36 protein-coding genes are annotated in these 57,671 nt (G+C 44.2%); 18 read left to right on the top strand and 18 right to left on the bottom strand.

Annotated features, from left to right (window positions below; translation table 11 throughout):
• Positions 1-86 precede the first annotated feature (86 nt).
• Both HP439_RS01570 and HP439_RS01565 read right to left on the bottom strand, forming a co-directional pair.
• Positions 87-2,570, bottom strand: a complete 2,484-nt coding sequence (locus HP439_RS01570; protein ID WP_172388593.1) for a YfhO family protein — start codon at positions 2,568-2,570, stop codon at positions 87-89.
• Positions 2,571-2,740: 170 nt separating this feature from the next.
• Positions 2,741-3,337 (bottom strand): ribonuclease HII, encoded by a 597-nt coding sequence (locus HP439_RS01565; protein ID WP_172388592.1) that lies wholly within the window; start codon positions 3,335-3,337, stop codon positions 2,741-2,743.
• A gap of 186 nt (positions 3,338-3,523) precedes the next feature.
• Between HP439_RS01565 and HP439_RS01560 the strand changes: the two genes are divergently transcribed.
• From HP439_RS01560 to HP439_RS01520, 9 genes are all read left to right on the top strand, one after another.
• Positions 3,524-4,249, top strand: a complete 726-nt coding sequence (locus tag HP439_RS01560) for a hypothetical protein (RefSeq protein WP_172388591.1) — start codon at positions 3,524-3,526, stop codon at positions 4,247-4,249.
• Positions 4,250-4,284: 35 nt separating this feature from the next.
• Entirely contained in the window at positions 4,285-7,095 is a 2,811-nt protein-coding gene (locus HP439_RS01555) for an outer membrane beta-barrel protein (RefSeq protein ID WP_172388590.1), read from the top strand.
• 242 nt (positions 7,096-7,337) lie between these two features.
• On the top strand, positions 7,338-8,573 hold the full coding sequence (locus HP439_RS01550) for a M16 family metallopeptidase (protein ID WP_172388589.1): 1,236 nt from the start codon (positions 7,338-7,340) through the stop codon (positions 8,571-8,573).
• 75 nt (positions 8,574-8,648) lie between these two features.
• Entirely contained in the window at positions 8,649-9,539 is an 891-nt protein-coding gene (gene fabD / locus HP439_RS01545) for an ACP S-malonyltransferase (RefSeq protein ID WP_172388588.1), read from the top strand.
• A 262-nt stretch (positions 9,540-9,801) separates the two neighbouring features.
• Positions 9,802-12,141: a TonB-dependent receptor plug domain-containing protein gene (locus HP439_RS01540; protein WP_172388587.1), complete on the top strand. Its 2,340-nt coding sequence runs from the start codon at positions 9,802-9,804 to the stop codon at positions 12,139-12,141.
• A gap of 12 nt (positions 12,142-12,153) precedes the next feature.
• Complete coding sequence (locus HP439_RS01535) at positions 12,154-12,741, top strand: MotA/TolQ/ExbB proton channel family protein (RefSeq protein WP_172388586.1); 588 nt, start codon at positions 12,154-12,156, stop codon at positions 12,739-12,741.
• Between the two features lie 2 nt (positions 12,742-12,743).
• Complete coding sequence (locus tag HP439_RS01530; protein WP_172388585.1) at positions 12,744-13,082, top strand: DUF2149 domain-containing protein; 339 nt, start codon at positions 12,744-12,746, stop codon at positions 13,080-13,082.
• Positions 13,083-17,060 (top strand): cobaltochelatase subunit CobN, encoded by a 3,978-nt coding sequence (locus tag HP439_RS01525; RefSeq protein WP_172388584.1) that lies wholly within the window; start codon positions 13,083-13,085, stop codon positions 17,058-17,060. It abuts the gene before it with no gap.
• A gap of 159 nt (positions 17,061-17,219) precedes the next feature.
• Positions 17,220-18,128 (top strand): NAD(P)/FAD-dependent oxidoreductase, encoded by a 909-nt coding sequence (locus HP439_RS01520; RefSeq protein WP_172388583.1) that lies wholly within the window; start codon positions 17,220-17,222, stop codon positions 18,126-18,128.
• Here the strand turns inward: HP439_RS01520 and HP439_RS01515 are convergent.
• Together HP439_RS01515 and HP439_RS01510 are read right to left on the bottom strand one after the other, a co-directional pair.
• A complete protein-coding gene (locus HP439_RS01515) occupies positions 18,125-18,919 on the bottom strand; it encodes a hypothetical protein (RefSeq protein WP_172388582.1) in 795 nt (264 codons plus the stop codon). The genes HP439_RS01520 and HP439_RS01515 overlap by 4 nt on opposite strands.
• Positions 18,920-19,037: 118 nt before the next feature.
• Positions 19,038-20,090, bottom strand: a complete 1,053-nt coding sequence (locus HP439_RS01510) for an L-dopachrome tautomerase-related protein (protein ID WP_172388581.1) — start codon at positions 20,088-20,090, stop codon at positions 19,038-19,040.
• A 230-nt stretch (positions 20,091-20,320) separates the two neighbouring features.
• On the opposite strand from HP439_RS01510, the gene HP439_RS01505 reads away from it, so the two are divergent.
• Positions 20,321-20,992 carry a DUF2490 domain-containing protein gene (locus HP439_RS01505; RefSeq protein WP_172388580.1) on the top strand — a complete coding sequence of 224 codons (672 nt, stop codon included), beginning with the start codon at positions 20,321-20,323 and terminating at the stop codon, positions 20,990-20,992.
• A 100-nt stretch (positions 20,993-21,092) separates the two neighbouring features.
• Here the strand turns inward: HP439_RS01505 and HP439_RS01500 are convergent, their stop codons facing one another.
• From HP439_RS01500 to HP439_RS01435, 14 genes are read right to left on the bottom strand one after another with little or no spacing between them, the layout of a single operon-like run.
• Positions 21,093-22,475: an alkaline phosphatase family protein gene (locus HP439_RS01500; RefSeq protein ID WP_172388579.1), complete on the bottom strand. Its 1,383-nt coding sequence runs from the start codon at positions 22,473-22,475 to the stop codon at positions 21,093-21,095.
• The gene (gene eboE / locus HP439_RS01495) at positions 22,463-23,692 is read right to left on the bottom strand and encodes a metabolite traffic protein EboE (protein ID WP_172388578.1); all 1,230 of its coding nucleotides are present in this window, start codon (positions 23,690-23,692) and stop codon (positions 22,463-22,465) included. Before eboE ends, HP439_RS01500 begins: the two co-directional genes overlap by 13 nt.
• On the bottom strand, positions 23,679-24,860 hold the full coding sequence (locus HP439_RS01490; RefSeq protein ID WP_172388577.1) for a 3-dehydroquinate synthase: 1,182 nt from the start codon (positions 24,858-24,860) through the stop codon (positions 23,679-23,681). Before HP439_RS01490 ends, eboE begins: the two co-directional genes overlap by 14 nt.
• A 15-nt stretch (positions 24,861-24,875) precedes the next feature.
• On the bottom strand, positions 24,876-25,748 hold the full coding sequence (gene eboC / locus HP439_RS01485) for a UbiA-like protein EboC (protein ID WP_172388576.1): 873 nt from the start codon (positions 25,746-25,748) through the stop codon (positions 24,876-24,878).
• Between the two features lie 12 nt (positions 25,749-25,760).
• Complete coding sequence (locus HP439_RS01480) at positions 25,761-26,741, bottom strand: TatD family hydrolase (RefSeq protein WP_172388575.1); 981 nt, start codon at positions 26,739-26,741, stop codon at positions 25,761-25,763.
• Entirely contained in the window at positions 26,722-27,570 is an 849-nt protein-coding gene (locus HP439_RS01475; protein WP_172388574.1) for an EboA domain-containing protein, read from the bottom strand. The genes HP439_RS01480 and HP439_RS01475 overlap by 20 nt, the downstream gene beginning before the upstream one ends.
• A gap of 11 nt (positions 27,571-27,581) precedes the next feature.
• On the bottom strand, positions 27,582-28,379 hold the full coding sequence (locus HP439_RS01470; protein WP_172388573.1) for a 3-keto-disaccharide hydrolase: 798 nt from the start codon (positions 28,377-28,379) through the stop codon (positions 27,582-27,584).
• 17 nt (positions 28,380-28,396) lie between these two features.
• Positions 28,397-29,554: a Gfo/Idh/MocA family protein gene (locus HP439_RS01465; protein ID WP_172388572.1), complete on the bottom strand. Its 1,158-nt coding sequence runs from the start codon at positions 29,552-29,554 to the stop codon at positions 28,397-28,399.
• Positions 29,555-29,571: 17 nt separating this feature from the next.
• Positions 29,572-30,609, bottom strand: a complete 1,038-nt coding sequence (locus HP439_RS01460) for a sugar phosphate isomerase/epimerase family protein (RefSeq protein WP_172388571.1) — start codon at positions 30,607-30,609, stop codon at positions 29,572-29,574.
• 26 nt (positions 30,610-30,635) lie between these two features.
• Positions 30,636-31,847 (bottom strand): cupin domain-containing protein, encoded by a 1,212-nt coding sequence (locus HP439_RS01455; protein ID WP_172388570.1) that lies wholly within the window; start codon positions 31,845-31,847, stop codon positions 30,636-30,638.
• Positions 31,848-31,857: 10 nt separating this feature from the next.
• Complete coding sequence (locus HP439_RS01450; protein ID WP_343043498.1) at positions 31,858-32,931, bottom strand: aldose 1-epimerase family protein; 1,074 nt, start codon at positions 32,929-32,931, stop codon at positions 31,858-31,860.
• Between the two features lie 7 nt (positions 32,932-32,938).
• Entirely contained in the window at positions 32,939-35,638 is a 2,700-nt protein-coding gene (locus HP439_RS01445) for a c-type cytochrome (protein ID WP_172388568.1), read from the bottom strand.
• Positions 35,639-35,682: 44 nt separating this feature from the next.
• Complete coding sequence (locus HP439_RS01440) at positions 35,683-37,164, bottom strand: RagB/SusD family nutrient uptake outer membrane protein (protein WP_172388567.1); 1,482 nt, start codon at positions 37,162-37,164, stop codon at positions 35,683-35,685.
• Positions 37,165-37,175: 11 nt separating this feature from the next.
• Positions 37,176-40,442 (bottom strand): SusC/RagA family TonB-linked outer membrane protein, encoded by a 3,267-nt coding sequence (locus tag HP439_RS01435; protein WP_172388566.1) that lies wholly within the window; start codon positions 40,440-40,442, stop codon positions 37,176-37,178.
• A gap of 704 nt (positions 40,443-41,146) precedes the next feature.
• Between HP439_RS01435 and HP439_RS01430 the strand changes: the two genes are divergently transcribed.
• The 8 genes from HP439_RS01430 (at position 41,147) to HP439_RS01395 (ending at position 57,385) form a co-directional block, all read left to right on the top strand.
• Entirely contained in the window at positions 41,147-42,880 is a 1,734-nt protein-coding gene (locus HP439_RS01430) for an alpha-L-rhamnosidase-related protein (protein ID WP_172388565.1), read from the top strand.
• A gap of 32 nt (positions 42,881-42,912) precedes the next feature.
• The gene (locus HP439_RS01425; RefSeq protein ID WP_172388564.1) at positions 42,913-45,780 is read left to right on the top strand and encodes an alpha-L-rhamnosidase; all 2,868 of its coding nucleotides are present in this window, start codon (positions 42,913-42,915) and stop codon (positions 45,778-45,780) included.
• Positions 45,781-46,051: 271 nt separating this feature from the next.
• The gene (locus tag HP439_RS01420; protein ID WP_172388563.1) at positions 46,052-49,207 is read left to right on the top strand and encodes a PVC-type heme-binding CxxCH protein; all 3,156 of its coding nucleotides are present in this window, start codon (positions 46,052-46,054) and stop codon (positions 49,205-49,207) included.
• A gap of 345 nt (positions 49,208-49,552) precedes the next feature.
• Entirely contained in the window at positions 49,553-52,630 is a 3,078-nt protein-coding gene (locus HP439_RS01415) for a SusC/RagA family TonB-linked outer membrane protein (RefSeq protein WP_172388562.1), read from the top strand.
• 16 nt (positions 52,631-52,646) lie between these two features.
• Positions 52,647-54,164: a RagB/SusD family nutrient uptake outer membrane protein gene (locus HP439_RS01410; protein ID WP_172388561.1), complete on the top strand. Its 1,518-nt coding sequence runs from the start codon at positions 52,647-52,649 to the stop codon at positions 54,162-54,164.
• Positions 54,165-54,187: 23 nt separating this feature from the next.
• Complete coding sequence (locus HP439_RS01405) at positions 54,188-55,033, top strand: sugar phosphate isomerase/epimerase family protein (protein ID WP_172388560.1); 846 nt, start codon at positions 54,188-54,190, stop codon at positions 55,031-55,033.
• Positions 55,034-55,063: 30 nt separating this feature from the next.
• Positions 55,064-56,314, top strand: a complete 1,251-nt coding sequence (locus HP439_RS01400; RefSeq protein ID WP_172388559.1) for an MFS transporter — start codon at positions 55,064-55,066, stop codon at positions 56,312-56,314.
• Between the two features lie 39 nt (positions 56,315-56,353).
• Positions 56,354-57,385, top strand: coding sequence for a ThuA domain-containing protein (locus HP439_RS01395; protein WP_216657731.1), 1,032 nt, complete (start codon positions 56,354-56,356; stop codon positions 57,383-57,385).
• Positions 57,386-57,671 lie beyond the last annotated feature (286 nt).

The following is a 57,671-nucleotide window of genomic DNA, read 5'->3' as shown; positions in this document are numbered from 1 at the left end:
TCCGTATATTATTTCTCTTGAGGTATAAAAAAGAACCCGCTATAAGATTTTATAGCGGGTTCTTTTTAGTCAATCCTATCTGTTTATTATTTGTGTACTGAGCTCTTGGCTTTCTTTCTATTCCGTTGATGGACCCATGCAACAGTGAATAATCCGAATACAAGTATGATCGAAGCGACAAGAGAGACTATATTACTTATCCGCATAGACGCAGGAGCAAATATAAACTCAATCGTATGATTTCCTCCAGGGACCTGTAATGCACGAAGCAGATAATCTGCACGGATAATAGGAACTTCACTACCGTCGATATATGCTTTCCAGCCTTTATCATAGAATACTTCTGAGAAAACGGCGAAAGCGTCGTTAGGCGAAGTTGACTCGTATTTTAGTGTATCTGGATGATAGGATACAAGCTTAATTTCCGCACTTCCAGCTTGCCCTAATCGGGCTGGGCTTAGTTTATTTTTAAATTCTTCATGTACGAATGCTTCTTTTGCAGGGTTAAAGCTGCTGATTGCCTGCATTTCTTGTGCGTTGTCTTTTACAAAAGTCACCCGGTCAACGAACCAAGCGTTGCCAGAAGCAGTACTTCTTCGCTGGATTTGTTCCGCATTGTTTTGCGGGTTACGGGTTATCAGGTATCGTACATTCAACATATCTAACACATCCTCGTTCACGGCGCCATTGAACTGATGTTCGAGCACTTCTTGGAATCGCATGAGTTTGGCTGCATGATATCCGCCAAGGCTCTTATGGAAATATGACGCCCGGGCGTCGGAGAAAGGGTTTGTTGTTAAGTCTAATACGCGGTAGCTCGGATCTTTGTCTAATCGGATGAGCTGGTCTACTTCACGTTCTGCGATATGACTCTTGGCAGCGCGCTCGTCCAGAAACGAATTATCATTTAAATATCGTTTATCAACAGCCCAAAGATCAGCTATTATTACGACGGCAAGGACGCCAAGACAGACAGAGGTGCTGATTTTCTTTTTTACGAATAGCCAGATCATTCCGAAAGTGATTAGCACAATGAAGAATGAACGGTAAGCATCGGAAACGGCCATGCTCGTGCGGTCCTTGATGAGTGCACTCGCTACCTCATTGCCGAGCTGTTTGTCGCCAAACTGCTGACCAATGGCTTGCACGAATTGTTCGTGTCCAGAGTTTTTGAAGTTCAGGAATAAGCTAGGCATTAAACCTACTAGTAAACAAAATCCTCCAACAGCGACAAAGGTGTAAAGGATTGTTTTATCAAGATTTTTGATCTCGTTGGCGCGAGTGAGGAGCTCATTGACGGTTAATATCGCTAATAAAGGGATTAGTAAAGCAGGTATCACAAGTATGGATTCTACCGCCCGGAACTTGTTATACATCGGGAAATAGTCAAAGAATAGATCCGATATCAGCGGAAAATGACGACCGAAAGCAAGGAATATTGTCAGCAGTGTCGCACCCAATATCCACCATTTAATTGGTCCCCGGACGACGAATAACCCGAGAACGAAAAGGAATATGATTCCGGCTCCGAAGTACCACGGTCCGGCAGTGAACATTTTCTCACCCCAATAAGATGGCAGAGTTTGTTGCGCTATTTGTTGCGCTTGGTTGGCGGGCGCTCCTACTTTGATTAAGAATTTAACAACTTCGGAGTTTTCATCAAAAGTGCCACTCGATTTACCTCCATAGGCGTTGGGAATTAGGAAGGTGATATTTTCCCCTACACCTTGGCTCCACTGGTAAGCATACTCTTTATCGAGTCCTGATGTTTGGCCTCCTTCCTCTACTTTCTGAATATTAGCTTTGCCGCGAGTCGTGAGTTTGCTGTATTCATAGGTTGGGAAAAGGACGGACGCGTTAACGAGTACCGCTAGGATTACTGACCCTGCTAGTAGCGCAGATGTCTGCAGAAACCCTTTGATTTTTTTCTCGCGGATTGCGTGATAGAGTTCAATGCCCAAATAAATTAAGAGCGCAATAAACAGGTAATAAGTAATTTGAACGTGATTCGTACGTATTTCGAGAGCTAGAAAAAGCGCTAATAAGGCGTGTCCCCAAAGTTTATTCCCCCTGTAAGACATAATTATAGACCCGACAATAGGAGCCATGTATGCAATTGCGTAGGCTTTATTAAGGTGTCCCGCTTCGATATAGATGAAATTATACGAAGTAAAGGCTATTGCCACAGCACCTAGGGCAGCAAGCCACGGCCGGACACGTAACACGGAAAATAGAAAATATCCGCCAAGAAGATACATAAGCACAACATCCGTAGGTACTGGGAAAACAAGGCGTATTGTCTTTCCGACGTAGGAAGCAATGTTATACGCATGTTCATACCAGATTTGGTATGTGGGCATTCCCCCAAACATCGAGTTGGTCCATAAAGGAGCATGACCATCGATCGCTTTGTAATCGAAGAGTTCCTTTTGGCTCCCTTCGGCTTGCACGACATCATGTTGAGCTAGCATTTTCCCTCCGAAGATTGGGGAGAAGTAGAAGAACACCAGTACAATGAAGATGGCGATGATAGTTAAATGCGTCGAGTTGTCCTTAAACCACTGTTTCATATTATGATAATATTTGCTGTTAAGGGCTATATGGAGCACACCTTAGGGATGCAATTGGGCAGTCTTCTTGGTGCTTCCAACAATCAAATGATGATTTAAGCCTTGAAGAGCCAAAAATATACAAATGATTTGATTTTTTCTATTATTAATCAGCTATTCATGGCTGAGCGCTAAAATAGCTTTAGCTGAGGGTCGGTTACACGGAATGTTTTTCTGTGATGGGGGCTAAAGCCATGCTCTAATACTGCGTTTCGGTGTTTAATTGTGGGATAACCTTTATTTGACAACCAGTCGTAGTGGGGGAACTCGCTCGCTAAGCTGTCCATATGGTCATCTCGGTAAGTTTTCGCTAGGATTGAAGCGGCAGCAATGGAGAGATATTTGCCATCTCCTTTGACAATGCACTCATGTGGAACGACACCGTAGGACTTAAAGCGATTTCCATCGACCAAAATGAATTCAGCTTTGGTTTGTAACGCGTCTAATGCGCGGTGCATAGCGAGATAAGAAGCATTAAGAATGTTTATTTTGTCTATTTCTTGAGCGGAAACGCTTGCAACGGCATAAGCCAATGCTTCTTGTTCAATAATAGGACGTAACAATAGACGCTTCTTTTCTGACAACTGTTTGGAATCATTTAGTAACGAATTGCAGTAGTCGGAGGGGAAGATCACCGCTGCAGCAAATACAGGCCCCGCTAGACATCCCCTACCGGCCTCGTCGCAACCGGCCTCAATATATTGCTGTTGATAATAGGAAAAAAGCATGAGACGAAAATACAAAAAATGTATGGGGTACGAAGTTCCGAGGCGAATATAATTTAGCGAGAAGTAATGTAACTTATTTGTGGTAAATACCCGTTTACACTAATTTACATTTCTTCTATTGTTCTTTGTAACAACATTAAGAATAGATATTTTCTGAAAGATTGCGTCAATCAAAAATAGTTAAGTATGATAAGAATATTTTTTGCGTTTCTTTTTTTTTCTTCCTCATTGATGTGCTTCGCGCAGAAGAGAATTAGGGTTCACGCGAATGATATTAAGAATGTTGTAATTGATGGAGATCTCTCGGAATGGAGGGAGGCTTTACTACCCGTTTCGGAGGCTAACGATTTTGCTTATCACATAGCTCAGGACGAAAAGAACATCTATATCGCCATTTTAATCCAAGATAACACGCTACAAAGTATGGCGACCATCGAGGGGATTTCAATTCGCATGGAGGCTGAGGAAAAAGGAAACAAGGACGCCGTTTTGTGGTTTCCCTACGCGGATGATGAAGTGCGCCGTGCATTAATGCGCGAGGATCGAGATCAGCGGAGTGCTGCTGATCTTAAGAATGCTCTAATGCAGCGATCCAGAGGGTATTATGCGTATGGTTTTAGTGGTACACCTGAGGGCCTTTTAGCAATTAACAATAGTTACGGGCTTGCGGCACAGGGTAAACTTACGGACAGCTTGGGTCTTACTTATGAAGTGGTGATCGCCAAAGATCGCTGGGATTTTAACAAATCGCCCTTCAATATGAAGTTGGAAATCCACGAAGATCGTTCGGAGCTTTTGGCAAAAAAGCAAACCACTCCCGGCCGAAACGCGCATGCAACCGTAAACGGGAATAGAAGGAAGAGCTCAAAAAGGGACTTCATCAACAAGGTATTGTTGGAAATTGAATTATAAAAAAATATAATAAATAGGTAAAGAGTCAAAATACGATGAAACAGATTTTAACATTGATGTGTGCCGCAGCGTTGCTACTGGTTTCGATGGGATCCAATGCGCAATCAACTCGATCAGTCCAAGGGATGCTTCGCGACACGGAATCTAGAGTTGTGGCAGGAGCTTCCGTACTACTCACTAGTGATCAAGATTCGCTAGCTACCGGAGCGTCGCAGGCGGGGATTTTCAGTTTTACCGGTGTAAAGGCAAATACGTTCACCATTAAGGTAAACAGTATGGGCTTCGAACCATTTGAACAATCCTTCACGTTTAGTGAGGGACAGCAAAAAATGATTATTCCATCTTTTGAACTAAAGGGGATCGAAAATATGCTGGAGGAAGTCGTGGTTAATGGTGTAATTACTGTTCAGGTTAAAGGTGATACAGTCGAATATTCAACTAAGGATTTAAAACTAAGGGACGGTTCAGTTGCAGAGGATGCATTGAAAAAACTTCAGGGAGTTGAAGTGGATAAAGATGGAAATGTTACTGCGCACGGAGAATCTGTAACACGTGTACGAATTAATGGGAAGGATTTCTTTGGCGGTGACGTGAAAACCGCTACACAAAATCTTCCGGCAAATATCATTGAGAAGATTCAGGTCGTAGACGATTATGGCGACATGGCGAATGTAACAGGTAATAAAACGGGAGATTCTGAGAAAGTACTGAATATACAGATCGACCCTAAATATAATACGGGCTATATGACCACACTTCGGGCCGGATACGGTACTGAAGACCGTTACCAGTTGACTGGAATGTGGATGGGTATGACCGATAAGACACAGATATCGGTGCTTGGTAATATGAATAATATGAACGCGCGCCTGTTCGACTTCAGTGCGACGGGAGGTGGTTCTCGTCGTCGTCAGGGAGGTGGAGGTCGTCGTGGAGGCGGTATGTTTGGAGGAGACGAAGGACTTACCAACACGGGCTCGATTGGTGTTAACTTTCGGCATGATTTTACTGACAAGCTCAAGATATATGGAAGTTACTCTTACGGGCGAGACAATAACACAACGCTCTCCAGTACGATGACAGAGAACCTAGGCTTATCGCAGACCGAAACTTCAGAAACGGATGCGAATACCATACAGGCAAGCCATCGCTTTGAAGGTAATTTAGAGTGGAATATTTCGGATAAAGATTATTTGAAGTTAACACCACAATTTGGTTTTGATAATAACACCGGAGTTACTGCGCTGGACAAAAGGATAGAGTTTGATGGTACCTTGAACAATATACAGAATCAGCTAACGAATACGGATACTTATGCGCCACGTTACAGTATCAGCGGTTTGTACAATAGGAAACTTAATGATAGCGGGCGTAATATCTTTTTTAACTTCAATTACGATAATGCCGTAACAGATAACGAGTTCAATCGTACATTAGATAACATTGTCGCCGATCAGACAGACCCTAATGCTTCCTTAGATTCAATTTATGAACTCACTATTCAACAAGTGAACAACAAAAGTTGGAATGCTGGAGGAAGCGTGAATTACACGGAGCCCCTTAGTGAATTTGGACGATTAGAGTTCAATTACGACTTGAACGTCAACGACTATGATAACGAAAATAAACAACAAGGGTTCGATCGTCAAGGTGGTATTATTGAGGATCCGATGCTTAATTACGACTATAACTATGACTATAGTTTCACCACTCATCGTATTGGAGCGAGTTACCGCTTCAGCAATGATAAACTAACCTATGCAGTGGGAGCGGCGGTCCAACCGTCGGTATTAAGTGGAAATGCTTTTAGTACATCGGAATCGGCTGTCATCGATCGTAAGTCGTTTAATTTTGTACCGATAGCCCGCTTTGAATATAAATTCTCGCGTCAAAAGAACATTAGCATAAATTATTCAGGCCGGTCTACAGAACCTACGGTTACGCAAATTCTACCATTTGAGGTGAGTACCAATCGGACGAACACGACAATTGGGAATCCAGATTTGAATCCAGCTTTTGAACATACCTTACGGGTTCGCTACCGCGCGGGAGATTTCCAAAAGGGGAATGTGTTCTTTGCGATGGTGAATGCAAACCTGACTTCGGATAAGATTGTAGGGTTTAACAAAATGTACGCTGATCCGACCGTTGGATCTTTTCAAGAAATTCGTTATTTGAATGCGGATGAGAATACCTATGGCGTAAATGGGTTCTATCACTTCGGAAAGTCGATCAAAGAAAAAACCTATAGTATCAATTTCATGGGAGGGTTAACTTTTAATAAGAACCTTTCGTATATCTCCAACGATAGGAATGCGGTTATAGGAGATAAGAATATTGCGAATAACTGGGTATTTATGCAGGGGATGATGTTTCGATATAACCCATCGGAAAATTTAGAGATTAATCCGGGGGTACGATACTCTTATAATTTTACGAAGAACACGTTCTCTGGAAATGCGGACCGTTCTGTACAATCATGGGCACCAAATGTTATCGCTTCGGTTAATGTTACACCTTCAACAATTTTTGGAGTTGATGTTTCTAAAACATTCAACAGCGGTTATGGAGACTTGAATGCGAATCCCTTTATTATTAACAGTTACATCGAACAGCGGTTTTTGAAAGGGCAACGTGGGACATTACGACTCCAAGGGTTTGACTTGCTTAACGAACAAACAAATATTTCCCGCACAGTATCTGATTACTACATTACGGATACGCAGTCCAATAGGCTCGCACGGTACTTCATGTTGACGTTCACGTTTAAATTGCAGAAGTTTTCGGGAGCAGCACCGTCAGATGAAAATAGATTCCCGGGAGGAATGCGTCGGCCTCGTATGTAATATTTAAAAAGCACTTTCGCAGTTTAGTTTATAGTTTGAAAGTTGGTAGTTTGCAGCTGTAGTTCTGGTGAGGAACTGCAGCTGTTATTGTTTAATTATGTACCTTTGATCTTTAGATTTTTGCTGCCAAAGACAGGGTTTGTAGAAATCGTAGTAATAAAGGTTGTATCAGTTCGTTACCCGTAGGTTTATTTTAAGGACTTGGTGGTAAATTTAGAATATAATATTGAGTTTGAATTTTTATGGAATATGAAATTATTCGCTTGGATAATGGTATCCGTGCGGTATTTCACCGACAGTCCTCTCCGATAACACACACTTGTCTGGTGGTTAATGCAGGCTCCCGTGATGAGGAAGTGGGTAAATATGGTGTTGCTCATTTTATTGAGCACCTTCTTTTTAAACAAACCGAGCGACGGTCAATGCAGCAGATTCTCAATTATTTGGAATCTGTCGGTGGCGATCTAAATGCCTACACAACGAAAGAGTATACGTGTATTCATGCTTCTGTTTTAAGGCCACATCTGTCCCGAGCGGTTGATCTTTTTGAGGATATTATTTTCCATTCGACGTTCCCAGAAGAGGAAATGGAGAAGGAAAAAGGTGTTATCGCCGATGAGATGGCATCTTATTTGGATAGTCCGGAGGAATCTATTATTGACGACTACGAGGATCTGATTTATAAGGGGTCGGGTCTGGGACACAATATCCTCGGATTGCAGGACGATCTGAAAGGCTTTCGACCGGAGGATGTTCGCGATTTTTTGAAAAATAATTACAATACTTCGGAAATTATTATTGGGATCACCGGCGATTACGAGCTTGGTGCGGTAGAAAGAATGTTAAGTCGGTATTTTGGACCAGTGGCGCGAAACACGCCTCAGCGTGAACGGAGAGCCGCAGTGCCTGTTATTAATCAGCATATTGAAGTTGCAAAACCCATCAATCAAGTCCATTATATGCTGGGTTCACCCGCATACGGGATACATGATGATCGTAAGACCGGACTACTTCTTCTGAATAACATGCTTGGTGGATTTGGAATGAGTTCGATATTAAATCTTTCGATCCGAGAGAAGTATGGTATTGCCTACACAATAGAGTCAAATTACACCCTTTTTGGTGACACAGGGTTGTTTACGATTTATCTAGGTACAGATCAGGAGAAGGTAGAAAAGGCGAAAAAACTCGTTTTTAAAGAGTTGGATAAGCTTAAGGATAAGGGCGTTAGTGAAGGACAACTAAAAAAGGCGAAACATAAATTCAAAGGCCAGATTGCACTTGCGGAAGAAAGTCGAATGAGCATGATCATTGCTGCCGCTAAGAATGTAATGGACTATAACAGAGTAGTTTCGTTAGCGGAAGTATTTAATAAGATCGATGAGGTAAGCACCAGTGAATTGCTAACAATTGCTAACGATGTTTTCGATGCGAACAAGCTTAGCTCAATGAGTTTTGTCCCTGAGGAGCAAGACTAGATTTTTAGGGATTCAACCTCGAATTGATTATTCTGGCAAAAAAATTTATATTTTTGGACGTTAACACGTTTTTTTATGAAGACAGCATATATATTTCCAGGTCAAGGGGCCCAGTTCGTAGGAATGGCGCAAGACCTTTATAATTTGAATGAAGATACAAAGGCATTGTTTGAAAGAGCAAATGATATTTTGGGTTTCCGTATTACAGATATCATGTTCTCGGGTTCCGATGAAGACTTGAAACAAACCAATGTAACGCAGCCTGCGATCTTCCTCCATTCGGTAATTCTCGCCAAGGCGTTAGGGGATTCTTTCCAACCTTCTATGGTAGCGGGCCATTCCTTAGGGGAGTTTTCTGCGCTTGTATCAGCGGGTGCTCTTTCTTTTGAAGACGGGCTGAAACTCGTTTCCCAACGGGCAAATGCGATGCAAAAAGCGTGTGAGGCTGAACCATCGACAATGGCGGCGATTCTAGGTTTGGATGACGAAACCGTAGAAAAGATCTGCGCACAGATAGAGGAAGTTGTCGTCCCAGCAAACTATAATTGTCCGGGACAACTGGTGATCTCCGGATCGATAGAAGGAATTGATAAAGCCTGTGCTTTATTAACAGAAGCAGGGGCTAAAAGAGCGTTAAAATTAAATGTTGGAGGCGCGTTCCACTCTCCGTTGATGGAACCGGCAAAGGTGGAGCTCCAAGCGGCAATTGAAGCAACAGAGATTAAGACCCCTGTATGTCCTATCTATCAAAATGTAGATGCGAAGGCATATACCGACCCTGCAGCTATTAAAGCGAATTTGATCGCGCAGTTAACCGGTGCAGTCCGCTGGACACAGACAGTACAAAATATGCTTTCCGATGGTGCCGAATCATTTGTGGAAGTTGGTCCAGGGAATGTCCTGCAAGGTTTGGTGAAGAAAGTTGACCGTTCTGCGCAGACATCGGCCGCGAAAATTGGCGAATAGAATTTAGAGATAACTTTATAAGTTAGAAGACGAACTGCGGTTCGTCTTTTTTTATGCCTGTAAACTTTATTGCAATTTATTTTACGTTTTGATAATCAGTATTGTATACTTCGATAGGGCGTCTCTGAAAAGACCGAGATAATCATCTACGCTTGCAGCCGCTATTAAGGGATCAAGTTATTTGTGAAATATATACGCAACTATGTTGCATTTACGTGTTTTTATATTTATAATTGCAACTTAATTGCATTTGTAAATACATATGAATTTTTTAAAACACGCGTTGATCTATCTATTCTCCGTTCCAGCGCAGAAATTACATCTACTCCTTTTTATATTGGGACTGGTGATTAGCAATGTGAATTTTGCGCAACAAATTTCAAGCCCGCCTATGTCCGTCATTATTAACATAGAGGATTCAAAAGGACACCCCATCGCCGGAGTTTCTTTATTCCAGCGTGGTAAAGGCGTGATTGCAACAAGCGACCAAAAAGGAAGACTTCATCTTAGTATCAAGAAATCCATTGGTGTCAAGACTGTCCATCCCAATTATCTCCCTTTGGAAAAGGAGATTTCCATAAGTGACCGCGACGCTCAGGAGTTGTACTGGAAATTGGAAAGGAACCCACAATTTTTGGATGCGGTCACCGTGACCGCATCGACCTTACCAAAAGAACTCCGAGAGATCTCATCCAGTGTATCGGTATTAAAGAAAGGTGCGCCCGAGCTCAGGCAGATACAATCTATTGACGAGGCTCTTGCGTTTATTCCAGGAGTAATGGTAGATAGAAGCCGCGGTTTGACGACGACAGGAACGCATACGGGCGTTATTTTACGAGGTACAGGGGCAGCGAACCGTACGCTTGTTTTGAAAGATGGTGTTCCCATAAACGACGCCTATACGGGAGGCGTCTCCGAATGGAATTCACTAGCGACGAATAGCATCGAACGCGTCGAGGTCGTGCGCGGTCCAGGCTCATCAATTTATGGATCGAGTTCCATGGGAGGAACAATCAATTTAGTTACCCAGGGGCCTTCCGATAAGCTCGCTTTGGGAGCTGATGTCCGTTACGGATCCATGAACACCTTTCAAGCGAACGTGAAGGTTGGTGGCCGCTTTGCTAAGCGGTGGGGAATTATTGCATTCGCTGAATATAAAAGTACTGATGGGTACGCATATATGGCTGATAGCTTATGGAAAGATCATTTTCGAAAGCCAAAGATGTCTCTGTTTAATATCAATACGAAGGTGAGATATGATTTTGATGGGGGTGGTAATATAACAGCTACAGCGGACTTTAACGTGCAAAAGCCGTTATCCGGTACCAATACATTGTATGATGATCAAACGGAGACGGGAAATTATCAGCTACGCTACCAAAATACCCAAGCAGGGTTTAAATCCGATATTCTAGTCTATTACAACGTACAAAATCGTAGCTCGGAGGCCTGGGGATGGGATGCAACCGCTAGCGAGTTTAACGAGTTAAATTATATCTCTCGTGTCCCCTTAGACACGTATGGTATGATTGGAAAGGTGAGTCATCGTATTGGAAATAATGACATCACATTAGGAGCTGACCTTCGATTCACCGAAATAGTTTCCAAGAAGCGATATCCGAGCAAGGGCGAACAAAATTTTAGCGGCAGGCAGGATTTCATCTCGTTTTTTGTGAATGACGACATTCGTATAGCACCGAATTTGCATGCGAACCTAGGGCTGAGATTTGATCATTGGTCGAATCATAAGGGGCACTTTTTTGATAACATGTTGGAAGATGCATTGGTTATTGATTACAATGAAGCGAGTTCAAATGTGTTGACGCCAAAGGTTGGAGTAACATATGAACTTTTGGATAATCTGCGTTTGCGTTCATTATTTGCTACTGGATTTAGAGCTCCGGGAGCCTTCTATATGTACAATGCGACGCCGTTAGGGTCTTCATTCCGCTTAGGAAACCCAGCCTTAAAACCTGAGCGGATGCGTCATTCCATTGATTTCGGTGCCGATCTCCAGCTTATGGGCAATCTCGATCTATCTGCTACAATTTACCGATCTCAATATAGTGACTTTTTGGCTGCTGTGCTTATCGATGCCTCCGCTGTTCCCTCATATTTTGATCCGGGAGATTTGCCTGTTCGGCAGTATATTAATATTGGAAGAGTCAATCTATGGGGTATAGAAAGCTCAGCAAAATATCGAGTTTCTCCTTTTATTACGCTGCAAGCGAGCTATTTTCATAACGAATCGGAAGTAACGAAATATGAAACGAATTCAGAATACGAAGGAAAAGAGATGAGTGATAATCCGCGTAACATTTATTCCGGAGCAGTTATTTACGATAGCCAGATCGGGCATATGAGCTTGTGGGGGAGGCACACGGGCTCCTTCTTTGGAGACCTGGAGAATAGTTTAGAAAAGAAAATGGATCCAGTTACTGTGGTTGATCTAAAGTTGGCTAAAAGCTTTGGCCCTGTTGGGATTAATTTTACGCTTAACAATTTATTCGATAAGCTGTACTATGGAAGTTATACTTCTGCTACGAGTTATTATTACGCACCAGGACGGACGTTCTTTTTAGGAATAAACTATCAATATTAAAATATTAAAATCATGATTGAATTTATTGAACATTTTTTGTTTCAGTTGAGTGCGATGTTGCATTTGCCCGTTTTTCTGGGCTTGATGCTTATGGTGCTTTGGGTATTCTGGTCTCTTGGCGTCTTTGTTCGCCAGTGGATAAATCGCTCCAAACAAGAGCGAGTCACTCGGTTCCTATCGCAGAATAAAGATGATATAGAAAATTATTTGACTGACAAACGCCGTGCGGATATTCACTTATCTGAACTTGTTCAAAGATGGGAAAAGAAAGAGAATTCTAAGCTTGACCGGGTCCGAATTCTGGTAAAGATAGGTCCGTCTCTAGGGTTAGTCGGGACGTTAATTCCCATGGGACAATCATTGTCCACGTTATCGACAGGAGATATGTCAGCGATGGCGAGTCATATGGTGACTGCTTTCACAGCAACAATTATAGGTTTGGTATGTGGTATTATAGCCTATTTTATTTCCGTTAAGCAGGAACAGTGGCTCTCCAGCGATTTCCTTTCTTGCGAGAGTGCATTAGAACAGGAGTTGCGAAAGGTTGTTGATCTTGAGGGTTTTGATCAAGAAACGGTTAATGGAAATATTGCGAAATAAAGATGAAGTTATTAAATCAAAAAAGGAGGGAGAATGTCGGTGTGCCCCTTGAGGATCCCATTAGCGGAGTGGCTAATTTATTTGATATCAGTGTCGTCCTCATCGTTGCGATGATTTTGGCGCTGATGTCCGCTCTTAATGTTCTGGAGCTGTTAGATCCCTCTACAGAGATGACCTTGACCAAGAAGAATAGGGCGGGCGAGATGGAGATTATCACCAAGAAGGGAAGCGAAATAAAAATAAAAAAAATATCACCTGAAGAAGCTTCTGGGCAAGGGGAACGTTTAGGGACAGCCTATCAGCTCGAAGATGGCCAAGTAATATACATACCAGAAAAATAGATGAGTAAATTAGTACGGTGGATTAGTTGTTTGTCACTTTTGACATTGTTGCCTGTCTTCTGGTGCGCTGCGCGGGAAATTGACTCCACTAAACGAATAGCGCTGTTGGTATCAGACAACTATAGTAAGCCTGTTGTTGATGCTATCGCCGCACTAGAGCAGATTCCCGAATTTTCTTCTGGTATCAAAGTCATAACAGTGCAGGCAGGTCACCACGAGATTGCGGAAGCGGATGTCGTGGTTTGCTATGTACATACTCCGCAGGTAATAGAACGGTTTGTTCAGCCCATGCAGCAGGTTGTGCGGCGGGGAGGGGCCGTTTATGCTGTGGGAAGTACGCCAGAGGCCGCTAATTATAGTAAGTGGGGTATGCAGTTTGATCCTGTCGTGGATAGCTATTTTGAAAACCCAAGTTCTGAAAATATCGTGAGACTTGCGCAGCTATTAGCTGACAGACATATGGGGATGAATTTTCAAGTCGCTCCAGCCGTTCATTTTCCTGATTATGCTATCTCTGATTGGCGCACCGGTGAAGTTTATACAGATTTTGATACGTTTGCCAGCGCGCAGGGTGAACGGGCAAAAAAGGCGCCTTGGGTAGGAATTTACGGATTTCGTTATGAATTTATAACTGGTCAAGATGGTTATTTGAAAGAATATGCCAAGGAGTTAACTGCGGCCGGTTTCAATGTCCTGATGTTTTATGGCTTCCCACTAGAAAAGGCATTACGACACTTTTGCATGGAAATAGACGGTAAACCTCGAATCGAGGTACTGATTAACTTCTCGTCACTTCCTGGAGGTGCTCCAGATAAGCTGGCTGGAGCATTCGATGATCTTGGTGTTCCTGTTATAAACGCCATAACGTTGTCGCAAAGCCTGCAGGAATGGCGCAAGTCAACGGTTGGTATTCCAATTTCGGAACGGATTCTTTCGATGGTACGCCCCGAGATTATGGGCCAAATACAGCCCTCTGTGATAGCCACGAAGGAAGATGTTGTAGATAGCTTAGGAAATCGTTTCAAACAGAAAGTACCGCTGCCTGGACGCGTTGGTAATATGGTCGCTAAAGTAAAAGCTTGGCATATGTTGCGTCACATCCCCAATGCGCAAAAACATGTAACCTTGATTTATTATAATGGACATCCTGGCAAACACAATATTGGGGCGAGTTATCTGAATGTTTTGCCAAAAAGCATGTTTAGTATTTTGCATGCGCTGCAAGGCGAGGGATATAAATTAGGAAATCAGGAAATAACTGAAGATTTAATCTATAAAAAAGTTATGGACGGGGGTCGTAATGTTGGCTCTTGGGCTCCGGGGGAACTTGACCGAATGGTAAAAGAAGATCGACCGGTTCTGGTGCCAATGAAAAAGTATAAAAAGTGGTTTTCGGAGCTCGCACCTAGGTTTCAGCATCAGGTTGTTGAGAAATGGGGCCCACCTGATTCAGCTAATATTATGGTTTGGATTGACGATAACCAACAGCGGTTTCTGGTGCTGCCACAAGTTAGGTTTGGGAACATTAATTTAATGCCACAGCCCGCTCGAGGGTGGGAGGAAAACGAGGAGGCTCTATTTCATGATGTAAGTCTACCGCCACATCATCAATATATCGCCTTCTATCTATATCTGCAACAGGAGCAAAAAAGTCATGCTTTAATCCATTTAGGGACGCATGGTACGCTGGAATGGTTATCCGGCAGAGAAGCTGGTTTAGACCAGGAGGATGCTCCAGATGCGCTTTTAGGTTCCATGGTGAACATATATCCCTATATAATGGATAATGTGGGGGAAGGGACGCAGGCAAAGCGGCGTGGGGGAGCGGTGATTATTGACCATATGACACCACCCTTTCAACAATCTGGACTGAGACCCGAGCTGCGACAACTTGCGGGAGCTATTAACGATTATACAGCGGCAGATCAGAAAAGTCCAATATTAGCGGCGTCTCATCTAAAGGCGATTAATCGTTGGGCGGTTGAATCGGGGGTGATCCGAGATTTAGCGATCACAGGTGACATACAAGCCGTTGATGTTCAATCAGTCGAGCATTATTTGCAAGAATTAAACGAAAAGCAGAGTCCAATGGGTATGCATACTTTTGGGGTATCACCGGATTCTGCCCATGCACGGCTTACTGCAGTAGCAATGGCTGGACGGCATAGGGATATATCCGTCGAAAAACGGGAGGTTTTGGTTGAAACGTTTTTCAACAATATTTTAGAAAGCGGCCCTTCAGAGATGCGGTCGTTGCTCGAAGCCTTGGAAGGCAAGTATATTACACCGGGTACTGGGAATGACCCTTTGCGTAATCCGGAAGCTCTTCCTACGGGTAAGAACTTCTATGCGTTTGATCCTTCGCGCATGCCGACGCAGGAAACGTATGCTGAAGGACGAAAACTAGCTGAAGAGTTGCTTGCGGGTTATAGAAAGAAACACGAAGGGACTTATCCGAATAAAGTGGCTTATAACTTGTGGTCTGTGGAGACAATACGACACGAAGGTATTATGGAATCACAGATTCTATATCTGTTAGGTGTACGCCCGAGGTACGAACCCTCGGGTAAAATCAAAGGGGTGGAATTGATTCCTCGGGATAGCTTGGGGCGTCCTAGGGTAGACGTAGTTATGACGCCATCGGGACTCTACCGCGACATGTTTCCACAAATGATGAGCTTATTGGATCAGGCTGTTACGTTGACCTATGAATCTCCGGAGGCAGATAACGCTATACGGTCGCATGCTGATAGTTTAGAAAAGCAGCTTTCTTTGGCGGGAGTCGAAGATGCCGATACGCGTAAACGCTTAGCGCTCGTTCGTATGTTTGGTGCCGCATCAGGGAGCTATGGTATTGGAGTCGATGACGTGGTGCAGGCTTCTGATAAGTGGGATGAGGTGGAGGACATTGCCAATGTATATTTTAATCGGTCGGGTCATTTGTATGGGCAAGGATTTTGGGGTGCCGGTGAACATGAAATTTCCGAACTGAGTGGAAAGAATATAGCGTTGTCGTTATTTAAGCAGGCGCTATCAGGGACCAAAGCCGTCGTGCATAGTAGATCGACAAATGTTTATGGAGCACTCGATAATGATGACTTTTTTCAGTATTTGGGGGGAATGTCCTTAGCTATTAAAAGTATCGATGGATCGCAGCCCGATATCATGGTCAGCAATTTGACGGATCCGGCCACTATGAAACAAGAGACGTTGCAAAAGTTTATTGGTAGGGAACTGAATACCCGATATCTTAACCCGACCTGGATTACCGAAATGTTGGATGAGGGGTATGCCGGGGCCCGTATGGTGGGGCAGGTGACAGATAATATGTGGGGATGGACGGCCACAACGGAGGGAGTGATTACGACCTCCGACTGGCAGGAGTGGCACGATGTGTATGTGGCCGATAAATATGGTCTTGATATCAAGAGCCGGTTCGCAAATGCGAAAAACACCTATGCTTATCAGAACATGTTAGTGCGGATGTTAGAAGTTGCCAGAAAGGAATTTTGGGCACCAGATGAGCAAACGTTGGACAATCTGGTTGCGGCATACTTGGAAACGGTTGAACAGACGGGTCTCTCGTGTTCAGATCAGGTATGCGGGAATGAAGAACTGTATGAATTTGTAAACCAACAAGCAGCAGGAAAAGAACAACGGTCCAAACTCAGCTCCTTACAGGAGAAATTAGGGAGAATACATAATTCAGCAAAGCCAGCTCGCGCAGGAGCAAGGCAAAGCTCTGTTACACATTCTAGTCGGGAGGCGCGGAATATTGCGCCGAGAAAGTCGCAAGCGAATAAACCTGCAGCCGTTTCGACGGAGCACCCGGAATTATTAAAAGGATATAAGATGGAAGAGCGAGAGGTATCCAATAATTCTCCTCGGGAAAGGCAAAAATCGAGCAGTATTTGGTGGATTGCGACAGTTTTTATAATAATTTTTTCTTCTGCCATGGCGTTTAGTAAGAACTATTGATAGTGTATTCATTCGCTGTGGCTGGAGGATGCTTTCGAGCAAGAATCTTAATTTGAAAATAATAGATATATATATTATTAATGAACAAAACAATTTGCCATCAAGTATTGCTATTAATGTATTGTATTTAAAAGATAAGACTCATAAAATGAAAAGGATATGAATAAAGATAAAAAATTTGACGTAATTATTATAGGAGGAAGTTATGCGGGACTATCTGCAGCAATGGCATTGGGACGTTCTTTACGAAGTGTTTTAATAATTGATAGCGGCTTTCCCTGCAATAAACAAACGCCTCATTCTCACAATTTCTTGTTGGGAGACGGCAGCACGCCAGCGGAATTGACGAAGGCAGCAAAAGAACAGGTGCTCAAGTATGATACGGTGAATTTTCACGCTGATCGAGCCGTTAAAGGCTATAGAACTGATTATGGATTTGCCATTGCCACCCAAAAAGGCGATGAGTTCGAATCAAAAAAACTCATCTTTGCCACCGGTGTTCGAGATCTGCTTCTGCCAATACCCGGATTTTCTGCATGCTGGGGGATTTCAATTGTTCATTGCCCGTACTGCCATGGTTATGAATTTCGTAATCAGAAAACAGGTATTATAGCTAATGGGGAGAGGGCAGCGCACCTTGTTCCTTTGGTTCATAATTTGACAAGCGATTTAGCAATACTAACAAATGGACCGGCGGATCTTAGCAAAGAATTACGAGAGAAGGCTGAGAAGTATGGTATTAATATTATTGAAACAGAGATTGCGGAATTTTTGCATGAAGAAGGTCAATTAAGAAAGGTAGTCTTTAGCGATGGGAGCGATATGGCCTTCGACGCTGTTTATGCCACTGTTCCGTTTGAACAGCATTCTGATATTCCAACCAATCTCGGGTGTAAACTGACAGAACATAGTCATATCGAGGTTGATAATTTTCAACATACAACTGAACCGGGTGTCTTCGCGTGCGGCGACAACGCGGGTATGATGCGTTCGGTATCGAATGCCGTTGCTACAGGTAATGTGGCTGGAGCAATGGTTAATAAAGAACTAACAGACGGAATGTTTTAGTTTTTGGCTGGTTTCACTAGATCGAATTTGAGTTTTCCTACGGTTCTTCCGCCTTTGAGAGGGTTTCCCTCTGCATCAAAAATTGGGGGGGTGAGTTCATGGAAAGCTATTTTGTTTTCATTTTGGTCTATTTTGAAAACGTAGCTGTCTTTTTTTCCACTATTGCTATACAAATAGATGATATTATTGGGAAGTGCGGTTTCATTTACGCAATCGCCACTAAAACAGATGGCGTAGCTGTCATAGTCTAGAAGACCGACGAGCTCGCCATTCGCTTTAAATACTACGTCGTTATCTATGGTTTGACCATCGGTGTGTAAGAGATAATGACCAGTTATCATTCTTTCATTTAAATATTGGGTAAAAACCCATTTTGAATCGCTTTGGTCGGGAACCTTCTTAAACTTAGAGTTCAGGGGAACGCCGATCCATGTGCTGTCATGAAGGGTAATCGTGCTGTCAGAATTTAGTGTGAAAGCGATGTCATTATCCCCCACGGCCGACAGCAAGGCAAATTGGCCATCGCTTTTATTTTTGTATAACAATGTTCCTTGCTCAAAGCCGTAGAAAACCCGGACACTGTCGTCCGCGATGAAATTCAGCTCGTAGCAGTAGCTTGGAATGCTCCCAGCAATTGAATCGGGTAGCTGTTGCAGAAAGGTTTCATTAATATACCGGCCGCTAAGCACCGTTTGTGTCTGTTCATTGCTTTTGTCTAGGGAGCAGTTACTCACTATGGTTATATTTAAAAACGCCAGTATAAAAAAAACGGGGATTTGAGCTCTTCTCATAGAGTTTATTTTCAGTGTTTTGATTTTTTGATATGCTCCGCGGGGTTAAAACGCTCGGGACTTCCTGCTTCATTACCATAATTTCGAGCGGCTGGTTTCGTGGATACTCACGTATAATTTAGGGTAGCTTTACCTTAAAGACATGGTAGGGTGGTTCTATGCGATTTACACCATTATTCCACTGCGGATCGCGGGCTAACTGGGCACATGAGAAATATAAATAACCATCAGTTCCGATACCGAGTGAATCAGGCCAGAGCAATCGAGAATCTTGAACCAGGGTATGCATTTCGCCATTCGGCGTTAGGTATTTAATCGTGTAATCTAATGAATTCGTTAGATAAATGTTTCCTTTTTTGTCTGCAATCAGTCCGTGCGTTACGCCGACCTCGCCCATGTCTTCCACTTTCGTTCGTAAAACCTGGTGATTTAATGTAGTATCCGCTAGATAACGAGTTTCGATCCTGAATAAATGTGTCTTATTTATCGGCTTGAAATATAGGTATTTGAAATCATGGGTCAAGGCGATGCCATTGACATTTGACATGAACGGTTTCCCTTCTTTATTTCGCATCTCGATTCTTTCATATGAAAGTACAACGGATGAATCAGCTAAGGTATATGGTGTCTCGTTTAAAACGGAATGGGTAGTGCCAGTCTCAAGGTTAAGTACCACAATAGCGGCTTGTCCGGGATCGGATAGGTACGCTAATTTGTTTTCGATGTCTACACGAACGTCATTTAGTCCTGATTTTGATTTGTTCAGATCTTCGAAGGTATAGATTCGCTCTACTAAATTTGTCTTTGTGTTTATTTTTATCAATTTGAACTGTCCGTCAGTAGGTTTACCGGAGCTGCCGAAAATGGACCCTGATGACGACGGTTTTGAGTCTAGGACCCATAAAAAGTCTTGGGCGTCAATAAATAGATCTTGAACGCTGACGAAATGATTATGCGCTTCCTTTGGTTTGTTCCATTCCGCATCGGGATAGGGGAGGCGTTCCCCATTTACGATTTCTGTTAATCCAAATTGATAGTTCTCGTTCTGCTTGGGGAAAGACACGAATAGTCTGTTGTCTGAGCTTACTGATACACCGATCGGGCGGTAGACACCAACAGAAGCTGCGGTAATTAATTTGTCGCTATGGTATTTCTGGGCGCTGGCGCTCATGATTATAAATGTTAACAGTGTAATTAATATTAATTGTTTTTGTTTAAAGCTATACATCATCCGTTTTATGATTATTGTGATCCCCCTCAATAATAAAGTCTAAAGTGTCAAACTTGTTTTACGAGGCTGTATTTTTTAGTAAAAAAAGGTTTGTGCAATTTTTTTCTGGATATGTATAGATTGTTACATGCTTTTTTCGAAAGTGCATTTCTCGTGTGTTATTTTCGAAGATGCGTATTGCTCTACTATTTTTTGTCGTTGTTTTCTTTCAGTCTATTTGTTTTGCACAGCAGCCTCAATCATGGTTGATTTATTTTGGGCAATCAAAATTTAAGGATAGCAAATTCAGTCTTCACCATGAGGTTCAGTTCAGAGACCATACGCTCGTGGGGGATCATAATCAGAGTTTATTTCGTGTGGGCGGGCAGTACCTGTTTAAACCTTATTTACAAGGGACAATGGGTTACGGTTTTATTTATTCGGAACAGCCAGGTTCGCCCAATCTTCCTACCAATGAGCACCGTATCTATCAAGAAGCGTTGTTTTCTCATCCTCTTAAACGGGCACGGATAAAACATCGATTGAGGTTGGAAGAGAGATTTATTGAGGGGAGGGATTTCACGGGAAGGTTCAGGTATTCCCTTTTTGTGGATGTTCCGTTAACCAAGCGCGATTTTAATGCAGGGGGAGTGTATTTGGCATTGTACAACGAAGTTTTTTTAAATATAGATGATTCCCAAGATATCAAGACGTTCGATAGAAATAGAATGTACGGCGGGGTCGGTTATAAGTTAACAGATCGCCTAGGATTGCAGCTTGGATATATGATGCAGCATGTTAGCAGAAATAAAGCGACGGATCACCTATTGCTATCTGTACATCACACGATAAACTGGAAGTAATTTAAAGCAGGGGCATAAAAATAGAATAGGATATTTTTTAAATATCCTATTCTTAGCAATTGCCTGTGATCTCGGTTGGAAAATTGTTAAGTCCTCTAGATCATGCGAGCGAAAGTTTGTTCGCTTCTTGATTTGCGAATATCTTATCTAACAATAACTGTTTGACATCTGTCGCGTTGATTGTATCGCCGTCAATACCGATGTCCCCAATAAACACGGGGTGATAAGCAGGCGCTATATCAGTTATGCCATGTGATCCTTTAACGAGAGAGGCGTCAAGCGGTGTGATGTCCAATATGGCTCGCAGTCCTATTTTCTTAAGAAGAAGCTTAAATATAGCCCTTGACTTAGAACTCATAAACATTTCTACCGGATCGTAGCCTGGTTTTTTGTGAATATCTACCATGCGCGCGTAATCCGGAGCTACGGCGTCGTCTTCCCAGAAGTAATATGTAAACCAAGAATCCGGTTCTGCTAGAAGGACCAAGTCACCTGCCCGGTCGTGGTTGATGTGGTATGATGTCAACTCATTTTTATCCAATATTTTTGCTATGCCTGCTGTGTCGGTTAACAGCGTTTTTAGCCGCTGTTTTACCTGTTGGTCGTTTACATAAATATGTGCTATTTGATGATCCGCTACTGCAAAAGCTTGGCACGCTGCTGCGTCGAGAAGCTCTCTACCTCTTTCAATACGAATCTCGAGTAACCCTTCTTTTCGCAGTATGCGGTTTATATGTACGGGCCTATTGACTGGGGCGATTCCGTATTCCGAAAGCAAGACGATTTCGACGTTTCTTCTGGAAAAGAAGGCTATAAGTTCACCGACAAGAGCATCTATTTGACTAAGTTCTTTCTGTGTTTCGGCAGAACTAGGTCCATATTTTTGCAGACAGTAGTCTAGATGCGGCAGATAGATAAGATTGAGAGTCGGCTGATGTTTGCTTTCCACATACATCGCTGCGTCTGCGATCCATCTAGACGATTTAATATTGGCATTCGGACCCCAAAAATTAAATAAAGGAAATTTCCCGAACTTTTCTGTGAGTTCATCCCGTAAGGATGCTGGATATGCATAACAGTCAGGGATCTTCCGACCATCAGCGAGGTAGTTGGGTCTCGGGGTGACGGAGAAATCTGCGTCGTTATACATATTATACCACCAAAACATCTGGGCGCAAGTAAATGCGGGATTCATTTTTTTTGCCGTCTGCCAAATATTTTCACCCTGTACGAGTTTGTTAGACTGCTTCCAAAACTTTATTTCAGCATCGTCTTTGTCATACCAACCATTGCCCACGATACCATGGTCTTTGGGATGTAGCCCGGTGAGGTATGTTGTCTGTGCGCTGGTGGTTACAGCAGGAAGTACAGGTTTTATATTGTATAGTTTATGCTTCTCTATAAATTCGCGGATGATAGGAGTATGCTCCCCAATTATCGACGTTGATAGGCCTACGATATCAATAACTGCTATTCTTTGCATGTTTTCGAATTTAAAAGTTCCACTAGCCAGTTCAGCTCCCTTGCTATGGATTCATGAATTGGTATTTGAAGTGATTTTGGGAGTACCCCCCACGTATATGTTTCCACTTCGATATGCTTGGTTCTAGGTTGTAGCTGATGTAGGTGCATGACTTCACGGATATCGTCTTGTGTAGAACCAAGTTCACCGTAGCTTTCTAGGAAGATTGGTACATGGAAGTGGCTTCGCCACTCGGTGTGTGTGTTGTCGTTGTTATCGGCGAATGCATCGGCAAGGTCTCGATATTTTATTAGATTCTCCTCCTTGTCCTTTGCAATTACCTGATGCAGATATATTGGTTCATCAAATTCTTGCAGCTTCTTTTTTTGTTCATCACGGCGCTGGCGTTCGCTGGCAAGCTTTACTTTTAAAGCAGAGCTAACTTGAAACTTACCGATTGCAATACCGGCTTTGGATAGCTGATTCATACAAAGTGCGTGATCTTCATACTCTAGTGCGAAATGGCAAACGTCATAGCACAGGCATATATAACGCTTAATGAGAGCGATGCTCTTTGCGGGTTCCAAGCCATAGCGTTCATGAAAATAAGCCTGCCCGAGAGGGAGTAATTCCTCCAGGTACCAACTGATAAATTCCGCAGCATTTTCAATCATTCCATCAGGTTCCGGCTCTATATCTAAATGCATATAGAATGAAGTCTCTGTTTCTTTTTGATACAGGTGGTCGGCGACTTCAAGTATGTGTTGTGTGCAAATTTGACGTTTGGTTTTCCAGTCGTTATCCCCTTCGTTATGCCAAAATCGATAAGAGAGGGGGGAGGTAGATATGCCTCCTTGGTGGTGTTCGGGGAGGAGCTGTACCAATATATCAAACAGCCGCTTTGTATAGTTGAGGCGTAATTTAGTTGTCCAGTCAGGCGCGTGTACTTGGTCTTTTACCCGCTTCAGGTGAAAATCACCGTAAGGAAACCCATTCATGGTAAAGACGTAGAGGTCATGACGAGCGAGCCATTCTTTAAATTCGGAAAGGGCAGAAGAATCTGACAATTCCTCCGCAGCTTTTGCCGACAGACGAAGACCGAGCCCAAATGGTTTGTTGGGAGAGACACGCTCTTTAATAAGCGGAACATTTGTTTTTAGCTCATTGAGGTGCTCTTGCCAGCCCTCTCCGGGATGAATGTTACTACAATAGGATATGTGCGATTTAGCGAGCTCCATTTATAATTCCCTTCTCTTTTGAATATATTTTTAAAAAGTCAATCGCTTTAAGAATGAGTGTATGATCCATTTGGTGGTAGTCTTTACCCGTTCCTAGAGATTCCAAAAGAACGACCGTTAGCTTTCCTCCTAAATGTTCCTGAAAATCCAAAAGTCCAGCGAGAAGTACAACGCGTGTATCTTCATTATCCAATACGGGGTGGTATATTGGAAGGCCCAATTGTACAAAAAGGTTGACAACCGTAAGAGCCTCTTCCTCGGATATATTTCCTAAGTAGTATGAGTAAAGAACATCGATTGAAAGACCTATGGAAACGGCTTCTCCGTGCAAAAGCTCAAAGTGTGTCATTTGTTCGAGCTTGTGTGCGCTCCAGTGACCGAAGTCTAGTGGACGAGAGGAGCCTAGTTCAAATGGATCTCCCTTGCGGATGTGTTCCAAATGTAACTCCGCACAGCGGAATATCAATTCGCCCATCTGGGAAGACGATTTCTTTCTTAGGTCCTCTGCATGTTGCTGTACCCAGTTAAAAAAAGGAAGATCTTTAATTAATGCAACCTTAATTGCTTCGGATATTCCGGAAAGCCAGGAACGGTTATCGAGGGTTTGTAGGAAGGCAGCGTCATTGAATACGGCTATTGGTGGTGCGAATGTGCCAAGGAAATTTTTTTTCCCCGTGTAATTTATGCCATTTTTTACGCCTACACCGGAATCGTTTTGAGAGAGTACGGTTGTGGGGATGCGGATGTGCTTTATTCCACGGTGCGCAATTGCTGCGGCGAAACCAACAAGATCGAGGAGTGCCCCGCCGCCTATTGCGACGATATAAGAATGCCGGTCGATCCCATACTGGTCTACGGCCGCAATAATTTGCTCCAAATTTTTAGTCTGATTCTTGCAAATCTCGCCCCCGGGAAGTACCAGCGGTTCGCTGGTCAGCTTGACGTCTTCGATATCTTTAAAGTAGTTACGTATCTGATCAAATAGTTTAGGGTGTTTTTCCAACATACCACCGTCCAATACAAAAAGTATCTTTTGCTTGAACAGAGGAGTACTGAGCCGGGTTAGAAACTCTCGAAGCATATTGTTTCCTAAAGTGAATAATCCGTCTGTGAAATATATGTTGTAGTGGTAATCGATACGAAAATGTTGTTCTAATGTACGCTCCATAGTTCAAAAAAAAGGTTAGGTTACGGCAAATTTTTTAGCCAGGTAAATCGAAATGGGCAATATGGCGCAGATTGCTAAAGCGAGTACCCAAAAACCGGATATCGCAATCCAACTGGCATTCATAAGGATGAGCGCTAACACGCCAAATTTTACCGCCGATCTGACGTCTTGTGGCGCTAGAGATCGGAGTGCTTTTAGGAGCGGCGTCAAGATCATCGCAACAAAAAACAGAATGAACGCCAAGGCTAGAAAATGTTTAGAAGTAAAAGTGAAATAAACCAATGTGCTTAGCACGATTGCATACAAAGCTGCTGAGACGAGCATTGCCGTCCGGTTGTTTCCGTAAACTTCACCCCGACTGATATTCGTCACCGAGGCAATATAAATAATAGGGACCGCCGCTATATACCAGTGATTTAAGGCTTCGGGGATTACCGCCATCCCGAGCAGCAGATTTAGCCCCCTGCATGTACCCATGACGATAGGCCCTGCTATAAAATGGTGTTTAGCAATAGCATTGTATATCAAGCACATCAACACGATCGCCAAAGCCAGCACAAAAGCAGCAAGGTTTATCTGATAAGCAAGTATGCAGCCTATAAAGAAGGCTATACTTGCTAGGTATGTAGCGCTTTTGCGAGTGACTTTTCCTGAAGGTATCGGACGTTCGGGCCGCTCAGTAGCGTCAAGTTTTGCATCAAACACATCATTGAACACGATGCCCCCTGTGTATAGGAGCATACTCGAAAGCGTGATGAGCAGTAACGTGTTTTCCGCAGGGAGGTCCGTATCGAGAAATAAACAAGCTAAAGCCACCCCAGCGAGCACATCGGAAATTGCCGTGAGCACGTTGGCGGGCCTGATAAGTTGGATCCAGGGTTTCAACATTCGGGCGCTTAGTTAGGATATAATAATTGATTCTTTATTTATCCGCGGCTGCTGACCTCCTCGTAAAATTGTATTTCCCTCGTATTTTTCGGTTGGGTCGGCAAAGAAAGTCTCGTCAAGCTTGTTAATATCCAAGTGTTCGTGAATTCGAAAAGCAGCTAGAGCGTTGTGGTAAGTTACTTTCTCCACGTCTGCTTTAGTAATTCCACTTTGTAGCATTAAAGCGGCAGTTTTGGGTACGGCAAGTGGGTCGCTTATCCCCCAATCTGCCGCTGAGTTTACCATGATGCGCTCCGGCCCATATCTTTTGACAATCTCTACCATTCGTTCATTGCCCATCTTGGTGAACGGATAAATAGTGAATGCGGCATAGAAGCCGCGATCTAGAACCTCTTGAACAGTTTCTTCAGAATTGTGATCAATGATCACCGATGCGGGATCTAATCCGTGCTCTAGAGCAATATCCATACTGCGCGTGGTTCCTTTGGTTTTATCACGATGAGGAGTATGCACTTGCACCGGTATTCCCGCCTCTTTAGCCAATTCAAGTTGGGCGCGATAATATTTTTCTTCCGTCGCCGTCTGATCATCAAAACCGATCTCACCAATTCCCAATACGCCTTCTTTATAAATGAAGTGAGGTAGGAGTTCCATAACCTGTTCTGCTAGGGCTTCATTGTTAGCCTCCCGGGAGTTCAGACCGATCGTGCAGAAATGGCGTATTCCAAATTGAGAAGCGCGAAAACGTTCCCACCCGATAAGACTATTGTAATAGTCTTTGAAAGTGTCGATGCCTGTTCGTGGCTGTCCGACCCAGAAAGCAGGTTCGATGACTAGTAATACCCCGGCGTCGAATAGAGCCTGATAATCATCGGTGGTGCGCGATACCATATGAATATGGGGATCGACGAATTTTAAATCTTTTATGATGTCGAAATCCAGCGGCATGGGTCTTCCCATGCTTGCTGGATTTCTATTTAGTTCTGTACACATTCCTTAAGTTTAAATAGTTCTCTAATAGTTCCTCGCTGCTTTTGGAGACCATTTCTTCCGTATTCATGGTCCTTTGGGCATTTTGAAGAGACACTTGCTCGCTAATGTAACGCTCGTCCGCTTTCATCGACTTGTTAAGCCTTTCCGTTAATATCCCTACCGCTCGTGGAGGTAGATTGTCCTTGGCAAGTAACCACAACAGAGGGTGTATTTCCCGTTGGGCCGAATCTCTTTCGTAGATATAATCAACGATCGATGCTTGAAGTTGATCATTATCACGCGCAAGAAGACCATAAATATAAGGAATATCCTTTTCCGTAAAAAATGCTTTTAGCACCATTTGGTTCCAGGCGTCCTCATTAAGGTTCTGAGCAGGATATTTGTTGTGCTCTATGATGGCCTGTTGTACTGGACCGATGTTACTGCGAATCCCGATCTGGCAGCGCTCTATCCAAAGTTCCGGATAGCGGAAGATATTGAGCGCAGAATACAACGCTGTAAGTTCCTGTACGTCGGCGTATTCGAATAGCTTATCGATAAATGATTTGTATTCCTTTGGCTCGTCATTTATTAGACTGAGCATCCAAACCCGAGCGAGTCGTAAGACCGTCCACTGATTAATAATCAGCGGATGGTCTTCACTACTTGCTATGCTTATGATTGTTTCTTTTGTTTGCGGTGTTAACTTCCGAGAAAGAGGGAGATAAACCTTGTTGAAATTTGATTTGTAATCGGATAAAACCAGCTGTTCAGCTTGTTGTAAATAGCGGCTCTCCTCGGGGCTGGCCTTTGCCAGTAGGCTATCCCGTAGTTGCACTTTCCATTCCATACTCTATCGTTCTAAGGCTCGATCACTTTTATTTTCATGTCTTTGTACTCAATCTTCATGGGAGGACCCACGTGAACTTGGACACCGATCAAGCCTTTGTCTTTACGGTTCTGTGTATCGTTATCTGTGACCTCTGCGATAACTTGTCCGTTGAGTAGATGCGTGAGCTTGTTCCCTTTGGCCCTTATTTCAATTTCATTCCAATCGTTTGGTTTGAGGAACGCTTGCATCTGTTGATCTGTAGCTATCGTGTCTATTACCTTCAGATTGGTCCACGCATTGCCTTTGGACTCCCCCTTGTTTTCTGGTGTTGGATTGAGGATTTCCGTCGACTGACCTCTGTATGCAAGTGTTGTACGCTTGCGCTCTTCGTAGTTTTGTCCAGTGTAGCGATTTTGGCCGTCGATGTCTGCTTGGTAGCCTTTAAGGGCGTTTGGCAGTTCTGTGAATAGGTCGCTGCGGTAATTAATCCCGCTATTTCCTTTTTCAGAAATTTTGAATTGTGCTTTCAACTCGAAGTCACCGACTTCCCCTCCCTGCCATATTAAGAATGTATTGTTTTTCAACGGTTCTTGGTCTTCTCGTATTTCCCCTTTGAGGATGCCGTCCTTCATGTGCCAGTAGGTGGTGTCTCCCTTCCATCCTGCTAGGCTGTTGTTCTCAAACATATCGACGAAACCGTCTTGTTTAGCAGAATCGGCGGCGGCAGTAGCGTTTGTCGTGTCTTGGTTGGCACTGCTACCTCCACAGGCTACGAGTAGTGCCGACAGTGCAAGGCTTAAGTAAGTGTTTTTTATTATATTTTTCATTGTGTGGGTGTTTGCTTTTAGTTATTCCAGTCTACGTTGGTATCTTCCCAGCGCCTGTTTTTTGCCGAGTCGATTACTGCTTCGCAGACTTTTTGAGTCTCTAATGCATCACGGAAGGTCGGATGGCAAGGCTCGCCGGACTCCAAGGCCGCAAGAAAATCAGCAACTTGATGTACAAAAGAGTGCTCATAGCCGACGGACAATCCAGGTACCCACCATTTGTTCATATACGGTTGGTCACCGTCGGTCACATGGATTGAGCGCCATCCTTTAAGCGTCGAGTCATCGGAATTATTGAAATATTCTAGGCGGTTAAGGTCGTGTAGATCCCATTTTAGTGAGCCGTTTTCGCCGTTGATTTCAAATGTAAACAACGCTTTGTGTCCACGGGCGTAACGTGTAGATTCGAATAGACCTAGAGATCCGTTTTTGAAGTGACAGTGGAAAATAGAAGCGTCGTCTATCTTTACATCTTCAAGCTTACCGGTCTCCTCATGCATGCGTTGTTTCACGAAAATTTCTGTTACAGCTGAAACATCTTCTATGCCGCCGTTAAGCCACATGGCAAGATCAATGCAGTGTGCTAATAAGTCTCCTGTTACTCCAGATCCAGCGGCATCAGCATCCATTCGCCAAAATGCGCGGCCTCCTTGTGGGAGTTCTTCATTGATTGTCCAGTCCTGTAAGAAGTTGGTGCGATAGTGGAATATCTTCCCCAGTTTGCCGCTCTCTATGATTTGTTTAGCAAGCGTTACTGCTGGCAGACGGCGGTAGTTGTACCATATAGTGTTTTTTACATTATTCGTCTCCACTGCTTGAACCATCTGTTCGCCTTCCGCTAGATTTCGCGATAACGGTTTCTCGCAAAGCACCATTTTTCCGGCCGCAGCGGCAGCAATAGCTATTTCCATGTGCATATTGTTGGGTGTGCAGATATCGACAGCATCGATATCCTCACGCGCAATAAGCGCCTTCCAATCGGTCTCGTATGATTCGTATCCCCATTGCTCGGCAAAGGCCTTCACCTTGTCTTCACTGCGCGAACAGACGGCCTTTAGCACAGGGGTGTAGGCTAGGTCCGGAAAGAAGTTGCTTACTCTATTATATCCGTTGGAGTGCGTTCGTCCCATGAATCCGCAACCAACTAATCCAATTCTTAGTTCTTTCTTACTCATATTGTGTTTCTTTTTTGTTAAACGGTCCAACCGTTTGCGTTTCTCACGTCGATTAAGGCTTTAAGGATGTCGTTCCATGTTTGCTGTTGGTGCATAACTTCATTGGGGAACATACAACCGTCCCAGCAAATATGATTAAAAGCCTTGCTTGGGTTTCCGTTTTCATCTTTAAGCCAGTAACCAGCGTCTTTTGCAATGTTTAGTCTGCCATTTGGATCTGTTGGCAAACAGTGTCGTCCTGTTTTGTCATGTGATCCAGAGCCAAATACAGTGCCGTCATTTTGTGCGACGTGAAAGTCTATTGTCCAGGGGCGTAGCTTCGAGGTTAGGAATTCTAGGCCTCGTTCCAGCTCTTCTCTATCGTCCCAGGTAAAGTCTGGTTTTAAGATGCGATCTTGTGGGGCGTTGTATCCCAATAAGTAGAGGAAGGTGTGTGACATGTCAGCTTGGAAACCAATATTGTCCCGATCCACCTGCTCTAGGGTATCGAGCATCGTTTTCCAACTTTGCATCCCACCCCAGCATATCTCGCCCTCTGCCGCTAGGCGTTCGCCGTATTCAGCAGCGACATCGCACGCTCTGCGGAACGTTTCAGCGATAAGCTTCGTGTTTTCTACTGGATTCTGCGCCCATTGTTCGACGCCCGTTGCCGAATCGATGCGGATTACATTGGCTGTACGTATGCCTTGGTCACGGAGCTTGGAACCGATCTGCGCTGATTTTCGAACAGCCTCTACAAATTTATCGCGGTCTTGTGCGGTTCCCATCGCCGAACCACCGTCAGGGGGCCATATGGGCGCTACTAATGTTCCTATTTCCAGGCCGTAACCGCCGATTTTGTCGGCAATAGCTTTGATATTGTCATCTGAAGGGTCGAGTTTGACGTGTGCTTCAAATAAACCTAAATCCACGCCATCGAATTTTATGCCATCTACTTCCGCTGCTGCTGTTTTTTCCAGCAGTTCGTCTAGCGAGATGATCGGCTCTTGGTCTCCTTTTCCCACAATGCCGGGCCAAGTGGCATTATGTAGTTTTGGTCTGTTGTATGTGTTCATAAAAAGACATTTTATGGGTGAAAAAATTAACCTTCTATTACTAAATCTGGATTGTCCGGACCAAAATGTTTTAGCATAACGATTGGATCCGTTTGCGAATGATTTTGAATGGTAACACCTCTCTTTGCGGCCTCTTCAGATACGAAGAATTCATCATTGGTTAGCTGACCATAACGGATAAGCGCTGGTGTTTCGATGCTCCATTCATTTAATTTTCCATGTCCCTGCATCATGATCAGGCCGTACGCAGCGGCATCGGTGATCGTAACTGTTTGTCCTGGAAATACAGTAAGCTCTTTGGCGCTGAAAGCAGTTGATTTGTAGCAGACCCATTTTTCGGAATATCCGGAGGCTGCCATTTTTGCTTCGTCTTCAACAGGCAAAGGTGCCATAAATCTATTTTTCATCATGTCAGGGTCAACGTTAAGATCCCAGTCGATGATATCCATTAGCGCATCGTAATCTCCTTTTTTCTCCTCAGGTACACCCTTCCAAAGTAGTTCTTCAGGAATGATCGCTTCGTTCACCAATGATTGATACATTGCGAACACGTCGGATGCCTTTTGTGGCTCGTATGTGCAAAGACTTCCTGGCGCGTGCAATAATCCTGGAGGAACGTCCCATCCGGTGCCTGGTTCTAGGCGGTAAGCTTGAGAGTAATTGGTGATCTTGTTGTCTCCTTTTGAAAAATTTTCAAGGCACTCTTTAATTTGTTCTTTAGGTGTTCCTGGAGCAATTCCAATGAACGTGTAAGGGAAATCGCCTCCGTGGTTATTGAGCTGCGGGGGGAAATAATAAGCTTCCGGTTTGCCATCTTGCCCAATATCCGCTGCTTTTTCGTCGTTATGATGGATATGGTGCGGTAACGGCCCCATGTTGTCGAAGAATTTTGAGTACATAGGCCATGCCTGGTATTGATTCCAAATGCGATCACCGATAAGCTTTCCCTTCAAGTGATTCACGCAGTCTGAAAGTAAAACCTGTTCTGTTTTACCATCTTGTTCGTACACGACGAAGCTTAAACCTTCGAATTCGCCTGTCAGAGGACCGTTTTTTGCTGGTGTTGTCGAAGAGAACCAACGTTCATCGATCCCACCACGCTCGCCGCCGAGCACATAATAATCATCGGGATGAAGTTTAATTCTTCTCCCTGGTACACAAAACGACCGAGGTACCCAGTTTGGTGCTAAGCGTAATACTCCTTGTCCTTGTTCAAATGCTTTTTCGATTATTTCCATTCCTTTACGTTTATATATTTATGTATGAATTTACGAATTCTGTTAGTTTATCTGTGTCTTTTATTATTTCGAGCTCCAACGCATATTTCCTGCTTTGCCCTGGCGCAATTTGGATGAGATCACCGTTTTGGCGTGTATGTTTCTGTCCAAGCGGAAGGTGTGTCCCTGGCTCTAGCCCTGCAACATATTCGCCTTTGCCCCAATGTTGCCAATTGGTAAGCCACGGGAGTTGTTCTTTGAGAAAACTTAAGCGCAGGGCCAAGCCGAGTTCTTTATTATAAATACCACAGTGCGCTTTACCCTGTGGGTCTGCATCTATGTCTATTAATGCAGCCTCTTCCCCTGCTCCGCGGTGACTGTCCATGGGTTTTGGACAGGTATGGAAGTCGGACCCCTTTTTGAATATACGCGCATGCTCTTCCCCTTCGCGGGATGTCCAGTCTCCTTTCCACAAGAGTTTCGATCCTGGAGCCACTAAGGGATAGCCGAAGTTCATATGGTAAAGTAACATGTGGGGGACATCGATGTTACCGATATTCTTTATTTCATCTTCCAGATAAATCGTGGGCTCGCCAAGGAAACAACGTATGGTGCGTTTAATTTCTATGTTGTACCCCAGCGGGTGCCCTTGAAATATCCTGCCTGAAATATACATCTCGTTGTCACCCGCGTTTAGGTCGGGCTGCTTTATAGCGAGAAGTTCGGCAGGGGTGTTGCTGTATTGGTCGTGTAGTCCACGACTGCCGTAGGTATCCTCCTCGGGTCCCCCGACATGCGTAACACCACAGGTTGTAAGCAGACCTCCACCGAAGGTTCTCAGCCAGTTTACTCCTGTATCAGAGAATGGTTGCGGAGCGGTAACGCCGAGCCTTGATAGCCACACGAGGTTGTGCTCCTTGTAGCTGGCATCAGCGATATCCATTCCTCGGTCTATTACCACTTTAAAACGAAGGCCGGCGCCCGTATTCACCCACGCAATACGGGTACCTTTAGCCCTTCCGTTATCTAAAACAGAGGTTTCGATGCCGCCGACCTGCGCATGGTGGGAGACCAACTCTAACCATTCCTTTTTTGTGTTGTTCACGTTGTTATTAGTTTTTCTTTGTATATACCTCTGCTTTGTCGTTTCCTCCTGACATGATGTAGGCGATAATGTCGTTAAGCTCCTGCGCATTCAAGCTGTTGAGCGTTCCTGGGGGCATGATCGATACTTCCGATATCTTAATTTCCGAGACCTCTTTCTTAAGGATTTCCTTGGTCACTTGCGGAGCATACGGGTTTTGGGAAATGATGTATGCTTTTTCATTCTCACCCATCAGTCGTCCTAGTTGTTTCGTGCCATCCTTCATATGGAAAAGTTTTGACTCGTATTGGTCTGAAATCACTTTGCTTGGCTCAATGATCGCTTCTAACATATCCTTTTTGGAGAAGCGTGAACCGAGCTGCGTAAGATCAGGACCAACTGATCCGCCCGTACCTTTCATCGTATGGCATGAGCCACAATTTATAGCTAGAAAGAGCTCTTCTCCTCGCTTGAAGTTCGGTTTTATGCCTGCCGAATCTAAATATTTGATCGCGGTATCAATTTCCCATTTTCTACCAGGACCTTTAGGCGGAGGTACGCTTGAGGCAAGACGATTCCCGGCTTGATTTACCAGTGAGTCGCCTGATATCTCGGCGAAATGTGCTTTCTGATCTTTCGGTAGGTTTGCTAGAGCTATTTTACGCGCTTTGTCTATAAACCCAATATAACTGTTTCCGCCTTTATATCCAAAGGCTTTATAGTACCATTTGAAGTATTGTGTCTGCAAGTCCTCTGTCCAACCCGTTTTTGCTTCACTAAGCATGGTCGCTAAGTATATCTGTTGTGCTGGTGGTATATTGGCCAGCATGTCAGCGATGGCAAGACCGTACTCTGGGTTACGTAAGATGAGATTTGAAGAGCTCATGAAATTGGAGCTGCTCGTACTGTCATCTTTCGCCGAGTAAAGCAAGGGAACGGTTTTAGCGACTACGGTTTGATCGTCGATGGCGACAAGTATTTTTCCCAGTCTGCGATTTACGGCATTCACCTTAGAGGGGTAGAGAGCCGTCAGGCGGGAGGCAAGTGCCGTCGCAGTTTGCCCTTCAGGTTTACCCATGCGGGAGACAATAGTCTCGTATACGCGAAGAACGTTTAGAAGTTTTTCCTCTGTTATTCTGTTCAGAGGAATAAAGGCCATACGGGCAAGCATTTGATCACGCAAAGCGGGACTAGGGGTTGCGGCTCTTGTCAGTGCAAGTACTCCTTCGGTTAGTTTGGTGATGCTGCGTTCGGCGAATACCAATGACTGCCATTCTTGAAGGGGCTGGTGTTCGATAGCGATACGTGCGGCATAGCGAACGTGGCGGTCGGGGTTCCCAAGGTGTTCCCACATTTTAGCGGCCGTGCCCGGCGCAGATGGCTTGTGATACTGTTCTATCTCTTTACGTAGAGCAAATTCTGGACTAAGTTCAGTGTCCTTTTGTTTGTTTTTGTTAAGATCTATTTTGTCGTGTTTTTTATAATAAACGCGGTAAAGGTCCGACTCAAGTTTGCGTCCCCCGGTTAAGAAGTAGAGGGCTCCGTCGGGACCGATCTCTCCGTCAGTGAGCGGTAGTGGAGAGCCAGCAACAAATTCTTCTGCTTTGGCTTCGTAGGTAGCGCCTTTCGGAGTTAGTTGAACTGAATAAATAATTCCAAAGCTCCAATCGAATGCTAGCAGGCTGTTGCGATATTCATCGGGAAAACGTGCTTTGCTTGCGTATAACAGGTTAGTAGGTGATCCTTGGCCAACATTTAGAAGTGCCGGTAAGTTGTCCAGATAACCTTCTTCCCATTTGGCATTACCTGTACGCCATCCGAATTCAGCACCCGAAGTCACGTGTAGAAGACGTGTCGGGCGGTACCATGGCATCCCAAAATCCCACTCCATATCCGAATCATAAGCGAACAGTTCACCTTGATCGTTAAAGGCAATATCAAATGTATTACGATACCCAGCACTTATCAGCTCCCAATTTTTGCCTTCGAAATCTGTTTTGGCGATCCAGCCCCCGGGTTCTTTACGATCGGTGGCGTGACCTTGAGGATCAAGGATATGAGGAAATAAGTTGTCGCGCTTCCATGTTGCAGGCAATCGGTAACTGTCCATTTCTGGTAGATCGGTGTGGTTACCGGCTACGATATAAAGAGAGGTGGAATCAGGGCCCAGAACGATACTGTGCGGTCCGTGTTCTCCTTCTCCATTTAAAGCGCGCATCAGCGTTATTTTGTCCAGCTTGTCGTCCTTATCGGTATCTTCCAAGCGGTATAAACCGCTTCCTTTAGCGAACTCTTCGTTAGGGAAGTGATTTATCATTACGTACAGGCTGTTATTTGCCCATAAAAGACCCTGAGCATAACCGATACCGACCTTCTGTGTGGTATCCGAAGGATTCTTTTTTTCAACCGGAAAATCTAACGGTTCTATTTTTGGTTTCACCGTGCTGTCCGATCCGATAGGCGGAAGCTCGATGCGGAATAGACCTCCGTACTGGTCGGAAGTGATCATGCGCCCTTTATCGTCGAAAGTCATAGCGACCCAAGATCCCTTTTCGTTATCCGAAGGGGAGTAGATATGATCTATCGCGAATCCCTCGGGAATCACGATCTTCTGTGTTTTGGGATTCGTATCTACAGGTTCCTGTTTGTCTGATCCTTGGCAGGAACTCAAAACAAGCATGGCGATGCTTGTTTTGAGGATGTTTACGATTTTGTTCGTTTTTAACATTATTTTGGGTGTTTAGTTTTTGGTTGAAAACCTTTCGTGTGCTTCTACCATCCTGGGTTTTGTTCGATTCCGTTTACCTGGACCTCGCGCTGGGGGATAGGGAGTAAAAGTTTGTGGGGAATCACGCTGTAAGAAGCATTGCTCAGTCTGGAGAGGCGTTTTTTCTCTTCTTCTCCATGCGCATTCATCACGTCTTCCGCTTTTCCAGTCCGTAATAACTGATACCAGCGGTGGCTTTCGAAAGCGACTTCTACTCGCTGCTCGTCAGCAATCTTTTGACGCAACGCATCTTTGGATAGTCCCGATAATGGCTTCAGTCCGGCCCGTTTACGCACCTGATTTAGGTGAACGTAAGGATCGCCCGATCCGGTTTCGTTAAGCGCTTCGGCAAGCATTAATAATACGTGCGCATATCGGTATACCGGCCAATTCTCATTGGCGCGTCCGTCCTCAATATAAGGCGCGTGGTAGTATTTTTTAATGAATGGCATTTTCCCATCAAATGCTTTCGCTTCAGCATAAGCCGAGTTTGAGGGATCATCAAAAAGTTGTATTGATTTATCCCTGCGCAGATCCCCCGGCTCATATGCATCGTAAATACTTGGTGTCGGAATATTGCTACCTCCAAGGTTTCCGGTGAAACCTACAAGCTTCAATTTGGCATTCCGAGGGCCGAAAAGAAAGATGAAATTACTGTTTTCTCCTTCTATGGATGCGTCATATTGTACCTCAAAGACAGACTCTTCGTTGTTTTTGTCGTTTGGATTAAAACAAGAAGCGTAATCTGGTGCAAGGGCGTAACCCAGCTTGGTTACTTCGGTAAAGTTTGTTACCGCTTCGCCGTATTCTTTACGAGTAAGATACACGTCGCCTAGTAATGTGTAAGCAGCACCCTTGGTTACGCGTCCGGCGTTGTTTTCATCGTAGCGTTCAGGTAAACTAGCAATGGCATCTTTCGCATCTTGAATGATAAGAGCATATACTTCATCTACCGACGCTTTTCCTTCGGTAAAGGCATCGGAAGGATTAACAACTTCTGTTGAATGCAACGGTATTTCGCCGAATAACCGCACCAAATGGAAGTGCGCGAATGCGCGAAGGAACTTTGCTTCTCCTTTGTACTGTTCTTTAAGCGCTTGATCGCCAAAAGGTACCTCTTCGATACGGGAAAGGATAACATTAGACTGTTGAACTATGCCGAACAGCAGTGACCAAGATGTGTTCATATAGGTGTTGGATGGTGTCATCAAGAACTCATCAATCTCCTCACGCTGCTGCGCTCCGCGATCTGTCGCGTCAAATTGATAGTTCGTGTTATCTGCCCGCATCTCCGTTAAGGCGTTAAAATCGCTAGTATATAAGCCTTGCAGCTGGCTGTAAACGCCGTTTACGGCGCGAAGGACTTGTCCTTCATTTTCGTAATAGTTGTCGCCACTAGAAAAGGTGTAAGGTTTTACATCTAGAAGGTGGTTACATGAACTCAGGCTCAAAAGACCGAAGCCCAATACTATATATTTCAGTTTCATAGTCGTAATTCTTAAAAGTTGAAATTCAAGCCCAAAGTGTAAATTCTAGGAACCGGGTACGATCCATAGTCGATACCGGGTACGAGCGGACCCGTATCAGCACGGTTCATATTGGTACCTTCTGGATTTCCCTCATAGCCGGTAAATAGGAAGGGGTTTTGAAGATTTCCATAGATTCTAAGGTTGTTTATTACGCCGCCAATACTTTTTGGAAGCGTATAACCTACCGTAATGTTGCGAACCCATAGATAGTCCGTCTTTTCAACAAATAACGAGTGGGTATCGCGGTACATCACCCGTCCTCGTCCACTACCATTTGTTGTTGGAACAAGGCCACTTCCTGGATTTTCTTCCGAGCGCCAACGATCAGCGATCTCCTTCCGAACGTTGAATACGCCATCGATGTTGTCCGTATAGAAGCGTGTAGCGCGAAGCATTTCCTGTCCAACTGAACCGACCATCATCATGCGGAAGTCGAACGCTTTGTAGGTGAAGGTGTTTGTCATCCCGAATGTGAAATCCGGATACGGATTACCAATCACGTCAAAGTCGTCGTTTGGTGTGATCTCTCCATCACCGTTCACGTCACGCATACGCAAGTTCCCTGGGATTGCCCCTGGAAAGGCCGCGTAATTTTGAAGGTCTTGTTCGTTTTGATATATTCCGTCGACTATGTAGCCAATGATCATCCCAACAGGCTCGCCGATACGGGTGATATTTGTAAAGTTCCCTTCGGAGCTCTGCCCCGAGTAAATAGGATCACTACTTCGTCCTAGCGCGATGACTTTGTTGCGGTTGAAAGATATGTTGAAATCAGTGGTCCAAGTAAAGTTATCGCGGACAAAATTTTGAGATGACAGGGAGAATTCCAGTCCGGTGTTCTCAACATCTCCTCTGTTTTCTGTTACAGTACCGAATCCCGACGATTGTGGAATTGGCGTGTTTAGAAGGAGATCTAGGGTATTACGCTTATAGTAATTTGCGGTAAAAGTTAAGCGATTATTCCAGGTTGTAAAGTCTAATCCAATGTTCAGTTCTTTCATCCTCTCCCAGCCTAATAAGCTGTTACCTAGTGTAGTCATGGTACGTCCGGGAGCGAGCGAGCCTCCAAAGATGTAGTTTGCCGTCCCAATGTTGGCGAGCGAGGCATAATTAGGAATATTGAAGTTCCCACTACGTCCGTAAGATGCTCTAAGTTTCAGTTCATTGATCCATTCCTGGTCTTTTAGGAAATTTTCTTGCGATAAACGCCATCCAAGGGCTATCGAAGGAAAGGATCCCCAGCGATTGTCTTTCCCAAACCGGGAGGATCCATCTGCGCGGTATGAAGCGGTAACCAAGTACTTATCTAGATAGGAGTAGTTCACACGGGCGAGGTACGAAATTAGTCCCCAGTCTTCAATCCCTGTTCCCCCTGTGATGCGTGCTGCAGCATTTAGTGTTCGTATATCATCGTCAGGATAGTTAGATCCGTTAAAATTGGCGCTCTTAAGTTTCTGCATCTGGATGGAATATCCAACAAGTGCACTTAAAGAGTGACCATTATCGGTGTTAAGCTCGTAATTTAGAGTGTTCTCATTTGCCCAGTTTAAATATTGTGCTCTGCCGTAGCTTCCTGAAGGGATTGACAGACCTGGCGCGTTTTGGTTAGGAATAATAGATGGTCTAAAATATTCATTGCTTTCATCTTGATAGTCAACGTTGAAAGTTGTTTTGAATTTCAAGTTATCTAGAATGCTGTATTCAGCGAACGTGCTCATCAGGATTTTAAGCTTTTCATTTTTGTTGGTACGTTCTTGAAAGAATAATACAGGGTTTGGGTTGCCGAAAGACCCTGGAGAGACAATATATGGATTGAGAGATCCGTCCGGATTATACATTTGTGCCACTGGTGTTGTGATCTGAAAGAACTCATCACGCCCTTGCCCGTTGATACCGCCATCTAAGTAGGTAAGGGTTGGCGCGATGTTCATTCCGACTTTCAGCTTTTTGGATAGATCGCCATCAACATTAGCACGTATCGAGAAACGTTCGAAGCCAGAGTTAAGCATTACACCCTTCTGGTTTAAATAGCCGGTGGAGACGTAGGAGCGTATGTGCTCATTGCCTCCTGAAAAGTTGACGTTGACATCGGTCATCGGTGCGACCCGGGTTACCTCGTCGTACCAATCAACGCCTTCGCCTAAAGCCGCAGGGTTACGGTACTCTTCCGGAATATCTTCTATTGTAGGCTCTCTTCCCTCTTCGAAGCGAATTTTATCTTCTATAGCTTCCTTACGAAATTGTGCAAACTCTTGTGCGTTCATCAGGTTCGGCCGTCCTTTTTGCGGGACTTCTTGCAAACCTGTGCTTGCCGATACAGCAATGCGTAGGGCGCCGCCCGACCCTCGCTTGGTGTTGATCAAGATAACACCATTAGACCCTCGCGAGCCGTATATGGCTGTCGCTGAGGCGTCTTTCAAGACACTCATCGACTCGATATCGTTTGGGTTTAGGGTGGCTAGCGGATTGCTTCTTTCACTTGAAGAGGCTGGTACGGGAAAGCCATCAATGACATAAAGCGGCTGGCTTCCTGCACCGATAGCGCCTATGCCTCGAACCTGTATTTTCGGTCCACCGCCTGGCGTTCCATTTGAGGTACTCACCTGAACGCCGGATATTTGACCGGTAAGCGCTTGGTCGGGACTAGAGATGGCCTGGCCTCTGATGTTTTTCATGGATACCGTGCCCACGGATCCAGTAACATCTTTTTGTTTCTGGGTTCCGTAGCCGACGACCACGACTTCCGAGAGCGCTTCTGACGAACTCGCTAAGGTAATATTTCGTTCCCCGGCTGTATTTATTATGTGCTCCTGGCTGCTAAGACCTACCCCCGCGAACGTTAATGTTTGGCCTTTTTGTAACTCGATTTCGTATTTACCATTTTGATCCGTTGAGGTTGCCGCGGACGTACCCTTAACCTGCACGGTCGCGCCGGGTATTGGTAATCCTGCCGCGTCTGTGACAGTCCCTGTTACTTTTATTTTTTGTTGCTGCAGGAATGTATTTGCTCCCGCATAAGCACTAACGGACGTCATATTGTTGCTATTTGATTTGCTCGTTGTTACAGCTTCTGCCGCACCAAGTTGAGCTAGTAGTAGCGCTGGGAAAATGAGAGAAAGTTGCAGAAACCTACGTTTAGGGTCGTTCCCTAGAGTAGGCCTGAATACTTTTTTAAATCTTACCGTTGGCGCAACTAAACGTTTTTCATTGGTTTTGTTTAATTGGTCATATTGCATACCTTTGTACGATTAAATGGGTTTAACATTAAGAGTGTCGATGCTCTTGGTTTGTTTTAATACCTTTGATACATAGCCGATGGTGCGGGAACACCATCGGTTTTTTTATTGTCATAGGGTCCTGTACAGCTTTTAGCCTGCTTCTAATTTACTCATAGTACTGTGTTTTATTGTTCTGGTTTATTGGGTAGCCTAGGTTGATAGTTACCTCTAATTGTAATCTCTCTTCTCAGGGTGCTTAATGATGTAATTAAGCGACCTAAAATCAAATATAGAAAAGCGTTTTAGCAAAGGCATCCTGTACTGTCCTGTATATTTTCGCGTGTAAAGTTCTAAAAATGTATAAATAACAGTTATTATGTATTTTTCTCGTTATCAATGAGTTGAGTGTTGTTTTTGCGCGGGCTTTTTTTCTTTTTTTGCGTATCCATATTTAACAAAAAAATGCGCAAAATTATCGTTACGAATCTTTCTTTTTTAATTGTAGTTATTGACTTATTTCAGACATATTTGTCGGCATACGAAATAGCGACTGATCTGCTTTTCTTTTGCCTCCCGAAGTCGATAAACTCGCATCTTTTTTGTTAAAACACAATCAAGAGCGAAAAAGATAGTTTGATGCTGGATTGTCATGTAAGTGCAGGATGGATCTTTGAGAATACTTCGTTATTTTGACGAAAATCTAAACGCTAACCGAGTAAACAATGAAAGCAACAACTACGCTTATACTTTTGGGTATTTGTTTTTGTGGTCTTACGGGCTTTGCACAGCGAAGACTCAGTGACCAAGCAACACATCTCAGCCCAATGACCCGCGAGTATGTTTATCCCACCCGGATTGTATGGCAACGGGGACAAATTGATGGGGCGAACAATCTAATGCTAAAAGGAGATGGACAAGCAAACCTTACCAATGAGAATATTACAGTCTTAAAAAATAGCGGAAACGATAGTGCTTCGGTATTGCTAGACTTTGGAAAGGAGATCAATGCTTCCTTGGAGCTCATCACGGGAATGTGGAGCGGAGGGAATGTTCCACGTAACATCCGGATTCGGTTTGGGGAGTCGGTATCCGAGGCGATGTCTGAAATAGGAGCCAAAGGCGCGACGAACGATCATGCTATGCGCGATATGAGGCTGCAACTTCCATGGCTAGGAAAGAATCAGACAGGGGAATCCGGCTTTCGATTTGCGCGAATCGATTTTTTAGATCCGGAGGCTGAGTTACACCTTCGTGAGGTGCGCGCTATTTTCACTTATCGGGATATTCCTTACCTGGGATCTTTTAAAAGCAGCGATGAACGGTTAAATAAGATTTGGGATGTCGGAGCTTACACGGTACACTTAAATATGCAAGATTACCTATGGGACGCCATAAAGAGGGATCGATTGGTGTGGGTTGGCGACCTGCATCCTGAGGTTGCGACAGTGAATACGGTGTTTGGATATAACGAAGTGGTACCGAAGAGTTTGGATCTCGCTCGGGAATCAACCCCACTTCCGGGTTGGATGTGCGGAATTAGTACGTATTCGATGTGGTGGATTGTTCTTCATCACGATTGGTATATGGCCCATGGGGATTTGGCCTATTTAGAACAACAGAAGCCGTATCTACAGGGTCTTGTAAAGCAAATTTTAGCTAAAGTAGTCGATGGTAAAGAGCAGATGGACGGCACACGTTTTTTAGACTGGCCTTCGAGCGAGGATAGTCTGGCTGTACACGCTGGTTTACAGGCGATGACGATCCTCGCCCTAGAGAACGCAGCGCAGATCAGCGAGTTTTTAAAAGATGATTATACCAAGAGACTCTGCGAAGAAGCGCTGAAGGAGATGCGTAAAGTGATTCCTAAACATAATAATTCCAAGCAAGCGGCGGCCCTTATGTCCTTGACTGGGCTGATGAACAGTCAGAAAGCCTATAATCAGGTTTTAAAAGTTGGCGGAGCAGAACGGTTTTCTACGTTTTATGGGTATTATATGCTCGAGGCTATGGCTAAGGCAGGAAAATATAACGAGGCTATGGACATCATCGACACCTACTGGGGGGCGATGTTAGATCTGGGGGCGACGACATTTTGGGAGGATTTTAATATGCAGTGGATTGAAAACGCCAGCCCGATTGATGAGCTGGTTCCGACTGGAAAAGTAGACATTCATGGTGATTTTGGCGCATATTGCTATGTGGGACATCGGCATAGTTTTGCACACGGGTGGGCCTCAGGGCCTACAGCTTGGTTATCTGAACATGTGTTAGGGATCAAGGTCGCTGAACCGGGGGGTAAAGCATACACCGTACGGCCGCATTTGGGAAAGCTTAGTTTTGTTGAAGGCACTTTTCCGACCCCTTATGGGGTGATCCGTGTTAAGCATACCAAGGGGGCAAATGGAAAAGTTTCCTCGGAGATTGAAGCACCAAAAGAAGTCAGGATTATTCGTTAAAGTAAGTAGTTTGTTGATAATATTCCAGATTTATGGGACTAATAAAAAAAATAAATACGTACGGTATGCTATTAATAGCCAGTGTGATGTTGAATTCATCGACGCTTTCGGCGAAAATTATACCCTCGTACCTGCGTGTTGAATATAAAGTGAATCCCTATGTGGATGAGCGTGCTCCTCGCTTAAGCTGGGAGCTTAAAGGACAGGGGTTTAACCACTCGCAATCTGCATATCAGATTCTTGTGGCCTCGACAAGGGAGCAACTGGCAAAAGGTCACGGCGATCTGTGGAATTCGGGCAAGATTTCTAGCAATCAAACAAATCAGGTTTCCTACCAAGGAAAGAAATTGGCTTCAGGGCAACGCGTATATTGGAAAGTACGTAGCTGGGATGAAGCAGATGTTGCCGGAGATTGGAGCGAGGTCAATTATTGGGAACGTGGAAAACCAGCTGAAACCAATTGGGATGCTCGCTGGATAGGGATTGACTTAAACAATCTTGCAAAGCCAGGTGAATATCATTTACCACCCTCCCCGTATCTACGAAAACAAACTTCTTTAACTCGAACAGTAAAATCAGCACGCCTTTATATTTCATCGCTTGGGTTGCATAATTTTTATATTAACGGGAAGAAAGTCGGTGAAGATTATTTCGCTTCCGGATGGACAGATTACAATAAGCGAGTGTATTATAATGTTTACGATGTCTCTTCACTTGTTCGTGAGGGCGATAACACCTTTGGGGCTATTCTTTCCGGAGGATGGTATGCGGGCTATTTGGGGTATGCATTGTTAGTGGGATCACCACAGGTTAAGCAATTTTACGGTGAGTTCCCTCTTTTAAAAGCGCAGGTTGATATTGAATATACGGACGGGACCAAGCAAACGGTGGCAACCGATAGGACCTGGAAGGTCGGTACTGGCGCAGTACAGGAATCGGATATTCTACAAGGCGAGACATACGATTCGCGTCTAGAACCTGAAGGCTGGAAAATCGCTGGTTTCGACGACTCCCGCTGGCAGGATGTACAAGAAATTGCGGATATGCCCGGTCAGACGTTAGAGATTTACCCCGGAAATCCGGTGCGAGTTGTTAAGGAACTTGCTGTCAAATCAATCACAAAGACTGAAGACGGAAAGTATATTATTGACTTCGGACAAAATTTTGCGGGAAACATTCGTCTACAGCTAAAAGGGGAGAAAGGAGACAGTCTAGTCTTTCGTTACGGAGAGATGTTGTTTCCTGATGGTAGATTGATGACCGAAAATCTACGTAAAGCCCGCGCGCGAGACACTTATGTGTTTAAAGGTACTGGAAAGCAAGAAATATGGAGTCCAAGTTTTACGTTCCATGGTTTCCAGTTTGTGGAAGTTTCCGGATTGCAGAAAGAGCCCACAAAGGATTTTTTAAAAGGTCTGGTATTGAGTTCTCCTGTCCAACAGACTGGATCCTTCAGTTCCGATAATGCGATGCTGAACCAGCTTTATAAGAATATTGTTTGGACGCAGCGCGCCAATTATATTGACATTCCGACGGATTGTCCTCAACGCGATGAAAGGTTAGGCTGGACGGGCGATGCACAAATTTATATGCGATCGGCTATTTTTAATGCTGACGTAGCGGCTTTCCACACCAAATGGATACAAGATCTAAACGATGCCCAGTGGGGTAACGGCGCTTTTCCGATCTATGCGCCGATGCCGGTGAACAGCGAAGGAGTTGCCGCTATCCGGAAGGACGATGCCTTCTCTCCGGGATGGTCCGAGGCGGGTATTATTTGTACTTACGAAATATTTAAGGCATATAACGATGTACGTATTGTCGAGAAGTCGATGCCTTATATGCTAAAGTTTATGGACTTTTTAAAAAAGCGAACTCAGGAAGGCGTACTTAAGGAAGGATCCTTTGAAGATGTCACACCTAAAGGAGGTTTTGGTGATTGGTTATCGGTCGGCGAGAAAACTAGCCCGGATTTATTAGCAACCACCTATTATTATTACTGTAGCCGGTTGATGAGAGAAATGTCCCATGCGGTAGGACGAGCGGACCAGGTGGAATTTTTTCAGAAGGAGATGGAAACGGTAAAGCAAGGCTTCAAAAATCATTATATGGGGACAGATGGTAAACTAAAGACTAATGGAGCGGTTTATGGAGATGGCGCGGGGTATGTTGAAGGAGAAAACGGTTTCGCAGGACATACGCAGACGGCCTATGCCAATGCGCTTTATTCTGGGATCTTGGATCAAAAAGATGTAAAGCTAGCAGGGAAATATTTACGAGAGCTCGTGGAGGCCAATGATAATAAGTTATCCACCGGCTTTTTGGGATTCAAACCATTACTGCCGGCCCTATCTGCATCTGGATCTATTGACAAAGCTTACCTTCTACTACAAAGTGAAGAGTACCCATCGCTGGGTTATGAGGTTATCAACGGTGCAACCTCGATATGGGAGCGTTGGGACAGTTATACAAAAGATAAAGGATTCGTACACAACGCGGCAATGAACTCTTTTAGCCATTACGCATTTGGATCTGTTAATGAATGGATTTTTGAGCATATGCTGGGTATAAGGGCAAAAGAAAATGGTTATCAAGAAGTGATCATTAAACCGGAGATCGGCCCTTATGGGATAAATGAGGCTTCGGGTTCCTATCGGTCGATTGCCGGAGAGATTAAAAGTTCTTGGCAGCAGCGTCCTGGAGAGCTACTGCAAGAGGTCTCTATCCCTGTTAATGTGAAGGCCTACTGTTACTTAAAGGCTCCATCCATTGACGCTGTTACTGTAAATGGCGAACCGCTTGAAAAAAATAAGTATGACGTTATAGTTACCTACGAAGATGGTTTTATAGTGGTTCTGTTGGGATCGGGAGACTACGCTTTTAAGGTAAAAGCAGGCTAGCGACATCCCGTTTTTTAGTAAATGTATAATTGATCGTTATTTCAATCGATTTTATGGTATTCTTCGTTTCCTCTGATGCGCAGGCGGACTGCTGAATACTATTTTTATGATAATTGTGGGGAACAATTCACTGATTGACAAAATATTTTTGTGTTTTTTTTCCCTTTACAGGACAGTACAGGATGCTCCCATAATATTGAAGTATTATATTTGAAATACGCGTTTTCGCACGCTAACCACACGTTTCTAAACCGAGTAATTGTAAACTGCTATGAGTGCATATAGGCCTTTCTGTTTTTTTATACTATGCGTCTTTCTATTCGTTGGATGTACTGACCAACAGCAAATAGATCCGATCCCGTTTAATAAAGGGGCTCACCTGGTGCTGATTGGAAACAATCTCGGTGCACGGATGATGGAGTATGGAGATTTCGACACGGAACTCCATGTTCGGTTTCCAGATAGTATCCTTACTGTTCGAAATATATGCGCTCCAGGAAATACACCCGGTTTTCGTCCACATCCTTCCCGAAATTCGCCCTGGGCATTTCCAGGTGCTGCGGTATTCAATCCCGACTATGATATCGACACGGGAAGTGAGGGCCATTTTCCTACTGAAGATGAATGGATATCAAATTTGAAGGCAGATATTATCCTTGGTTTTTTTGGTTATAACGAATCGTTTAAAGGAGAATCTGGATTGGAAAACTTCAAAGGGGAGCTAAGTGCATTTATTGATCACAGTAACGCACAGAATTATAATGACGGTAAAGGAACGCAGCTGGTTTTAATTTCTCCTATTGCCTATGAAGATTTGTCCGAGCTCTACGATCTACCTGACGGCAAGGAAATAAATAAAAATATTGCGTTGTACACTAAGGCGATGAAGGCGATTGCTCAAGAAAAAAACATACCTTTTATCGACGTGTTTAACGAGACCAAACGGTGGTACAGTGACTCGGATGAGCCGCTTACGATTGACGGTTTTCAGCTTTCAGAGAAAGCATATCAGCAGTTTTCAGCTTATTTAGTAGATCAGTTATTTGGTAAAACTGAACGTGTCGCGGCTTCTTTTCAGGAAGATATTAAGGAGGCTGTGTTGGAAAAAGATTGGATATGGTATAAAGATTTTAAGATTCCCAACGGCGTGCATGCTTACGGACGTCGATTCAACCCTTTTGGTCCAGACAACTATCCATTTGAGATTAAAAAGCTACATCAGATGACTGCTAACCGGGATACGGCAATTTGGATGTCCGCTGTGGGAGAGAAGGCTGATCTGGCGAGTATGGATGGCAAAACGATTACACTTCCTGAGGTGAAAACCAACTATATTGGAGATCCGGATGGTCCCGATCGCTACCTATACGGAGAGGATGCTTTAGCAAAATTCCATACTGCACCAGGATATAAAATCGAACTGTTCGCTTCTGAAAAGGAATTCCCTGATGTTGCCAATCCAATGAAGATAGAATTTGACAGCAAAGGAAGGCTATGGGTGGCTACCATGCCGAGCTATCCGCACTGGAGTCCAGGGAATGGCAGACCAAACGATAAAATCATCATATTGGAAGATACGGATAACGACGGCAAAGCAGATAAACGAACTGTATTTGCCGATAGTTTGCATCTGCCTATTAGTTTTGAGTTTTCACCCGAAGGTGTATATGTGTCGCAAAGTAAGAATCTCGTTCTGTTAAAGGATACCGACGGCGACGATAAAGCCGACAAACGAGAACTGATATTAAGTGGATTCGACGATCATGATACACATCATGCACATAGCGTATATACAATGGATCCTTCGGGAGCATTCTATATGGCAGAGGGTGTTTTCTTGCATTCTAATGTAGAAACATCGTACGGTCCAGTAAGAGCGACTAATGGCGGGTTTTTTAGGTATTCACCACAGAACAGACGTTTGGAACGGGTAGCTCAGGTGTCGATTCCTAATCCTTGGGGTATCGCCATTGATGAATGGGGACAAACGATTTATGCAGAAACCTCAGGACCGGATGTACGCTGGATGCTTCCAGGGTCGATAAGTCCACGTTATGGCGAAGCAAATGATAAATCCTTCTCGCTGGTCGATTCCAATCACCGTGTAAGGCCGACATCTGGATTAGAATTTATTTCGAGTCGACATTTTCCCGATGAGGTACAAGGGGATTATTTGATTAATAATACAATTGGCTTCTTGGGGACAAAGCAACACACTTTTACCGATGAAGGGACGGGGTTTGCGAGTGAGCATCGCCAGGATTTGATATGGTCTGATGATAAAAATTTTAGGCCAGTGGATTCTAAATTTGCACCGGACGGATCTTTGTATATTGTAGATTGGCATAATATGTTGATCGGTCATATGCAGCACAACGCTAGAGATCCGCTGCGTGACCATGTACACGGCCGAATATATCGTGTCACCTACCCTTCGCGGCCACTTGTTACTCCAGCAAAGGTTGACGGAGCTAGTGTAGAGGAACTGTTAGAAAATCTAAAACTACCGGAGTATAGGACGCGCTATAGGACGCGCTCAGAATTGCGTAAAAGGGACGCCGGAGAGGTTGTCAAGAAGACTAAAGAGTGGGTAAAGGGGTTGGATAAAAATGATCCAAGGTATGAACACAATCTAACCGAGGCATTGTGGGTATCCTGGGGCGTAAATAGAATAGATCAGGAGTTACTTGGAAAGCTTCTCGGGGCGAAAGATTTCAGGGCCCGTGCCGCTGCGGTACATGCGTTACGCTACAGTACGGATAAGGTGGCTTCCCATGTAGAACTTTTCAAAAAGGCGGCACAAGATCCGCACGGACGGGTGTTGCTCGAGGTGATCGCGGCGAGCTCTTGGTTATCGCCGGACAAAGGCCTTACGATCTTGGCGAAAATCGATACGGCGGTGTTGGATAAGTGGAATAAACCCGCTTATCAAACGGCTGCTGCTCACTTGAACGGTAAATCGGTTAATGAGATAAAGAAAGCGCTTGCTATACCTAGTCATTTACAAGGGCCAGATATCGCTCAGTTTAAGCGAGGTGCATCACTTTACCAACGCGATGGCTTTTGTATAACCTGCCACCAAGCAGATGGTAAAGGGCTTGATATATCTGGCTTTCCACCGCTGGAGAAAAGCGCATGGGTACATGGAAATCAAGACCGATTAATTAAGCTTACGTTAAACGGGCTGATGGGACCAATTGAAGTTAATGGGAAGAAATTTCCTGGTCAGGTGCCAATGACGCCATTCGGAGGCATGCTTAACGATCAGGAGGTCGCAGATGTGTTGACTTTTGTCCGAAATTCCTTTGGAAATAAGGGGGCTGCGGTCTCGCCGGAGAAGGTCAAAGAAATTCGTGCAGCGATTAAAGATAAGAAAGGATTTTATTCACCCGATGAACTGTTAAAGCAGCATCCTTTGGAAGAGTAAATAACGCTCTTCGATACAACCGAGCATCATCGGATGATCCGGCGGTTCTGAAGAGTGCAACAACCGAATAAACCATACAGCGCCGAAGCGGCGCTGTATTATAAACATAAGTAACGGTAATTATAGGCTTGTTTTCGTTGAAATAGAGAGCGAATGTTACGATAGGTCTCACCCCAGATTGGGTAGGATAGTTTTTGCTTTTAGCAAAAGGAGTATGCGCAAGGTTTTCTATGTTTTGTGGATGGAAGAGAATAGGCTTGAAATTATTGAGAGGCAGTGTTTCCCGTCTGATTAAAGGCGGATGCGTGTAATCAACTTAATAGGTAACCATATATTCTTAAAACTATGATTAGAGAACACATTCGTTGTATTCCGTTGCTCTTGTGCCTTTTTCTTACTGAGCTGTCTTTCGCTCAAGAGCTTACCGTTACCGGGAAGGTGACGACCGGCGCCCAACAGCCCCTCGCGGGCGTTTCTGTAAAAGGTGATCCGGGAGAGGGTAGTACCCTTACCGATGCAGAAGGCCGTTATGAGATAAAGGTCAGTGCGCAAGGGGCACTGAGTTTTACTTATGTCGGCTACCAAGCTGAACAAGTACCGGTGAACGCCAGAAAGATGATTGACGTAACCATGACCGCAAGTTCGGAAAGCATCGAAGAGGTCGTTGTGGCGGTAGGTTATGGTGTACAGCGTAAAAGCGACCTTACTGGCGCAGTTGGTAGTGTGCGGGGAGATGCGCTACAAGAGCGGCCGGTTTCTAATCTAAATCAAGCGCTAGGAGGGAAAATTACGGGGGTCAACGTGTCTTCCAGCTCCGGGAGACCCGGTGGGCGCACCAATATTCGTATTAGGGGATCGAGTTCTATCTCGGTATCTAATAATCCGTTATATGTTGTAGATGGGGTTATTTTAAGTACAGTAGGCTTGCAGAATGGGAGTTCGCCGATTGATTATATTAATCCAAATGATATTGCTTCCGTAGAAGTCCTTAAAGATGCGTCATCAACAGCGATCTATGGGGCTCGTGGGGCGAACGGTGTCGTTATCGTTTCCACCAAACGGGGTACAACCACAGGGACCGGGCGGGCTAATTATGATGCAGATATTGGATTGGGCTATGCCCCGAAATTATTACCGGTATTAAATTCAAAAGAATTTCTGGCGGTCGAAGAGCTAATTTATGCCAATGCGCAGAAATATGATCCCGCAGGCTGGGCCACAGGGACGAAATACACTGATCCAACGACCAAACGGAATAACCCACTGCTTTTTGATGCGCAAGGAAATCCACTATATGATACGAATTGGCAAGATGAAGCCCTTAGAACTGCAGCAACACAAAACCACCAATTAAGTTTCACCAATGGGAATGAGAAAGGAAGTTTTGGTGCCTTTGCAAATTATAGAAACGAGCAAGGTATAGCTTACGGCTCTTGGCAGCGACGATTTGCCGGACGGTTTGTTTTTGACACCCAAATCAAAGAATGGTTGAAAGTGGGGGGCGTGCTAAGTTACACAGATCAGAAAGAGAAGCAAGTCGATGAGCTCGGTGGAGGTGGGATCACCATGATGCGGCAGATATTGGAAGCGTTACCGATTATACCGGTTCGGTATGATGATGGTAGCTGGGCTAGCAATCGCGATTACCCCGGCATGGAAGGCGGCGATAATCCTATTCGTGTTGCAGATGAACGTGTTTCGTATGTTTCTACACAGCCGTTTATTGGAAACATGTATGCAAGTATCAAGCTGCTAGAAGGGCTTGAGTTTAAAACTTCAATAGGAACTAATATTATTAATCAGCGGCGGGACTATTCTGCATCGGCTGGGCTACAATATATCTCTAGTTTGGGTACGGCAAATATTGAGAATAACAGGTTCAATTCCTGGCAGTTTGAAAACTATTTCACCTATTTGAAGGACTTTGGAAACAAGCACTCTATTAATGCTATGGCAGGGTTCTCCTGGCAGCATATGGACCAGAACAGTAGTAACGCGCGGGCCGAAAATTTTTCAGATCCATATTTTATGTTTAATAACCTGGGGGCTGGTGCTACGGCGCTGACACCAAGTTCTAGCGCTTTAGCATACGGTCTTAATTCTTATTTCTCTAGAATTAATTATACATTACTAAATAAATACCTATTTACTTTTACTGGACGTGTTGACGGGTCGTCTAAGTTTGGTCAGGACAACAGATACGCTTTCTTTCCTTCGGCGGCACTTGCGTGGCGCGTGAGTGAAGAGGACTTTTTGAAAGATAATAGTACTATCTCGAACCTGAAACTGCGGGCGAGCTACGGGGCGACCGGGAACTCAGAGATCCCAGCATACCGCGCTCTAGCAGGAATGAGCAACTACGATGTTATTCTGGGGAATGAACGTCAGATAGGCATGGGACTCGGACGAATGGCTAATGCAGCGCTGCATTGGGAGAAGACGCATCAGGTCGATTTGGGTCTCGAGCTCGGTCTATTTAGTAACAAACTGAATTTTGAATTGGATCTTTACCGCCGGCAAGTGAACGATATGCTACTGGACGCTCCACTACCGTTAAGTACGGGTTACGCAAGTATCTTTAGCAATATAGGAAGCATGGTTAATCAAGGAGTTGAATTCGGCGTACAGTTAAGTGACGTAGGCAACGACGTATTTTCTTGGTCAAGTATGTTCAACATTTCGGTGAATAAAAACGAAGTTTTGCGCCTTACCGGAGGCAGCGACATTTATTCGGGGAATACGGTTATTCGAGAAGGAGAGCCCGTCGGTTCGTTTTTTGGCTTTCAGCACTTAGGAACATGGTCTACCGATGAACAGGAAGCTGCTGCTTCGTACAACCTCTTGCCGGGTGATGTGAAATATTTGGATCTGAATGAAGACGGCGTAATAAATGATAATGACCGTACCATCATCGGCAGGGGTATTCCTACAGGGTTTGGTACATTCTCGAATACCTTTAAATATAAAGCGTGGTCCCTTTTGATCGACTTGCAATATATGTATGGGAATGATGTTCTTGATCGAAGCATCCACTCCGCGGAAGATCGCCAGGGGATTGCCAATAGTTACCGCACGGTCCTGAATGCCTGGACCCCTGAGAACCAGCGGACACCGATCGCACAGATTCGCCCTATCAACGCCTACTATACCACCAATAATGACAGTCACAAAGTAACCGACGCTTCGTTCATTCGTGGGCGGAATATGATTCTATCGTATACCTTACCCACCGAGATGGTGTCTAAGTTAAAACTGGAACGATTAAAATTGTATGCTTCCGTGCAGAACTTTTTTGTATGGACAAAATACGCTGGCTACGATCCAGAGGTTTCTAACTCCGGATCCCCTTTCGATCAGGGATTGGGTCTTTACGATTATCCTAGACCTCGCGTGTTTACTTTTGGTGTTAATTTAAGTTTATAACTAATCGTCAATGATCATGGAATACATAAAAAATAAAAACATATATAGAGTGTCTTTTTTGTTGGGATTAAGCCTCATTTTGGGACTGTCTTCTGCGTGCTCGGATTTTTTGGACGAGTCGGACCCCAGTAACTTTACTGTAGAAAATTACTTCACGAAACCTGAACATGCTCGGAGCTCAGTGAATGCAATTTATGCCTCCTTGCGCCCGACGATGAACAGCGGTTTTAATGGTGGTAGTTGGATGATGACGGAGTTTGCTACCGGTCTCGCAGGGACCGATCTGGGACAAGCGGTGGATAGTTATTATGTTAAAGACCTTAGAAACACTTCAGACAATAGCTACGGATTAGCATATTGGGGGGACTATTATAAAGGGATAGGAAATGCGAATCTATCGATCCAAAAAATTCCAGGAATTGCAATGGATGAACAAGAAAAAAAGCTTTTGTTGGGTGAAGCCTATTTTATGCGGGCTTTTTACTACTTCCACCTCGTTCGAATGTTTGGAAATATTCCGTTGGTAGTGGAACCCGTAGACTTACAGTCTGAACAGCTTAAACCGAAACCGGCAGACCCTCAAGCGGTCTATGACCTTATTGTTTCGGATTTGAAAATGGCTGAAGAAGCCGGATTGCCATTGGAAGATCAAAGCGGGAAAGTCTCGCTCGGCGCGGTGAAGTCATTGCTGGCGAAAGTGTATTTAACAATGGCGGGGTATCCCTTGAATTTGGGGGCGTCGCATTTCCAGCTCGCGGCCGATAAGGCAAAAGAAGTTCTCCAGAGCGGGGTGTATAGCTTGTTTTCCAGCTACGATGATTTGCATGATCCCAAAAAGAAGAACGGTCAAGAAAATATTTTCAGCATTCAGTTTAAAACACAAGTAATCCCTTCCAATTGGCAGGTGGCGATAATCCCTTATAATAAGAACATCTCCAAATATTCAGATGAGACTGGGGGGATCTATGCGACGAAGGCTTTTGTTGATTCATATGAGGAAGGGGATCTGCGCGCGGAAGAAAAAGAATTCTTCTTTACAAAGTTCACGCATGAGTCTGATCGATCCAAAACTGTCGATCTAGGCGGATATTTTATTTATAAGCATTTTGATACCGAGGCGCAGTTGAACTCCGCTAATAGTGACTTGAATTGGCCTTTGTTGCGATATGCCGATATTTTGCTGGTGTACGCTGAAGCTGCCAATGAGGTAGGGGGTCCTTCTTCGGAGGTATATTCGGCTCTCAATGCTGTTCGTAGTCGGGCGAAACTTTCTAATGCCGCAGGATTAAGTAAAGATCAATTGCGTGAGTTAATTTGGAAGGAACGTTGGCATGAACTGTGCTTCGAAAATATAACTTGGTTTGATATGGTTAGACTCCGTAAGGCATTTAATGTAAAAACTAATAAATTTGAAGACTTTGTAGGGCATAAGTTTTCCTATGGACCGGTGCTGACTGCGCGGGAATTATTATTCCCTATTCCGACATCTGAGGTCCGTAACAATGAAAATTTAGTACAGAATGAAGGATATTAATCGTCAATTATAAATATATTAGCATGAAGAATAAGATTGGATTTAACTTGTTGGCCTGGTCTGCGGGAGTGTCTCCTGTAGTTTTCCCTTTGATGGAACGTTTGAAAACGATTGGTTACGATGGGGTTGAAATTTTGATAGCCTCCCAAAATAATCAGGAGTATAAAGATTTGGCGCAACACGCAAGCCAGCTTTCCCTCGAAGTGAATACCGTTTTGGTTATGGGAGAGCAAGAGAATCCAATCTCTCCGGATACTGCGATTCGATCAGCAGGACTGGAGCGTATAAATTGGGCGATTGACCGGGCGTATGATGTAGGAGCGACCGTACTGTGCGGCCCCTTTCACTCTGCGCATGGAGTGTTTGCTGCGCATGCACCTACAGAGGAAGAGTTTAAATGGGCTGCCGAGGTGTTAAATCAGGCAGGCGAATATGCTAAACAGGCCGGGGTTGTACTGGCACTGGAAGCAGTAAATAGGTTCGAAACCTATTTATGTAATACGATGGAGAAACTAGCGCACCTAATCGAACTGTCTGACCATCCGCATGTACGGGCGATGTATGATACGCATCATGCGAATATTGAAGAAAAGCGGATAAAGGAGCCTATTGAACGCATTAGTCCCTATCTGGCACATGTTCATATCAGCGAGAATGATCGGGGAACCCCAGGAATAGGTCTAGTGCATTGGGAGGAGGTCTTTTCTTCACTACGCGACGTGAACTATGAGGGTTGGTATACGATTGAAGCATTCTCTAGGGATGATCCGGATTTTGCCAACGCCATAAATGTTTGGCGAGAGTATTCAGACCCCTGGGAAATTGCGGAACATGGATATGCTTTTATCCGTTCGCAACTAACCAAATAAACTAGAAATTGTAAACTTAATACCAATATTATGAGTAAGAATGTAAACAGTAAAGCTTTATTTTTAGGGAGCTGTCTCGCTTTGATTACGACAGGCCTAACGTTTTCGATACGGGCTGGAATCCTCCCTCAGCTAGGCGAGAACTTTGACCTTTCAGCAGAACAGTTGGGATTTATAAACTCCATGTGGTTTCTGGGGTTTCCGCTATCGATGATTTTAGGGGGCCTTTTTTATTATAAAGTTGGTCCGGCAAATATCATGCGCATTGCTTTTGTGTCCCATGTTTTAGGAATTGTCTTGACCATCTTTTCACAAGGCTATGGGTTGTTGTTAATATCAACTCTTTTTATCGGTTTTGGTAACGGTTGTACAGAGGCAGCATGTAATCCGATGATTGCAGACCTTTATTCGGGCAAAAAAATGGACAAAATGTTAAATAGGTTCCATATGTGGTTCCCGGGAGGTATTGTTATAGGTAGTTTGTCATCGAAGTTTATGACCGATTGGGGTTGGACATGGCAATCGCAAATGTGGGTCATTATGATTCCTACTGTGATCTACGCAGTCCTTTTCTATGGTCAGGCATTCCCTCGACCACAACAACAGGCAATAACCTCAATTTCAACAAATATTAAGGCAATGTTTTCACCCACGTTCATCTTTTTATTCTTATGTATGGCGTTGACAGCAATTTCCGAGTTTGGGCCACAACAGTGGGTGGGGATCATTATGGCCGATAGCGGCGCCAGTCCGATGTTGATTCTTGCGCTGGTAACCGGAGTGATGGCTGTAGGTCGGTATTTCGGCGGTCCGGTAATAAAGCTGCTCGGGCAGACTGGTGTTCTTTTATTCTCAGCGATTTTTGCAACCATAGGGGTATATATGTTTAGTATCGTGACGGGGCCTATGGCCTATGTTGCTGCGATTCTGTTTGCTGTAGGTGTTTGTTTCTTTTGGCCGACAATGATCGGTACAACAGCTCAGCGTGTTCCGCTAAGCGGGGCATTGGGCATGTCAGTAATTGGGGGGGTGGGAATGTTCTCTACTTCTATTTTTCAACCAATTATCGGTAGATGGATCGATCAATCTAAAGAAGCGGTTTCCCAGAGTGGGGTTGAAGTTGCGAACGTAGATCTTGCAGTGGGACAGGCTACGTTAGCGAAACTTGCTATTCTTCCAGGGATACTTATTGTTGTGTTTATCGTATTTCTAATCTGGCAGAACCGGTTGCGAGATAAGGGTAAGCCAGATTTGGATGCCGCTGTTCCTTCGCCACAGTAAACCCTCGCATACATAAACTCATAAAAGATAGACGATTTGATGATGATAAAAAGATATAAAAGGAGCTCTTTGCTTCGCCCTTTTAGCACAGTCCTTTTTATGCTGATTTTTGTGATCAGCAGTTGTGCTCAAAAGCAGACCCAATCGCTCCATTATAAACCACAAAATGGCAAGGACAAGGGTAAAAAAATAGTTTTGATTTCCGGCGATGAAGAGTATCGATCGGAAGAAAGTATGCCCATGCTTGCCAAGATCCTCAGTGTTCGCCACGGATTTGAAACAGTGGTTCTTTTCGCTATCGACCCTCAGAGTGGACAGATCAATCCAGAGCACACCAAGAGCATTCCAGGGTTGGAGGAGCTTGTCGATGCTGATTTAGTGATTTTCGGTACGCGTTTTCGCGAACTTCCTGATGCGCAAATGAAATATATTGACGATTATTTGATGAAGGGTAAACCTGTTATTGGCTTACGTACAGCAACACATGCTTTTAACTTTTCGAAAGAATCGAATAGTCGCTATAAGCATTATTCTTATAATAATAATAGTGGTGCTTGGGAGGGCGGCTTCGGGCGATTGGTTCTCGGAGAAACTTGGATAAACCACCATGGCGATCATGGCAAAGAAGGTACACGAGCCTTAATTAATGGGCTTGAGTCTGCCAATCCACTTCTTCTTGGGGTAAAAGATATATGGGTTCCTTCGGACGTATATGGAATAAAAGCTCCTCTTGAGGGAGCCACGATCCTGCTTTTTGGTCAGCCAACAGAAGGGATGCAAGCAAGCACACCTGTCAACATTAAAAAATCTTTAATGCCCGTCGCGTGGACTAAAAATTATCAGCTTCCCGACGGTAAAAAGGGAACGGCCTATACGACAACCATGGGTGCGTCTATTGACCTCGCGAATGCAGATTTAAGGCGCTTAATTGTAAATGAGAGTTATCAGGCTTTGGGATTCGAAAACGAAATCACAGCCGATTTGAATGTAGAGTATGTTGGTGATTTTAAACCGACTATGTTCGGCTTTGGAAAACATAAAAAAAGCTTGTATCCAAAGGATTATCAATAATTTCTTTTGTCAATTTCTTAAAAATACACGGAAGATTAAAAACAAATAAAAGGCTAAATCATTTATTTACGGATATTATCGGTTTTTGGTAAACGGGTAAAACAGTAATAAGCAATTGCAGCTTAAACAATAAAGACTCCCACTGGTTTAGCAGTGGGAGTCTGTCGAAAATATTCAGAAATCTTTAAAAACAAAGCATTCGTTAGATGGAACATCAGCTTATTATTCGATTTCAAAAATTGCTTGAATTTCAACTGAGGAGTTGACTGGTATAGAGGATGCGCCA

This window comes from Sphingobacterium shayense, from assembly GCF_013179575.1.
In the GTDB taxonomy this organism is placed as follows: domain Bacteria; phylum Bacteroidota; class Bacteroidia; order Sphingobacteriales; family Sphingobacteriaceae; genus Sphingobacterium; species Sphingobacterium shayense.
The sequence above is the reverse complement of the archived record's forward strand: the minus strand, read 5'-3'. Positions and strand labels throughout refer to the sequence as shown.

Bases quoted from the DNA above. Each gene is read 5' to 3' on its own strand.
- HP439_RS01570 (WP_172388593.1), bottom strand. From the start codon at position 2,570: ATGAAACAGTGGTTTAAGGACAACTCGACGCATTTAACTATCATCGCC.
- HP439_RS01565 (WP_172388592.1), bottom strand. From the start codon at position 3,337: ATGCTTTTTTCCTATTATCAACAGCAATATATTGAGGCCGGTTGCGAC.
- HP439_RS01560 (WP_172388591.1), top strand. From the start codon at position 3,524: ATGATAAGAATATTTTTTGCGTTTCTTTTTTTTTCTTCCTCATTGATG.
- HP439_RS01555 (WP_172388590.1), top strand. From the start codon at position 4,285: ATGAAACAGATTTTAACATTGATGTGTGCCGCAGCGTTGCTACTGGTT.
- HP439_RS01550 (WP_172388589.1), top strand. From the start codon at position 7,338: ATGGAATATGAAATTATTCGCTTGGATAATGGTATCCGTGCGGTATTT.
- fabD (WP_172388588.1), top strand. From the start codon at position 8,649: ATGAAGACAGCATATATATTTCCAGGTCAAGGGGCCCAGTTCGTAGGA.
- HP439_RS01540 (WP_172388587.1), top strand. From the start codon at position 9,802: ATGAATTTTTTAAAACACGCGTTGATCTATCTATTCTCCGTTCCAGCG.
- HP439_RS01535 (WP_172388586.1), top strand. From the start codon at position 12,154: ATGATTGAATTTATTGAACATTTTTTGTTTCAGTTGAGTGCGATGTTG.
- HP439_RS01530 (WP_172388585.1), top strand. From the start codon at position 12,744: ATGAAGTTATTAAATCAAAAAAGGAGGGAGAATGTCGGTGTGCCCCTT.
- HP439_RS01525 (WP_172388584.1), top strand. From the start codon at position 13,083: ATGAGTAAATTAGTACGGTGGATTAGTTGTTTGTCACTTTTGACATTG.
- HP439_RS01520 (WP_172388583.1), top strand. From the start codon at position 17,220: ATGAATAAAGATAAAAAATTTGACGTAATTATTATAGGAGGAAGTTAT.
- HP439_RS01515 (WP_172388582.1), bottom strand. From the start codon at position 18,919: ATGAGAAGAGCTCAAATCCCCGTTTTTTTTATACTGGCGTTTTTAAAT.
- HP439_RS01510 (WP_172388581.1), bottom strand. From the start codon at position 20,090: ATGAGCGCCAGCGCCCAGAAATACCATAGCGACAAATTAATTACCGCA.
- HP439_RS01505 (WP_172388580.1), top strand. From the start codon at position 20,321: ATGCGTATTGCTCTACTATTTTTTGTCGTTGTTTTCTTTCAGTCTATT.
- HP439_RS01500 (WP_172388579.1), bottom strand. From the start codon at position 22,475: ATGCAAAGAATAGCAGTTATTGATATCGTAGGCCTATCAACGTCGATA.
- eboE (WP_172388578.1), bottom strand. From the start codon at position 23,692: ATGGAGCTCGCTAAATCGCACATATCCTATTGTAGTAACATTCATCCC.
- HP439_RS01490 (WP_172388577.1), bottom strand. From the start codon at position 24,860: ATGGAGCGTACATTAGAACAACATTTTCGTATCGATTACCACTACAAC.
- eboC (WP_172388576.1), bottom strand. From the start codon at position 25,748: ATGTTGAAACCCTGGATCCAACTTATCAGGCCCGCCAACGTGCTCACG.
- HP439_RS01480 (WP_172388575.1), bottom strand. From the start codon at position 26,741: ATGTGTACAGAACTAAATAGAAATCCAGCAAGCATGGGAAGACCCATG.
- HP439_RS01475 (WP_172388574.1), bottom strand. From the start codon at position 27,570: ATGGAATGGAAAGTGCAACTACGGGATAGCCTACTGGCAAAGGCCAGC.
- HP439_RS01470 (WP_172388573.1), bottom strand. From the start codon at position 28,379: ATGAAAAATATAATAAAAAACACTTACTTAAGCCTTGCACTGTCGGCA.
- HP439_RS01465 (WP_172388572.1), bottom strand. From the start codon at position 29,554: ATGAGTAAGAAAGAACTAAGAATTGGATTAGTTGGTTGCGGATTCATG.
- HP439_RS01460 (WP_172388571.1), bottom strand. From the start codon at position 30,609: ATGAACACATACAACAGACCAAAACTACATAATGCCACTTGGCCCGGC.
- HP439_RS01455 (WP_172388570.1), bottom strand. From the start codon at position 31,847: ATGGAAATAATCGAAAAAGCATTTGAACAAGGACAAGGAGTATTACGC.
- HP439_RS01445 (WP_172388568.1), bottom strand. From the start codon at position 35,638: ATGTTAAAAACGAACAAAATCGTAAACATCCTCAAAACAAGCATCGCC.
- HP439_RS01440 (WP_172388567.1), bottom strand. From the start codon at position 37,164: ATGAAACTGAAATATATAGTATTGGGCTTCGGTCTTTTGAGCCTGAGT.
- HP439_RS01435 (WP_172388566.1), bottom strand. From the start codon at position 40,442: ATGCAATATGACCAATTAAACAAAACCAATGAAAAACGTTTAGTTGCG.
- HP439_RS01430 (WP_172388565.1), top strand. From the start codon at position 41,147: ATGAAAGCAACAACTACGCTTATACTTTTGGGTATTTGTTTTTGTGGT.
- HP439_RS01425 (WP_172388564.1), top strand. From the start codon at position 42,913: ATGGGACTAATAAAAAAAATAAATACGTACGGTATGCTATTAATAGCC.
- HP439_RS01420 (WP_172388563.1), top strand. From the start codon at position 46,052: ATGAGTGCATATAGGCCTTTCTGTTTTTTTATACTATGCGTCTTTCTA.
- HP439_RS01415 (WP_172388562.1), top strand. From the start codon at position 49,553: ATGATTAGAGAACACATTCGTTGTATTCCGTTGCTCTTGTGCCTTTTT.
- HP439_RS01410 (WP_172388561.1), top strand. From the start codon at position 52,647: ATGGAATACATAAAAAATAAAAACATATATAGAGTGTCTTTTTTGTTG.
- HP439_RS01405 (WP_172388560.1), top strand. From the start codon at position 54,188: ATGAAGAATAAGATTGGATTTAACTTGTTGGCCTGGTCTGCGGGAGTG.
- HP439_RS01400 (WP_172388559.1), top strand. From the start codon at position 55,064: ATGAGTAAGAATGTAAACAGTAAAGCTTTATTTTTAGGGAGCTGTCTC.
- HP439_RS01395 (WP_216657731.1), top strand. From the start codon at position 56,354: ATGATGATAAAAAGATATAAAAGGAGCTCTTTGCTTCGCCCTTTTAGC.